Below are 56500 nucleotides of genomic sequence, written 5' to 3'. Positions count from 1 at the left end.
ACCTGGCGTCTTCTCCAGCGGCGACGGCCCGGTCCGGCGACTCGAATTCCCTGTGTCGATCGAGGACAACCCGCTCTTCTGGGAGCGGCCGTTCGAGGCGGCGGGCTCATCCACACCGACGTGGTCTACCAGGAGGTGACCTCGGCAGATGCAACATGAGGCAGCAACGTCACCGCGACCGCGCGCCCATGGTCTCCGCCGAACGGGTACGCATGCGCCCCCGCCGGATCTCACTTGCAAGCCCCGGAGTCGACGACGCGTCAGCTTTCTACGACGTCACGACTGGCGGCCCTTCTGAGGGCACCAAGCGGGTCGAGATCAGAGACACGCCCATGACAGCGGGACCATGCGCTGCCGCCGTCAGCATTCACGTTTTCCCAGGATCACGTAACCCCGGCCGAGCTCCCCACCGAGTAACGGGCACCAACCGCCGATAGACATCCTCACCAGGTTCCGAGCTGGCACTCCTCCACCACCGAACCCGTCGGAGACAGCCAGCGGCGTCACCGCACATGGTGTACGGGGCCGCCCCGATCCCGGGGCGGCCCCGCCTTCCGTCTGATGCCCGCACCCAAACAGCCACCGGCCGGGCCATTCCAGCACCTGCTCCGTGAAGGCCCGCTCGACGCGTTCCGGCGGCCGGCGCCCCGGCTCTGCGTCGGCCTCGACGCGCATCTCCCCTCGCTTGCTTCGCCCGACGTCAACGCGACGTCGGCGAGCAAACGCATCGATTCACCCTATTGACACGTGGCCGAAACGCGCACAGCATGATGGCGTTCGCGATTCACCACTGAATAAACATTCACAGCGCTCTTCGATCTCAAGCCTCCGCCGCTCCTGCCCTCTCGCGCATCTGCCCAGCAGCTGATGCCGACCTCGGCGATTGCCTGGATGATGCCGTGCTCGCGCGCGGCCCGGACGTCGTGGACGGCGCCGGCCAAGGCTGGTGAAGCCCACATCAGACGCCCCCCTCGGATCGGCTATGACCTGCACGTTCATGCCGTGCTTCTTGTGTTTGCCCGAGCAGAACGGGCGGTCGGCGGCGATTCCGTCGATGGGCAGGAGCGTCCCGTCGAGGATCACGTACGCCTTCGTCGACGCCGCTCGTACGGCTTCGGCGAGGGTGGGGGCGAGGGCGGCGAGGAGGTTGACGGCCTCGGTGATGTATCGGTAAGCGGTGGTGGTGCCGATCCCGAATCCGGCCGCGAGCTGGGCGTAGGGCTGGCCGTTGCGCAGGTGGGCGAGGGTGAGCAGGGCCTGTCGGCCTGCGTTTAGGCGCCGTCATCGGGTGCCGAGAGCGCGGCGGTGTTCTTTCAGACGGGCGGCGAGGAAGCGCAGGGCCGTGCTGGACACGTCGACGCCGGAGGGGTAGACAAGCATGCGAAGCCTCTGGTGGAGACGGTTGTCTTGGTCGAAAACCCATCTACCAGGGGCTTTACCTACCTGTCAGCTTAACTGCCAAGGCCGTCCGCCAGGCTGGAAGGACCAGCGTGTAGGCCGCAGTGAGGAGTCAAGTTGTTACGTTGTGAGGCGGTCGGTAAACGGTACGGCGGAGGACGCTGGATCCTCAGTGACGTGGACATGGAAGTCGCGACCGGTGACGTCCTCGCGGTGGTCGGCAGCAATGGTTCGGGGAAGTCGACCTTGCTGAGGATCCTCGTCGGACTGTCGCAACCCACCACCGGGAGCGTGTCGGGCCGACCACCGCGCATCGGTTACGTACCGGACCGCTTCACCGGCCACGACCGCATCTCGGCGATCTCCTATCTCACTCACATGGGGCGTATCCGTGGCCTGTCGGGCTCCGTCGCCCGTGCCCGAGGCCATCACCTGCTGGAGCGGCTGTCCCTGGTGGGCGGGGGGACCGCACCGCTGCGCACGCTGTCGAAGGGCAACGCGCAGAAGGTGGCGCTCGCCCAGGCCCTCCTTGTCCAGCCCGACCTGCTGGTCCTCGACGAACCCTGGTCAGGCCTGGATGCCTCGGCCCACGGTGTCCTCGCCGAGTTCATCGACGAAGTGGCCGCACAGGGCGGAGCAGTGGTCTTCACCGACCACCGCGAGGCGATCACCCAGACGCACGCCCGCGGCGCCTACACCATCAGCGACGGCCGGGTCACCTCGCACGGCGGCCGGCACGCCGGGAGCCGCACCTCGATGGTCGAGCTGGTCCTGACCGTGCCGCCCACCGGCGTCATGCCGATCGAAGTGAACTGGTCCGCGCTGCCGGGTGTGACGGACACCGCCCAGCGCGGCGGGGAGGTCGTCCTGCGGGTGGCGCGGGAGCACTCGGACGCCGTGCTGCTGACGGCACTGCAGCACCGGTGGTCGGTGGCCGGCCTGGCCGGGGCCGCGTACGAAGCCAGTTGCCGGGCCGATGCGCGGCGGACCGCCCTGTGATCGCGCTGGTCCGCTATATGTCCACGGTGCTGCTGCTCTCCCAGCGCTACCTCGCGCCGCTGTTGCTGTTCCTCGGCCTGGTGGCCGTGCTGACCAGCAGTGACACCGGCCCGCTCACCGCGACCTACGCCGCGGTGGCCGGGGCCATGCTGCCGTGCTCGGTCTGGCTGACCATGACACTGATCGGTCTCGAGGACCAGGCGCACCGCTCGATCGTCGTCGTCAGCGCCGGCAGCCCTCTACGCGTCCTGCTCGCGACGGTCGGGACGGCCGCCACAGGGTGCCTGCTGCTGACGTCTGCCGGCCTGGTGCTGCCGCTGTTGTTCGCAACCCACACACCCGGCCTCGCGGATCTGGCGCTGGGGACCGCGGCCCAACTCACCTGCGCCTTCACCGGCATCGCCATCGGAGTGGTCTGCTCGCGGCTGGTGTTCCGACGGCAGGGCTACGCGCTCGTCCTCGCCCTGGTGCTCCTCCTGGCCGTGCTGCTGGGCAAGGGCGTTTCCCCGGTCAACATCATGCTTACCCACCTGCAGAACGCGTCGGACTCGGCGGACGCCCTGGCACTCATGGTTGCCCTGCTCGCCGTCACCGCGGGCTTCTTGGCGGCCGCAGTTGTTATGACACAGGCGATCACCCGCAGAAAGGCATGAACTCTGCGGCGGTATGCCCGCACCGGCGCAGGCTGCGCAGCGCCGTCCGGTAGAACGCATGCCCCGCCGTCTTGGCCGCTTCGGTGAGTGTGGGGGAGCGAAAACGCCCAGGAGCTCGACGCCTCGGTGACGTAGAGCGAGTGCCGACCCTGCCGCAAATTGCGCGCGGGAGTACCCACTGCGCAAGTGGGCGAGGGTGAGCAGGGCCTGCCGGCCTGCGCTCAGGCACCTCCAACGGCTGCCGATCGACCGTCAGTGCGCGCGCAAGCGGGTCCCATTGAACTGCGCATAAGGCAGGTTGGAAAAGGCTCAGTGTCTCGTGTGTCCAGGATCAAGGGTCAAGGCCCGTCCTCAACGCCGTGGTGCTCTGGACCACCCGGTACATCGACGCCGCCGTTGCCCAGCTCCGCGCCGAGGGCAACGAGATCCGGGGCGAGGACATCTCCCGGCTCTCCCCGCTCAAGCACCGCAACCTCAACGTGCTCGGCCGCTACAGCTTCACCGCCTCCCAGCCGGTTGACGGGCTGCGGCCCCTGCGCGACCCGGACGCCGTCAACCTCGACGATGACGACGGAGAGGACTGAGCCAGCCGGGACCGGCCAGTCCTGTTTACAGCCGCAGTGGGTGGCGTGGTGACGGCTGCTCGTACACGAGACGTGAGCGGCAGGGCATTTCCGGCTTCAGCATGGGGGCCGGGGACGCCATCAGCGAGGCAGTGTGACAAGCCCCATCTCATAGGCGGTGATGACGAGCTGGACCCGGTCCCGGGCGCCCAGTTTGGTGAGTAGCCGTGACACGTGCGACTTGGCGGTGGCCACCGTGATGAAGAGGTCCTCGGCAATCTCGGTGTTCGACCGGCCGCGTCCGACGAGGGTCAGCACTTCCCGTTCCCGCTCGGTGATGCCCTGGACCGGTCGTGGGGAGCGCTCCGGAGCTGCCGCGGGACGCCGCCCGATGAAGTCGGCGATCAGACGGCGCGTCACACTGGGCGCGATCAGTGCGTCGCCGGCGGCGACGACGCGGATGGCCGCGAGGATGTCGTCCAACGCCATGTCCTTGACCACGAAACCGCTCGCGCCGGCCCGGAGCGCGCCGTAGACATGGTCGTCCTCGTCGAAGGTGGTCAGGACGAGAACGCGAGTGGTTGCCGGGCCGGCCGTGATCAGGCGGGTTGCCTCGATCCCGTCCATGCCGGGCATCCGGATGTCCATGACCACGACGTCGGGGCTGGCATCCCTGACCAGTTGGACGGCCTCGGCTCCGGTGGCGGCTTCACCGACGACCTCCAGATCGGGGTGATCGGCCATGATCACGCGGAGACCGGACCGAACCAACGGCTGGTCGTCGGCGAGCACCACCCGGACGGTCATCGGGCCTCCACCGGAACTCCGACGGGTGCGGGCAGCGGCAGCCGGGCCGCCACCCGGAAGCCGCCCTCAGGGCGCGGCCCGGCGCTGAGTCGGCCGCCCAGCAGGCCGACTCGCTCCCGCATGCCGATGATGCCGAAGCCGTCGGCCGAGCCGTTCTCGGTGGCGCCGCGCCCGTCGTCGACGACCTCCACGGACAGTTCCTCGTCTCCGTAGTCGATGGCCACCCGGCAATGCCCGGTGCCAGCGTGCCGGACCACGTTCGTCAGCGCCTCCTGCACGATGCGGTAGGCGGAAAGGTCGATGTCGGCCGGCACAGCACACTGCCTCCCACTGCGGCGTACCTCGACGCGCACCCCCGCGCCCGCGGTCGCTGCCGCCAGCCGTTCGACGTCCGCCAGCCCCGGCGTGGGTGCGAGCGGTGACTGCTCCGAGGTTGCCGCGCCCCGGTCGGCCTGACGGAGCGACACCAGCGTACGTCGAAGGCCCGACAGGGTCTCTCTGCTGGTGGTCTCGATGGCGCGCAGGGCCTCGCGCGCCTCCGCCGGCTGGGTCTGGATGACCCGGCTGCCCACACCGGCCTGGATCGCGATGATGCCGATGCTGTGCGCGACCATGTCGTGCAACTCCCTTGCGATCCGCAGCCGTTCGGCGGTCACTGCCTCGGCCACCTCCTGCGCACGCAGCGCCACCGCGTGCTCTCGACGCTCGCGACTCAGCAGACCGGCCATGCACGCTGCGGCCATCGCCAGGAAGGCGATCACCTCGTTGACGGCCAGGTTGTCCCCGTGTGCGAAGACCCCGATCACCAGCAGCTGCACGGCGGCAGACACGGCTACGGAGACAATCGAAGCGCGCCGTGCGCAGGTGGCGACGATGAAGCCCAGCACGAGGTCCACCGCCAGATACGACAGGAACTGGCCCTGAAATGACGCCGCCAGTCTCTGATCGACAGAACTCGGAGGGCCCACGACCACAGCAGTGGACCCGAAGAGTGCCATGGCCAGAGCCAATAGCGGCATCCGTCGCACCACGCCGGCGAGCAGACTCACAGCCAGCAGCGCCCCGACACCGTGGACCGTGCCCGACGCCCGCGGCGCGGCCCCCACCAGCAGACCCACCACGAGGAGGTAGGAGGCACCCCCCGCCCAGGCCATAGCCTTGGTCCTCGTCATCGGCGGTGTGCCCTCCCGGGAACAAGGCCACGGTGCGCAACGCGCGTAGGCAACGAAATGGTCGTCATGGGGTCCACGCCGCGAGACTAACCGGGCCACCATCAGCACGGCATCAGCCCGGGGACGTACGCCCACAGGTCAATCCGGCCACACGATTGCCGCCCACGGCCCCATGCCCGGACGGGTTCCCCTCGGCAGTGTGGTGTCGTGATCGAAGTCAGCGAACTCACCAAGCGCTACGGCAGCAAGACGGCCGTCGACCATCTGTCCTTCACCGTGCGGCCGGGCCAGGTCACCGGATTCCTCGGCCCCAATGGCGCCGGCAAGTCCACCACCCTGCGGATGATCCTCGGTCTGGACGCACCCACCACCGGCACCGCCACCGTCAGCGGCGTCCCCTTCCACCGCCACCCGCGCGGACTGCGGCACGTCGGCGCCCTCCTCGACGCCGGACAGGTTCACGGCGGACGCACCGCCGCGGCCCACCTGTCCGCTCTGGCCCGCAGCAACGGCATCCCGCGGCGCCGGGCGGCCGAGGTGCTGCAGGAGGTGGGGCTGGCTGAGGTGGCGAACCGCCGCATCGGCGGATTCTCCCTCGGCATGAAGCAGCGGCTGGGCATCGCCACCGCCTTGCTCGGCGACCCGCCCGTGCTCATGTTCGACGAGCCGATCAACGGCATGGACCCGGAGGGCGTCCTCTGGGTACGCCGGCTCTTCCGGCGCCTGGCCGCCGAGGGACGCACGGTCTTCCTCTCCAGCCACCTGATGTCGGAGATGGAGAACACCGCCGACCAGTTGGTCGTCATCGGACGGGGCCGCCTCATCGCCGCCGAGCCGGTGAAGGACTTCGCGGCCCGCGGCACCCGTCGCATCGTCGTGGTCGGAACACCACAGGCCGCCGAGCTGGCAACCGTGCTGACAGCGGCGGGCGCCTCGGTCGAGCCGGAGGGCAAGGCGGGCGCAGAGAAACTCGCCGTGACCGGGATTCCGGCCGACCGGATCGGGGCGCTCGCCTTCGAGAACGGTATCCAGCTGGACGAACTGACCACCCGTACCGCCTCACTGGAGGCGGCCTTCATGGAACTCACCGCCGACAGCACCGAATACCAGGCAGGACATCCCCGATGACCACGCTCACCTCCACCCCCCGGACCACCCCCGTCACCGCGCCGCCCGTCCGCTTCCGCGACTTGCTCGTCTCCGAATGGATCAAGACACGGTCCCTGCGCTCCACACCGTGGACGATGGCACTCACCCTCCTGTTCGTCATCGGGTCCACCGCCGTGGCCACGCTGGCGGACAAAGCCGCGCCCTCCGGCCTCGCTGATTTCCGGCCCTACGACGCCTATCCGCCGGCTGGTTACTGGACCCTGATCCTCGTCGCCAGCAGCATGGGCGCCCTGACAGTCGTGAGCGAGTACAGCAGCGGGCTGATCCGCACCACGACCGTGGCCGTCCCGGCCCGCGGCTCGGTCGTGCTGGCTAAGGCGGCCGTCACCGCCGCGCTGTGGACCGCGGTCGGCACGGTCGCCTCCACCGGTTCCTTCCTGGTCTCCCAGGCCATCCTGGACGGGCACCATGCCGGCGTTCCGATCACCCAGCCCGGGGTGTTCCGGGCGCTGGCGGCGTCCGCGTTGCTGGCTCCGGTCTGTGCCCTGGTCGGTCTGGGTATCGGCGTTCTGCTCCGGCATGCCGCCGGGACCATGGTCACCAGCGTCTTCACCCTGGTGATGCTGCCTCCCATGTTTTCGGAGAGCAGCCGCTGGTCGGCGGACATCAAACACGCGCTGGTGTCGCCCGCCTGGAATCGCCTGGTCCAAAACTGGGGGCCGGATCCCGGGTCCCTGGGCTACACCGCCACGGTCCCGGGCTCCTGGATCGTGTACACGCTCTGGCCGCTGATCACGATCGCACTCGCCGTGCTCGTCGTGAGGCGCCGCGACGTGTGAGTGTGCCTCCAGAGGCGAGGTCCCGGTAGCTCGTCGCAGCGGGCGACTCATTCACCGCCGGTCTGCTCCGCCGTCTCGGCACCCGCGGCCTGCTCGGCGGCCGTCTGCCGGATCTCCGCCTGGACGACGTCGCCGAAGCTTTCTCTTCGCCACCCGGGTCGCGGCCCTGACCTGCTCGGTCCCCGGCCCCAACCTGCCCTGGCGCCACCAGCTGGCCCCGCTCACCACCGCCGACCACGCCTGACGGCCCCGACAGAGCCCCGCGGCCCCCGACGGATCCCGACGACGAAGGTCACACCACCATGCCCAAGCCCCTGTTCGCCGAGGTCACCGCCCGCGAGGGAGCGGAGGACGAGGTCGCCCGTCTGATCCTCGACTACGCCGAGAAGGTGAGCGAGGAGGAGGGCAACCTCGTCTTCGACGTCCTGACCAAGGAGGCGAATCCGCATGCCTTCTGGATCTACGAGGTCTACCGGGACGAGGAAGCCTTCCAGGCGCACCCCAAGGCTCCTTACGGCGGCCCGTTCAACACCGTGCTCGCTCGCCCCCCTCTGATCGAGGAGGACGCCTCGGTGCTGACCTTCCTCGTCCCGGTCGGCTGACCTGCGCCGACTCAGCCGTCGATACGGTGCGCGCTCCAGAACGACGTGAGATCCGTGCTGGTCGCTGCCTGGGCCGCCGCCTTGAACTCGGCGGTGGTAGAGACGCCGTACCAGTGTGAACTCGCGTAGCTCTTCAGCAGGTTGGTCATCGCCGTGTCACCGATCAGCCGCCGCAGATCGTGCAGGGCGCACTTGCCGTAGCCGTAGACGACGGTGGAGTACCGGGACGAGTGGGCGTCCCAGTAGGCCATGGAGTTGGTGATCTTCTCCGCCGAGGAGGCCCAGGAGACGCTGTTCCAGCAGTTGGCGCCGGTCTTGCCGAGGGCGAGGTCGGTGGCGTAGTCGGTGAACGCCTCGTCCAGCCAGGGGCTGTTGTACTCGTCGTCGCCGACGATGCCGTACCACCACTGGTGGCCGATCTCGTGGGTGAGGGCGGTGGTGCTGACGAGGTCCAGGACGAAGCCCGGGTACTCCATGCCGCCGAACCAGTAGTTGTTGTCGATGACCGCGTCCAACTCGCTGTAGGGGTAGGCCCCGAAGCGGCCGGCGTGTGCGTCGACGGCCGTTTTGGCGGTGCTCAGCATCGACTGCGCGTCGGAGGAGCTGATGCCGGAGACGGAGTAGATGTTGATGGCCGTCCCGGCTGCCGAGGTGCCGGAGATCTTGCTGAACGGGCCCGCCGCCCAGGCGAAGTCACGGACCTTCGTCGCGGTCGCCGTGGTGACGGTGCGCCCGCTGGAGCCGGGGGTGTCGGTCGAGGTGCCGGTGGCCGGGACCAGGAGCGAACTCGGGTGGTCCAGCGTCACCTTGAAGTCGGCGGCCAGGGAGTAGAACGACTCGCCGTTGTTGGTGTACGGGTCCAGGTGCCAGCCCGAGCCGTCCTTCACCGCGAGCACGGGCAGGGCGTTGCCGATGTTGTTGAACGCCCCGTCATGGCCGAACCGGTCGGCGCCGCTGGGCACGGTGATGCCCAGGTCGAAGCCGATCGTGGCGGACTGACCCTGCGTCAGGGGTGTCGGCAGGGTGATCTGGAGCGCCGTGCAGGCGACGGAGAGTGAACCGGCCGTACCGCCGGTGACGTTGGTGACCGTGATCGGCATCGCGGCGCAGGTGCCGTGGTAGTTGTCCCACAGGCGCAGGTACACCTCGCTCAGCGCGGTCGAGGAGGCGTTGGTGAAGGTGGCGCTCTCATGGCCGGTCCAGACGGTGCCGGAGGTGTTGCTGCTCAGGTTCACCGTGTACGAGGGCGCGGCCGGCGTCCGTGTCGAGTCCGTCGGCGGGGCGGTGTCGCCGGAGGTGTCGAGTGCGATGTCGTCGAGGACGAAGCTGGTCTGGAGGCTGGAGTCCTCGGTGCCGGTGAAGGCGAGGGTGACGGTCTGGCCCGCGAACGACGACGCGTCGAGGGTCTCCTTCACATATCCCGTGGCCTTGTCGAGGTTCGACCAGGTCGCCAACGTGGTGCTGCCGATCTTCGCCGTCAGCTTGTCGTAGGCGGTGGACGAGGTGGTCTCGGCGGTGTCGATGTGCAGCCAGAACGACAGGGTGGCGGTGCTGCAGCCGGACGGGATCGTCACGCTCTGCGAGAGCGTGTCGGTGTGCGTTGTGCCGGTGCCGTCGAGCCAGGCGAAGCTGGTGCCGCCGTGCGCGGACTGGCCGGAACGGCTGGTGATCACGCTCGTGGACGACTGTGTCCAGGGCGAAGTGCCGCTCTCGAAGCCGCCGTTGACGACCGCCTGTGTCGGCGTGCAGGCCGCAGCCGCGTCGGTGGCGGCGGACGCCGGGTGGACGGGGAGCAGGGACACGGCGGCCAGCGCGGCGACGGCGAGGGCGCGCGCGGCGACGGATCTGTGGGGGGTGGTTCTCACACGTAACTCCTTCGGGGCGACCGGGATCCCGGTCTGCTCGGCGGCCACCCACCGGCTGGGGTGCGTCGGTGGGTGGCCGTGGGCTGCGTGGATCGATTGACGGGAGCATGCCACACGAGGGGGTGTGATGGGGATCGGCAAACCGGTTCGGAGGCCAATTCACCCGGCGTTGATCTGGTGGGCCGGGATCAGTCGCCGGCGTCGTACCCCTTGAGATGGCCGCTGCCGTGGCCCGTCGGATGGCCGCTCTCGCCCTGGGCGACCTCGGTGCCGTTGTGCAGGTCGGTGGCCGCGTCCAGGGGTGCCGTCGCCGACAGGGCCACACAGGCGAGGAAAGGTCCGGTCAAGGCGCCGGGAAGCAGGCGGCCGGTGGGGGCGGGCTTGGCTTGTTCAGGAGCGCCTTGACCGGGCAGGGGACCCGACCCGCGGTGACCGTGAGGGAGAGCCGGGGCCGGGGCGCGGGGCCGGCCGCGTGGGCGGCGAGCGCGGCGCGGCCGCCCGGCCGGGTGACACGGCGCTGCACCCCTGGTGCGGCGCCGTTTTCGTACACGGAGCCGAACATGGTTCCCCTCCAGGGGAAGCCGCAGGTCGGCGGAGTGCGGCGATGCGGGGCGATAGCACCAGGTAAACCTGTTTGTTGCGGCGGAGCAGAACGAACGATGCCGCTGCGCGACGGTCGGCAAGCCCGCTGCAGCGCACGGCCAGGGCATCGCCGTGTCGTGCTGCTGCCCGATCGAGGCCGGCCTGCTGCACGTGCAGCACCCTTGCGCCATCCGGGTCGTGCGATTACTGCCCCACAGCGCCTGGCCCTGAGCAGCGTCCGGCCTTGCACCCTTCTCCACCAGGAGCAGCAGGCCGCCGCGCAATGGACGCTGCACGGGTGGAGGCCCGGAAAGGTGCAAGGGACTGCAAATGCGCGGGTTGCAGCAACCGACGGACTTCACGGTTGCGTCCGAGGAAGTCGTGTACGGGTTCGACCTGATCCGGGGTTTGCTCCGGCATCGGGATGGTGCCCGCATAGATGAACGGCCACCGGCTGATCTCCGAAGTGTCGAAGCCTCGAAGGAGATCAGCACGATGACCGCACCTGACAGTATGCCCCTGCACGCCCTCGCCGAAGGCAACTTCGCTGCGGCGAGTCCCGACCTGCTGCGCGCGATGGTCAAGACGTTCACTGACGCGCTCATGTCCGCTGAGGCCGATGCTCTCTGCAACGCCGCGAGTACGGGCAGGTCAGCGACGAACGCGTCAACCACCGCAACGGCTACCGCCCGCGCGAGTGGGACACCCGCGCGGGGACGGTTGAACTCGCCGTCCCCAAGCTGAGGCAGGCCAGCTACTTCCCGCACTGGCTGCTCGAACGGTGTCGGCGGGCTGAGCAGGCCCTCATTTCGGTAGTGGCCACCGCCTACCTGCTGGGCGTCTCCACCCGCAGGGTCGAGAAACTCGCCGAGTCCCTCGGGGTCACCCAGCTCTCGAAGTCCCAGGTCAGTGCAATGGCCCAGCACCTGGACGAGCAGGTCGTACGCAGCGCCTCCCCGGTATGGAACCTCAAGTCCCGTCGTCGAAGGGGCAGTGTGATCACCAATTCGCTGACGAGGCCGCAGGGCTTGGGAAGCTTGTCCCGCCTGTGCCCCGGCGCGGCACCCGCCTTCAGTCACGTCCGGGCTCCCGGTCGGCGGGGCCGCTCCAGCGGCTGGGCGAGTCGGACCGAGCCGCGCAGAATCAGACGTTCCTCCCGTCGGTCGTGACGCGGACCGACGTCCCCGAGGAGGATGTGGTCACCCATTGATGACACACCGCGCATCAGGCGGCTTCGGCCGGGACCCGTCTCGCTCGGATGGCGTCGACCAGTGCTCGGTGGTCCTTCTCGTTCTGGTCCGCGTAGAGCTCGGCGAAGGCCACCAGCGCGCGGTCGAAGGCGTCGCCGCTGCCCAGGTACGCGGCGATCGCGATCCGGTCGCCGGAGCGGGCGTGGGCGCGGGCCAGTGTGGCACCGCACAGCCGGCCGAACAGGGCCATGGGCATCGCGAAAGCGGCCGCCGCACCCCGCACGCAAGTCGAGGGAAGAAACGAGCCGGAGCCGTGTCCTGCGTCCGTCGACCGTTCGACGAGCCCTCCGCGAGACACTCCCGGTCTGCTCCCGCACGTCCGCGGCCGGCCGGCTCCTGCGTGCGGGTGCCGGCACCATTTCGCCGAGGTCCGCCCTGGTGAAGCCGGTGCCCAGGGGCCCCGGAGCACTGCCCAGGACGTACCCCGAGGTCGTGCCAGGACGCCGCCACCGCCCCCGGGCCGGCGTCGAACTCCTCCGCCCTCGTCACGTCGAAGGTGATGTCGAAGGCGTTGAGGGCGGTTTTCCAGCGCATGGTCCAGCGGGCTTGTCCCTTGCCGGTGGGGTCGAGGGACATGATCGCCATGTAGACGCACTTCAACGCGGCCTGCTCGTTGGGGAAGTTTCCCCGGGCTTTGACCGCGCGCCGGATGCGAGCGTTGACCGACTCGATCGCGTTGGTGGTGCAGACGATGCGTCGGATCTCGGTGTCGAACCGCAGGAAGGGGGGAACTCCTCCCAGGCGTTCTCCCACAGTTTCACGATCGCCGGATACTTCCTGCCCCAGGCATCGGCGAACTCGGCGAACCGGTCCAGGGCGGCCTCCTCGGTCGCAGCGGTGTAGACGGGCTTGAGCAGACGTGCGATCTTGTCCCAGTCCTGGCGGGCGGTATAGCGGAAGGAGTTCCGCAGCAGATGGACGACGCAGGTCTGCACGATCGTCCTCGGCCGGACCGCCTCCACCGCCTCGGGCAGGCCCTTGAGCCCGTCGCAGACCAGCATCAGGACGTCGCCGACACCGCGGTTCTTGACACGGTTCTTCAATGGCAGGCCCCAGGGGAGCCCTCTGGGGTAGGCTCTGCGCCCTCACGCCTCACCACGGCGACCAACTTGTTTAGACACCGGGGCTCGGCGGGTGGCCCTCGTGCGGAACCGGCCGCAACCATGTGTGCGGCCGGGCCTGAACGCCCCTCGCGGCGGCTCAGCTCGATTCGTGCGGCGGCTCAGCTCGATTCGCGGACGACGAGGTGGCACGGGACGGAGCGCACGCCTGGCTCCGGGTTGCCGCCGATGGCGTCCAGCAGCCGCAGCGCGGCCTGTCGGCCGATCTCGGCGAGGTCCGTGTCGATGGTGGTGAGGGGAGGGCGGCACGCCAGGGCCATGACATCCCAGTTGTCGTAGCCCACGACCGCCACCTTGCCGGGGACATCCACGCCGTTCTCGCGCAGGCTGTCGGCGACGCCCCTGGCGATCTGGTCGTTACCGCAGAAGAAGGCGTCCGTGTCCGGTGCGGTATGCAGGATCGCCTCGGCGGCGCGGCGTCCCCATGCTTCGCTCCACTCGCCGAAGTGGACCCGGCCGGTGGAGAGCTCCAGCGAGGCGCGTTCGAGCTGCTCGACGGTGTGCTGGGCGCGGTCGCGGGCGGCCGCGTGATGTGCCGGGCCGGTGACATGTGCGATCCGGGTGCGGCCCGTCGTCAGCAGATGCTCGACTGCCAGCTGCGCTCCGCTGCGGTCGTCGGACACGACCGACATGTCGTCCGGGTCGGTGGACGGCGAGAGCGCGTAGACCGTCGGTATCTGCTCGATGCCCGTCAAAGGGGGGCGTGGGTCGGTGCGTCGGCCGGTCACGATGATGCCGTCCACCCGGCGGTCCATGAGGTTGCCCAGGTGGTGCTGCTCGCGGATGGCGTCGCCACGGGTGTCGCACAGCAGCACGGAGATCTTCCCGGCACCGAGCGCGTCCTCGGCGCCAAGCAGCACAGGGGTGCTGAAGCGGCCGATGCCGTCGGTCGTCATCAGCCCGACAGTCCAACTGCGGCCCGTATGCAGGCTCTGCGCATTCTGGTTGGGCCGGAAATCCAGCTCCTTGACGGCGGCCAGGACGCGCTGCCGCGTCTCGGGCCGCATCCTGCCGCTGCCGTTCAGCGCTTTCGAGGCCGTCCCGACACTGACGCCGGCCAGTTTGGCGACATCGGCGAGCTTCGCCCGCCCGGCTTGGGGAGACCCTGGAACGGCGGCCACGCGCAATCCTTTTCCTAGATGTCGTCAGTGATGCTCATCCTGGCATCGTTCCCGGGTGCTGACCAGTCCCGGCAGCAAGTCAGAAAATGTTCCCCCGGACCTCTTGACGGCTGCTCCGGGGCTACCTACGTTTCCCGGCAGAAAAACGTTTGCTCAAACGGGTTCGACAAGCGGAGCACCGCAAGTCCGTTTCCCAGGGCGCGCGACATCCGACGTGCGCCGGACTCTACCCGTTCCCCCATCTACCTCTTCGGAGAGCCATGTCCCGCCCGCGTTCCGCCGTGCCCTCCTCCACGCCCTCGGCCTCGTCCGAAGCGGGGCACGCCCCCATGGGTCCGGTTCGCCCCGGTCCAGGTGCCAAGGCCGCACTGGCCCCCGCCTTCGTCGAGGTGAGCGCCGGCTTCTGGGGCACCCGGCGGGAGGTGAACTCGCGCACCTCCGTCCCGCAGGGCCCCGGCCTGCTGGAGTCGGCGGGGAACCTGCACAACCTGCGAGTGGCGGCGGGCACCGCCGAGGGCGAGTTCCAGGGCGCGTACCCGTTCGTGGACTCGGACGTCTACAAGTGGCTGGAGGCCGCGGCCTGGCAGCTCGCCCAGGAGACGTCCGAGGACGACGGCCCGCTCGCGGCCGACGTGGAGCGGATCGTGTCCCTCGTCGCGGACGCGCAGCAGCCCGACGGTTACCTGAACACGTGGTTCCAGCTGCTCAAAGGTGGTGAGCGGTACAAGGACCTGCGCTGGGGGCACGAGCTGTACTGCGCCGGGCACCTGATCCAGGCCGCGGTGGCCCACCACCGGGCCACCGGACGCCCCGAGCTCCTCGACGTGGCCGTGAGGTTCGCCGACCACATCGACAGCGTCTTCGGCCCCGCGGACAGCGGAAAGCCCCTCGGCGGCATCGACGGCCACCCCGAGGTGGAGACCGCCCTGGTGGAGCTGTACCGGGAGACCGGGGAACGCCGCTACCTGGACCTCGCCGGCTACTTCGTCGACCGCTTCGGCCACGGTGCGCTCGGCGGCGAGGCGTACTGCCAGGACCGCCTCCCGCTGCGCGAGGCGACCGACGTCGAAGGGCACGCCGTACGCCAGTTGTACCTGCTGGCCGCCGCGACCGACCTGGCGACCGAGACCGGGGACGCGGAACTGCGCGCCGCCGCCGAACGGCTGTGGACGGCGATGACCACCACCAAGACCCACATCACCGGCGGACTGGGCGCCCACCACGACGAGGAGGACTTCGGCGACCCGTACGAACTGCCCAACGAGCGCGCCTACTGCGAGACCTGCGCCGCCATCGCGTCCATCCAGTGGAGCTGGCGCATGGCCCTGCTCACCGGCGAGGCCCGCTACTCCGACCTCATCGAGCGCACCCTGTACAACGGCTTCCTGGCCGGGGTGTCGCTGGACGGCGAGCGCTGGCTGTACGTCAACCCGCTCCAGGTCCGCGACGGCCACACCGACCCCGGCGGGGACCAGTCGGCCCGCCGAACCCGCTGGTTCAAGTGCGCCTGCTGCCCGCCCAACGTGATGCGCCTGCTGGCCTCCCTGGAGCACTACCTCGCCAGCGGCGACGCGGGCGGCCTGCAAATCCACCAGTACGTCACCGGCCGTTACACCGCCGACGGCAGCACTGTCCGCTGCGAGACCGACTACCCCTGGCAGGGCGTGATCGCAGTGACGGTGGAGGAAGCCCCGGCGGACCGGCCCTGGACCCTGTCGCTGCGTATCCCGCAGTGGTGCGGCGATTTCCGCGTCCGGTGCGGGGACACGGCGTACGACCACACCGACGCGCCGGTCAGCGACGGCTGGCTGCGGCTGGAGCGCGCCTGGGCGCCGGGCGACGTGGTCGTCCTGGAAATCGGCCTGGACCCCCGTCTCACGGCCGCCGATCCGCGGGTGGACGCCGTACGCGGCTGCGTGGCGATCGAACGCGGGCCGCTCGTGTACTGCCTGGAGCAGGTCGACCACCCCGGCGGCGGCCTGGACGACATCGTCCTCGACACCACCCGCCCACTCGCGGTGAAGCACCGACCGGACCTGCTCGGCGGAGTCACCACCGTCCTGGCCACGGGGCACCGTCGGCAGATTCCCGACGTCGGCTGGTGGCCGTACCGGAGCGCGGAGGCCACCGACGCGCCGCCCGCCGACGCGCCCCTCGAACTGACCGCAATCCCCTACTACGCGTGGGCCAACCGCCAGGACGGCAGCATGCGCGTCTGGCTGCCCACCTCCTGACCCCCACGCTCCCCTGCCCCGCCCTCCCCCGGCTCCCTGTGAAACACCCCAAGACAACGAGGTCACCATGAGAAACACCCGCCGTACCCTGATCGCCGCCATCGCCGCCATCGGCGCGCTCACCTCCGTAGCAGCCTGCGGCGGTGGTTCCGACTCCTCCGGGTCCGGCTCGGCCAAGGCCGGCGGCACGTACACCTTCTGGGACCCGTACCCCCAGTTCGACGCCTCCTCCGCCTGGGGCAAGCTCGTCAGCAAGTGCGGCACCGACGCCGGGGTCAAGGTCAAGCGCACCGGCATGGACACCACCGACCTGGGCAACAAGGCGCTGCTCGCCGCCCAGCAGGGCAACGCCCCCGACGTGATGCTCGTCGACAACCCGGTCGTCTCGACGCTGGTGGAGGCCGGCATCCTCAACAAGACCAGCGACCTCGGCCTGGACACGAAGCCGATCCAGAAGAACATCCTCGGCGCGGGAGAGATCGACGGCACCTCCTACGGTGTACCGATCGGCGCCAACACGCTGGCCCTCTACTACAACAAGAAGGTCCTGTCCGCCGCACACGTCGACCCCGCCTCCATCAAGGACTGGGCCTCACTGACGGCAGCCCTGACGAAGGTCAAGGCGGCCGGAAAGAAGGGCATCACCTTCTCCGCGATCAACACGGAAGAGGGCAGCTTCCAGTTCCTGCCCTGGTTCTGGGGCGCCGGTGGCGACCTCACCAAGCTGAACTCGGACAAGGGCGTGGCCGCGCTGTCCCTGTGGAAGCAGTGGGTCGCATCCGGGTACGCGCCCAAGGACGTCCTGCAAAACACGCAGACCACCAGCTGGCAGGAGTTCGCCACCGGCGACTACGCCTTCGCCGAGAACGGCACCTGGCAGCTCGGCAACGCGGCTAAGGCCGGCTTCGGCTACGGCGTCATCAGCATCCCCGGCCAGAACGGCGGCTCGGCACCCGTGCCGACCGGCGGCGAGTTCGTCACGGTCCCCGTGCAGAAGGACACCTCGCGCTACGACGTCAGCAAGAAGATCGTCACCTGCCTGACCAACTCCGCCAACCTGCTGACCACGGACAACACCCTGACGTACGTCGCCCCCACCGCGGCGGTGCAGGCCGAGCAGGTCAAGTCGAACCCCGAGCTCGAGCCGTGGGTCAAGGCGGTGGCCGCGGCACGCGGGCGCACCAGCGGCGGTCTGGGCACCAAGTACCCGACCATCTCGCAGCCGATGTGGACCGCCGTCCAGGCCGCCCTGTCCGGCAGCAAGAGCCCCAAGGACGCTCTCGACGCCGCGCAGACGGCCGCCGGCAAGGGCAACTGACACCCGGCGCCGCCCCAGGGCCTTTCTCCGAGAACCGCACGGCACCCGCAACCGCCCGGACACCAGCACGGCCCCGGGCCGGCCACCCGCACCCAGGAGTTCGCATGACCACCGCCCGCCTCGACCGCCGCTCACCGCGGTCGACGGTCTCGCTCGTGGCGACCGGCACCGCTGACCGGACGGACGCCTCGCCGTTCAGGCGCCGACAGCGCCGCAGGAGCCGGCTCACCGCGCTGGCCTTCCTCGCCCCGCTGGCCCTCTACCTCGCCGCCTTCTACGTCTACCCCCTCTACCGCAACCTCGACCTGAGCCTGCGCGACTACACGGTCCGGTCGTTCGTGGCGGGCGACGCGCCCTTCTCCGGGCTGGACAACTTCAGGACCGTCCTCGACGATCCCACGTTCGGCCCGGCGATGCGCCACACCATGATCTTCACCTTCGTGTCGATCGTGTTCCAGTACGTGGCCGGGCTCGCCCTCGCGGTCTTCTTCAACCGGCACTTCCGGCTGGCCGGCACGCTCCGGGCTCTCTTCCTGATCCCCTGGCTGCTGCCGCTGATCGTGTCGGCGTCGACCTGGTCGTGGATGCTCAACAGCGAGTCCGGCGTCGTCAACTACGCACTCCACCTGGTGGGCGTGTCCCCGGTCAACTGGCTCGACTCCCCGGACTGGGCGCTGACCTCGGTCATCATCGCCAACGTCTGGATCGGTATCCCGTTCAACCTGGTCATCCTCTACAGCGGTCTGCAGAACATCCCCGGTGAGCTGTACGAGGCCGCGTCCCTGGACGGGGCGAGTGCCTGGCAACAGTTCCGACGCATCACCTTCCCGCTGCTGCGGCCGGTGTCAGCGATCACCCTGCTGCTCGGTCTCGTCTACACCCTCAAGGTGTTCGACCTGATCTGGATCATGACCAAGGGCGGCCCCAGCGACGCCTCCTCCACCCTCGCGACCTGGTCCTACCAGCTCGGATTCGGCACCCTGCTGCCGAAGTTCGGCCCCGGCGCCGCCGTCGGCAACATCCTCATCCTCATCGCCCTCGTCTTCGGGCTGCTGTACATCCGCGTCCAGAGGAGGCAGGAATCGTGAAGTCCCCTACCGGATCCCGCCGTTACACCGTCATCGGTCTCGTCCTCACCGCCCTGATGCTGTTCCCGGTGTACTGGATGCTCAACGTGTCCCTCACCCCGCAGCAGGACATGCGCAAGAGCCCGCCCGACCTGCTGCCCGTGCACCCCACGTTCGAGGGCTACCGCGCCGTGCTGAACGACCAGATGCCCTACCTCGGCACCAGCCTGCTCATCGGTCTGGGCACGGTCGTCCTCACCCTCCTTCTCGCCGCTCCGGCCGGCTTCGCCCTGGCCAAGCTCAAGCCGTACGGCGGGGGAATCCTCGGCCTCGTCCTGCTGGTCGCTCAGATGATCCCCGGCATCGTCATGGCGATGGGCTTCTACGGCATCTTCCTGGACCTTGGTCTGCAGAACTCCTGGTGGGGCCTGATCATCGCCGACTCCACCATCGCCGTGCCCTTCGGCGTCATGATCTTCACAGCCTTCATGTCCGGGATCCCCGGCGAACTCATCGCCGCGGCCCGCATCGACGGCGCCGGCACCTTCCGCACCTTCCGGTCCGTCGTCCTGCCGGTGAGCCGCAATGCGATCGTCACGGTCTCGCTCTTCAGCTTCCTGTGGGCCTGGTCGGACTTCGTCTTCGCCAACACGCTCGACGGCGGCGGTGACTGGCGGCCGATCACCCTCGGCATCTACCACTACATCGGCAACAACAACCAGGAGTGGAACGCGATCATGGCCACCGCCGTCGTCGCGTCCCTGCCCGCGGCCGTCCTGCTCGTCCTCGCGCAGCGCTACGTGGCCGCAGGCGTCACCGCGGGCGCCGTCAAGGACTGATCCCACGATGACCCCCATCCGTTCCCCCCGGACCCGCCGGGACCGCGCTCCGCCCCCGTCCCGCCCGCACACCGTCCAGAGCTGCCACCCGTCACGAGGACCCACGTCCCACGTAACCGGCCGGCCCCCGAGCCGTCGCCTCCCCCCGGCGCGCCGCGCCACCTGCACGTCCCCCTCCCGCCCAGGAGAGCCGCTGATGTCATACCTGAGCTCCCGCCACCGCCACAGAGGAACCCTCGGCCGCGCGAGCGCCGCCGCCCTCGCCACGGCCCTGGCCACCTCCGCCCTCGTCCTGTCCGGCACTTCCGCCCAGGCCACCCCCTCCTCCTCCACCACCCTGGTCGTCAACGCCGCGCAGAACCTGCGGCCCGTCACCCACGTCGGCACCGGCAGCCTCTACGGCCTCGCCGACGACACCACGCCCGCCGACAGCCTGGTCACCCCGCTCAAGCCGAACACCTTCGTACAGATGGCCCCCGGCGGCAGCCAACTGCCCAACGGCGAGCCGAAGCCCGCCGGCGACGCCCTCGTCGTAGCCCCGAAGGCGGCCCGCGCGGGCGCCAAGGTCGTCATCCGCATGCCGGACTGGTACCCGGACTTCCCCTACAAGTGGGTGAGCATGAGCGACTGGCTGTCCGCCGTGGACAAGCAGATCGCCTCCGTGAAGGCCTCCAGCGCCACCAACATCGCCGCCTGGGCGATCTGGAACGAACCCGACCTCAACTGGGACACCACCCACGCCGGCCCCTTCGACACCGCCTGGAGCACGACCTACAAGGAGATCCGCTCCAAGGACTCCACCACCCCCATCCAGGGCCCCAGCTTCAGCTTCTACACCCACGCCAAGATGCAGACGTTCCTCCAGGACGCCATCGCCAACAACGCCGTCCCCGACGTGATCGCCTGGCACGAGCTGGGGGGCAGCTCGGGGATCGCCTCGCGCATCGCCGACTACCGCGCACTGGAGTCCAGCCTCGGGCTGAGCCCCCGGCCGATCGATATCGAGGAGTACGGCAAGCCCGCGGAGATGGGCAACTCCGGTGCCCTCATCGGCTACGCCGCCAAGTTCGAGCGGGCCGGCGTCCGCGACGCCGAACTCGCCTTCTGGAACCACTACGGCACCCTCGGCGACACCCTCACCGACACCGGCGGCTCGCCCAACGGCTCGTACTGGACGTACAAGTGGTACGGCGACATGTCCGGCAACATGCTGGTCACCACGCCGTCCGCCCAGACGGGCATAGACGGCCTCGCGTCCTTGAACAGCGCGGCCAACCAGATCAGCGTCATCGCCGCCGGCTGCACCGGCTCCTGCGCCGTGAAGGTCAACGGCCTGTCCTCACTGTCGGCCTTCGGCAGCACGGTCCACGTGAAGCTGGAATACAGCCCCGACACCGGCCGTACGACCGCCTCTCCCGGCCCGATCACCATCTCCGACGCCGACTACACGGTCTCGAACGGCTCCATCACCGTCCCGGTGACGATGAACGCCAACGACGGCTACCACCTGGTCATCACCCCCAGCGGCACGAACACCTCGCTGGCCGGCCGCTACCAGATCACCAACAAGAACAGCGGCCTCGCCCTCGACACCCTGAACGCGGGCACCGCCCAGGGCACCTCGGTCGTCCAGGCCACGTCCACCACCGGCACCGACGAGAACTGGACCCTGGTGGCAGCCGGCTCGGGCCTCTACAAGATCGTCAACCAGAAGAGCGGCCTGGCGCTCGGCATCAACCAGATGAGCACCAGCGACGGCGGCACGGCTCTGATCTGGGGTGACAACGGCACCGCCGACCACCTCTGGCAGCTCATCCCGGCCCCCGGCGGCTACTACAAGATCGCCAACTACAACAGCGGTCTCGTACTCGGCGTGGACCAGATGAGCACGACGTCCGGCGCGCAGGTCCTGCAGTGGGCCGACACCGGCACTGCCGACCACCTGTGGAAACTCACCTCCCGCTGAGGCAACACCAACGGTCCCGCGTCCGCCTCTCCGGCGGGCGCGGGACCGCTGTACCTCCGGCCGGGTACCTTCCGGTTCGGGCAGGCCTGTGCCGATCCAGCGGCGGGAGGCCACGAACACGTCGATGGCGTCGCGGGGCACTCCGCGGTGACCAGGGCTGGCTTTGTCCACGAGACGTCAGTACCGATCAATGGCGGGGCGATCGATGGCCTCGGCTTGACCATCTACACGCGTCGCGCACAACTGCCGCAAACTCACCTGGGCTTGAGGCCGTGCAGCATCAGGTGCACCAGTTGGGGGACGCCGTCGCGAGTGGTCTGCGCGCCGAGCCGGTCGTTGGCGGCGAAAGTGGCGGTGCCCTGGAGGTGGCGCCCACGACGAGAGTGAAGTGGGTGGGGTCCCCCTCGATGATCTCCCCGCGCTTCTGGGCGTGCGCGATGATCCGCTCCAAGACCCCCATCGTACGGTCGATGGCGGCGGCCATCTCCTCGGAGGCCTCGGGGTCGTACTTGCGGGCGAACATGAGCTCCAGGAGCCCGGCGTTCTCGGTGGCGAAGCCGAGATAGCCCCAGGCGAGGGCGACGCGCCGCGGTTCCAGCGGGAGGGCGGGGTCGTCGACGGCGGTCAGGCGGTGGGCGCTGGCCAGGCCGCGGTGGTGGGCTGTGCTACCGGCTGGCCGACCGCAGCGCTCAGGTGGTGGCGGCCCGCGGCCTCGAGACGCACGTCGTCACCGCATCCTGACCACCCGGGCCGCGCACACGGTGCGCGGCCGGAAGTGTGTGCTGGGCGCTTCGGCCGGAACACCGAGCACCGTGGGCGCTGCGTAACCTGTTGTGCGGGGCCCGGCGGCGCGGCGCAGCCGGTTGGCGATCGCCAGTCCCAGCCCCTCCTCCACCGGCAACGACGCGACGATGAGATCGCACCCACGCTGGTCCAGCTCGCGCAGGAACCCGTACAGCCCGCGCGAATAGGCAGCCATCGAAGCGGGGACCGCGACCACGGCGTGCGCGTTCACCGGCGCGTCGGGGAAGGTAGGGGGAAGAAGGACGCCGACCTGGTGCCCCAACTCCTGTGCGCGCTCTGCTTCGGCGGCGACCTTCTCCAGCTCGACGAGGACGACCCGCGCCCGGGGAGCGTAATGCGACGGATGCTGGCCCGGCACTCGGACATGGCTCGTCGACGGGACCGCGATCGGGCGTCCCAGGACCGCTTCGAGGTCCTCGCGGGTCACCCCGCCAGGCCGCAGGATGCTCGGGATCTCTCCGGTGGCGTCGACGATGGTCGACTCGACGCCGATCTCGCAGGGGCCGCCGTCGAACAGCGAGCGGCGTACGTCGTTGCCGGACATCGACCTCGACGTGGAGTCCGAGCGGCGTCTGGAGGTGTACAACGCGATCATCAAACGGTTCGGGAAGGAGCGGACCGCGGTCACCGGCATGCCCGAGACTTCGCCGCCGATCTTCCACAGTGCGGCCGCGCACGGCACCCGCACCCACTCGTAGCCGTGCGTCAGACGGTCCCGCAGGCGTGGCACGGCGGAGGAGGCGGGTGGGCCGATCTCGGCGAGCACATCGGCCGCCTCCCTGATGCGGAAGGTGATCGGGTCGTCGAGAAGGTCGAGCAAGAGCGGCATGACCTCGGCCGGGTTACTGCCGACGGCCCACAGCGCGGCGACGGCCGCGGGCCGTACGTGCGCATCCGTGTGGGTGGTCAGCTCCCGGATCGTCTCCCGGGCGCCGGCGGCCGCCGGGCCGAACGCCCCCAGTGCCTTCAGCGCCGATGCTGTGACCCCGTGCTGTTCATGGCGAACCGCAGTGCCAAGCGCCGCGACCACTGCGTCGATCGCGGCAGGGTCGCCGAGCGCGGCCAGGGCGGACAGGGTCGCGTTAGCGCTCATCCTCGTCCATTCCTGGGCGAGGTCGAGGCGGCGTAGATGGTCGCCGAGCCGGGGCACCAACTCGTCGGCTGCCTGCGGCAGATGCCGGGCGACCTGGATCGCGCGCCATGCGTCAACGTCGGAGTCCAGCGCGGCCAGCAGGCTCGGCAGGGCGCGCGTGTCACCGAGGCGGGCCAGGGCTCCCACGGCCGCCTGGTGGCTCTTGCGCAGCCGATCCTCGGGTGCGGCCCACACGTTGGGGCCGTGCGCTGCGCGTTGGGCGTCGACGTGCGCGGCGAGCGCCTCCCGGGCCGGGGCGGCGATCGGGTGACAGGCCTCCAGGACGCCGGCGGCCTCGGCAGCCACCATCAGGTCGTCTGTGGTGAGATGCTCGGCGACCAGCATCAGCAGGCGGGTGTGGTCGCCGCGCCAGGTTCGTATCAGCTCCCCGCTCATCCGCAGCGCGTCCAGGCGTGTGCCGGGGTCGGGGCTGGCCAGCTGCTCGGCCAGCACCGCGGTGCGCTCAGCCACCCGGCCTGCCAGCACCTCGTGGAAGGTGCGCAGCAGATCCGTGGTGTGCGCGTACACCCGCGTGTGGTGGTCGAGATCCTCGAAGGCGGCGACGATCTGGGGCGGAACCCCCTGGGCGGAGACCGACGGGTGGCTCGTGGCCGGTGCGATCGGCTGTACGGGCAGGGCGCGGACGCTCTCGTGCAGCAGATCGACGGCGGCCGGGACGACGTCTTCGCCAATCTCCTCCGGGGTGCAGCGGGCCCGCTGGATCAGGGCCGCGAGCCGGGTGACCGGCCCCCAGGCCGGGTCGGCGACCAGCCAGCCGAGCCAGTCCTCCACTTGCGGCGAGGCCGCAGGCAGCCGCAGCGCCAGGACGGCGGTCGCATCCAGGATCCGCAGCCGGGCGGCAATTCCGCGCTCGGCAGCCAGCCGCTCACGCAGCAGATCGGCGGCCCAGTCTACATCGTCGAGGAACAGCCCCAGACCGGGAATCGCGGCCAGGCGCACATCCGGTCCCGGTCGCGCACGAGTTCGGCGAACTCCACGTCCCGCGCACGCAGAAAGGCGGCGGCCTGCGCGCAGCCGTCCGGCGGGTAGTACTCGATCTCAGTGCCGTCATCGTCGAAGCCCCGCTCGAGAGACTCCCGCCCCACACTGACCACCAGCGCCACCACGGCCGCCCGGTCAGGCGTGGAAGGGGCGGCGGCCAGCTCGAACAGTAAGGGCAGGCTGGCCGCCGTGGACGGATACACGTCGCCCTGATGATGGACGGCGCTGTAGAAACGGTCGAGAGCCTTGCGGCGCTCCTCGGCCTGCGGGGAGCTCAGCGCCCTCAACAGGCCCGGTATCTCCTCGGCCGTGCCGTACGCGTGCTCCAGCAACGACCAGCCAATGTCATCAAGTTCCTCGAACATGATCCGAACCATGCCAGGCAGCACTGACAAGCGGCTGGCAGCACAAGGTGAACCTGCGGGTCAGCCGCGCCGGACACACCGTAAGCAGGCGGACGACGTGCAGATCTAGGGCTGGCATCCGGCCGGGCGGCTACTCATAAATCGTGCCGCCCCCCACCTGAGCCGGTCGAGGAAGCCCCCTTGCTCAACCGCTCCTCCTCGCTCCTACTCAGACAGTCCCATAGTGTCCAGGATCGCGGGATGGCTGTTCTGTCGCGCCTGACTCGCGGGCCCTACGGCCGGTGGTGCTCCCGCCAGGCGCGGCACAGCGCGTGGAACTCCTCCTGGCGTTCGGCGAGGAGGTCTTGGGGCCGCTGCAGGTGGCAGTCGAGGATGTGTACGCCGTCCTGGAAGGGTTCGAAGCCGATCCGCTCCCATACGCGGCTCAGTTTGGCGGCGGCTTCGTGATGCTGGTCTTCGGTGAGCTCGCGGCCGTCGGCCGATCCGGGCTCGCACGCCACCGCGACACAGTCCTGCGAGAGGCGGCGGATCGCGGCACCTGCCAAGACCGGGCCCAGGCCCAGTCCGCGCCAAGGGGGTTCCAGGACGACCCGGTCCATGACGAGCAGGTCACCGACGGGGTGCGCGAGCGCGGCCTCGAAGTCTGGCTCCCACTGGCCGGCAGCGACGTCCAGCACCACCTCGCCGATACGGGAGACGTCCCCGGTGTAGGATCCATCACCTCGAACGGATGGTCCGGGCCGAACATCCGTACCCGCACGAACGACATGCTGCCCACCGTGACGTCCTGGACCGCGTCCAGCGCCTCCTGGTCCAGGTCGCTGTAGGCGGCCAGGTCCTCCGCCAGGACGTCCGCGTCGATCCGGGCGGCCACCGTCCGCACCTCCAGCGTGTTCTCGAACTCGTATGCCTGGACGGGGTGTTCGTGGTGGTAAGTGAGGCTGATCAGCGATGGATCGGCGGGCAGCTGGGCAGTCTGGGGCGCCAAGAGGGTCACCGTGCCAGCGTAGTTCTGCCCGGCCGGCGCGTGCCGGGGAACAGTGCGTTCTCACCCGTCGGCGAGGCCTACCGTGCAGGACTCGACGTTGAAGCACGGCCTCGGATCCGTGTGCACATGCGTCTCACCTCTTGACGCAGGTTACGAATCGGACAGACGGTAAGTCTGCGCCTTGCTCCACGGGAAGGGGAGTGCATGTCCTTCACCTGGCGATATCTCGTACGCCCCGACGGGTCCTTCAGCCGGATCGGCAACCTTGACGGCAGCCTCGACGACGTCAGTGACGAAGAACTGGCCCGCACGCACCGTCCCGCGGCCCGCGCCTTCATTCGCTGAAACCGCGACGCCGACCGTGCCCCGAGGGCTCTCCCCCAACTGTTCGAGGACTGGGAGGCCGAGACCATGCGCGCCCACGGCTGGGCTCGCGCCAAGGAACCCGAGGCTCCGTTCAGTCCACCTGCCCCGCCCGGCCTCACACCGCGCGGCCGAGGCTGAGCGTGACGTCAGAGGAGTCGAGCCCCCGCGGCCGTCAGCATGGCGGCCTCGGCGAGAGTCGTGCCATCGTTGCCGTACGCCAGCGGGCCCGTGATTCCCGCGATGGCGGCCGCGCTACGGGCGCCGGTCGGCTGGTGCAGTCGGGCAGGCGATCGCCGGGAATGCCGCCGTGTGCCCGCCCGCGGTGAACGTGATCGCTGCGGGGCAGTGGGCCCAGAAGGGGGAGCCGCCGATGAGGTGGTCGCCGTGCTCGCTGTTGAGGAGGCGCAGCCACACCTCTGTGCTGGTCATGCTGGCGCGGTACGCGGTACGGAAGACGCCTCACGTGGCGGTGGGCGAACTCAAAACCGCGCTGTCCTCTGACTCTGTGACGGAGCAAAGGATCAGGCGAGGGCCGCTCTCGCGTCCGGCCGTCCCCATCCCGAGTGATCAAGTTCGAGGGACCATTCGATCAATCAGGCGGCCTCGGTCGGCCGCGCCCCTCGTGCACGATGGTGACGTGAAGAGGGATGCAGCGCGCGAAGCCGTCGTTGAAGCAGGCTGGCAGGCAGTACGGGACGACGGGCGGGTACGGGTGGAGTTGTTGGAAGCGGCCTACGCCGAGCCCTGCCTGCGGCAACTGTTCCCCTGGACCGGGATGGGAGAACTTCACTTCAGCCGTTGCACCGAACGACGGTGGACCTGGGACATCCCGTACATGACGCTGATCCATCAACGGCCCGCTGAGGTCAACAACCGTACGACTCCCGGCCATTGGGAAGGCGACCTCATCATCGGACGCGGCCAGGGCTCGGCGATCGGCACGCTCGTGGAACGGACGACCCGCTACGTCCAGCTCATCCACCTACCCCACGGCTGGAAGGCTCCCCAAGTCCGCAACGCACTCATCACCCAGACCGCCGGCATACCGCCCGAGCTGCGGAAGACACTCACCTGGGATCAAGGCCGCGAGCTGACTCTGCACGAGCAGATCGAGGCGCTCACCGGCTTCCGGATCTACTTCTGCGACCCGCACTCGCCCTGGCAACGAGGGACGAACGAGAACACCAACGGACTGCTGCGGCAGTACTTCCCCAAGGGCAGTGACCTGTCGGTTCACACCGCCCGCGACCTCCGCGAAGTAGCTCGGCAACTGAACAGCCGGCCCCGTCTCGTGCTCGGCGACAAGACTCCCATTGAGGCCATGAGACGATGGCTCATAGGACCGTTGACCAGCTGATTCGCAATCACTGATGAAAACCGCCCCGTCTATCCGGTGGTTTTCATCGACGCCATCCACGTCAAGATCCGCGATGGCGCCGTCGCCAACCGGCCCATCTATGTGGCCCTGGCCGTCACCACCGAAGGCCGGCGCGAGGTCCTGGGCCTGTGGGCCGGCGATGGCGGTGAGGGCGCCAAGCACTGGCTGCACATCCTCACCGAGGTCAAGAACCGCGGTGTCAGCGATGTGCTGATGCTCGTCTGCGACGGGCTCAAGGGCCTGCCCGAGGCGGTGGAGACGGTCTGGCCGAGGACGATCGTACAGACCTGCGTGGTCCACCTGCTGCGGAACTCTTTCCGCTATGCCGCCCGCCAGGACTGGGACAAGATCGCCCGCCTCCTCAAGCCCGTCTACACCGCTCCGACCGAAGAGGCCGCCCTGGACCGGTTCGCCGACGCCTGGGGCCGGAAGTATCCGGCGATCGTGAAACTGTGGGAGAACGCCTGGGAGGAGTTCACGCCGTTCCTGCGGTTCGACACCGAGATCCGGCGCATCGTCTGCACGACGAATGCGATTGAGTCGGTCAACGCGCGGATCCGGCGAGCGGTCAAGGCCCGCGGACACTTCCCGAACGAGCAGGCCGCCTTGAAGTGCGTCTACATGGCCATCATGTCGCTTGACCCCACCGGCAAGGGCCAGGCCCGCTGGACCATGCGCTGGAAGACCGCACTGAACGCCTTCGACATCACCTTCGACGGCCGTCTCTCCGCAGCCCGCCAGTAACCTCAACCACCCTGGTTACACCGCTCGTTTGACAGACCCTCGCCCGGCGGTGGTCGCTGGCGGCGCAGGCGAGAGTGGTGACGGCCTCCAGGCAGTCGCGGCGGATCGCCTCGCCGTGGCTGACGCGTACCGACCGTTCGGCGGCGCGCTCCTGGAAACGGCCGCTGACGATCGAGTCGCGGACGTTACTCGTGACGAGAGGGCGAAACGGACACGCCTACGGCCCTCAGCTCGCTGTCGCGTACACGATGAGGTTGTCGACAGGGTGCCCCTGCGCGTCGAAGTCGCCGTCGCACGTGATGAGCCGTAGAGCACGTTCCTGGGTCGGCCCGTAGACCTTCTCCGTCGGGAAGGCGTTCTTGGCGACGCTCTCCGTGGCCGTGACGGTGAAGTGGAGGGCTTTTCCCGTCTTGTCGGTGACGGTGATGTCCGCACCCTCCTTGATCTTCTTCAGGTCGTGGAAGACGGCCTCGCCGAAGCGGGTGTCGTTGTGGCCGATGATGACGGCCGCGCCGATCTCACCGGGCACCGCACCGCCCGTGTACCAGCCCGCGGTCATCCCCTCCTCGGCCGGAGGGACCTGAACCGTCCGGTCCGTGTTGAGGCCCAACTCCATCAGCGAACTGGTGATCCCCACGGAGGGAACGGCCACCTCGGCAGGGGCCGCCGGAGCGTCGGCCGCAGGCCGCTCGGACTTCGGAGCGCCCGACGCGGCGGCGGGGGCGGTGGGGGCGACCCGGACCGTCGGGTCGGGGCCGGACGAACAGCCGGTGAGCAGGCTGACAAGGGTCAACAGGGTGAGGGTCGCGAGGCGGGTCCGAGACAGGGCCGGACGGTGTGCAGGGGGCAACTCGGGCTCCAGAACAGGGTGCGAGGGTTCGCCGGAACGCACAGGGCGCCGCCTGGTGAAGGGCGGCGCCACCGTTTCGTACAAGCGGTCGTGCTGCCGGGTCAGCCTTCGCGGCGGGCGGTGGTGCGGCGGCGCAGTACGTAGGTGCCGGCGCCCGCGAGCAGCAGCGCGCCGGTGGCCGAACCGATGAGCGTGCCGGTGTTGTCGTCCTGGGCGGGGGCCTCGCCCGCGGCGACACCGCCACGCGGGTAGTCCTTGCCTCCGGCCTTCTGGGCTTCGGCGGCCTTCCGGGCCTCGTCCTCCTTGAGCGTCCTGGCGTCCTCGGCCTTCTTCTTCGCCAGGGCCTCCTTGTCGGCCGGGGTCGATTCGGTCGCGCCCGGCGTCGGAGTCGGGTCGGTGGCGAAGGCCGCGGTGGCCGGGACGAGCAGCGCGCCGGCCGCGACGCCGGTCAGGACAGCGATACGCAGTGGGCGCAGGGTGAGACGGCGGGACATGTCAGGGCTCCAGTTCCAGCCCGGCTTGGTCGTTCCTGGTTGCCGATCCGCACCAGGTTCCGGGCATGGCTTCACCCTGACGGCCACTTGTGAGGAAACTGTCAGAGCGCTGTCGTCATCCCATCAGGGTCGACCGGGGCTCTCCGGCTTCCGTGACTCGGCTGTCGGCAGCCGCAGGGTGAAGGTGGCCCCCTCCCCCTCCGTGCTCGCCACGTCCACCGTGCCGCCGTGGGCCTCGGCGAGCTTGAGGACGATCGCCAGGCCGAGGCCGCTGCCGCCGGTGCTGCGATTGCGGGACTTCTCCGCCCGCCAGAAACGGTCGAACACGTACGGGAGGTCGCCCGCCGGAATGCCACTGCCGGTGTCGGACACCTCCACGGCGAGCTCGTCCCCCGGGTCGGTGACGTACCGGCGCAGGGTCACCGTGCCGCCGGCCGGGGTGTGGCGCACCGCGTTGGAGAGCAGGTTGCTGACGGTCTGCCGCAGCCGTACGGGGTCGGCGTCGAGGAGCGGTGGGTGAGGAGTGCCTGGCGGCGGGGTCAGGACCGTGAGGGTGACGCCCGCCGTCTCGGCCAACCCCTGGTGCGCGGCGGCGACCTGGCCGAGCAGCTCGTCGATCCTTACCGGTTTCCGGTGCAGCCGCAGAGCGCCCGCGTCGGCCGCGCCCAGGTCCTGGAGGTCGTTGATGAGGTGCTGGAGCTGCACCGCCTCCTCCAGGAGCGAGGAGACGAACGCAGGGTCCGGCACGGCCAGTCCGTCGTGGGCCGCCTCCAGCCAGCCCCGGATGTTGCTCAGCGGCGTTCGCAGCTCATGGGCGACATCGCTGACCATCACCTTGCGCTGCTCCTCCAGGCGGGCCCGGTGCGCGGCCATGTCGTTGAAGGCCGCCGTCAGCCGTCCGATCTCATTGTCGGAGACGACGGGCACGGGCACCGGCGTCGCGTCCAGGCCCTCCCGCATGCGCTGGGCGGCGCCGGTGAGCGCGTGCAACGGTCGTACGAGCCTGGCTCCGGCGAGCACCGAGGCGCCGACGGTGAGGGCGAGGACCAGGGCGGTGACACCGGCGATGCGTGCGGTGTTGGCGCGGGAGAGGTCGAAGCCAGGCACGCCGGCGGCACCGGGGCCGTCGATGAACAGGAGTGCGGGCTCGGCGACATAGCCCGTGAGCTGTTCCCGGCGGGCGCTTTCGACACAGTTGGCCACGGCCCGGTCGTACGCGCTGTCGCGGATCTCGCCGGGGGCGTAGTCGAATGCGCCGCCGGAAGCCGCTTTGCGTTCGGCCGTCGCGGCGTCCTCCGCCTTCTTGGCGGCCAGGGCCTTCGCCTCCCGATCGCTGAGGCCGTCCTCGGCGCCGGAGACCGCGTCGTCCCGCCCGTATGCGTAACTCCGGTCCCAGGACAGGTCCAGGTTCAGTTTCACGGCGGCGCGACCCTGTCGTTTCAGACAGGCGTCAGCCAGTTGGTTGAGGGCGCTCAGGGCCTTCTGCTCGGTCGCGGTGGGACCGACCGGGTAGGACGCAAAGCACTTGGCCTCCATGTCACGGTCGGTGACGCTGTCGGTCCCCCCCTCGGTCTCGTCGCTCACTAACTGGACGCGGGGCCGTCCGCCCGGGCTCTCGACGACGTCGGCGGCGATACCCATCTGGCTGAGGCACTCCACCCTCCCGGCGGCGGCCTTCCGCAGTGCGTCGTGTTCCTTCGCGGGCAGCCGGAAGGGCCCCACGGCCCGTGGATCGACGCGGTCGGAGCCGGCCTTGGCCGCGTCGGGCACCAGCACGGTGTCGACGGAGCGTGGATCCACGACCGCCGAGGCCTGCTGAGCGAGCAGGTCGTCGGACGAACCGCCGCCCGCTGAGCGCGAGTCGGCCGAGTCCACGATCGGGCGTCGGCCCGGCGTGGTGAGCACGATCCGGCGCCCGGACTCCTGGGCCAGATGTCGCACGGTGGTGTCGACGCCGTCCCAGTCGGGGTGGGTGGCTGCGTAGCCGAGGAGGGTGTTGTAGATCTTCGCGTCGGACTTGAGGTTCTGCCCCTGCTCCTGGCGGATCGCGACGGAGGTCGTCTGCACGGCCAGCCAGGCGGTCGCGGCGACCGAGCAAGAGGCCACCAGCGCCGTCACGGTCAACAGCCGCCCCGCCAGGCTCTTGCGCAGCGGCAGCCGGGCGGCCCCCGCCGCACCTCCCCTGTCAGGACGACGCATGGCGCACGTTCTTCGCGGGGTCCGTGAGTTTGTAGCCGACGCCGAAGACGGTGATGAGGCGGGCGGGCCGTCGTGGGGCGCGCTCGATCTTCTTGCGCAGGTTCATGACGTGCACGTCGACGGTCCGGCCGCTGATGTACTTGTCGAAGCCGTGCAGCTCGTCCAGGAGCCGTGCCCTGGTGAAGACCCGGCCGGGCTCGGCCGCCATCGCCGCGAGGATACGGAACTCACCGGGCGTGCACTCGACGGGCGTCCCGGCGACCGACACCTCGTGCCGCGAGGGATCGACCCTGAGCGCGCCGACCGTCAACACCTCGTCGTCCGGGGCCACTTCGGGCTCCGAGGCGGGGGCGGGTACGGTCGCCGGGGCCGGGGCGGGGCCGCGCCGGTTGCGGCGAAGCAACGTCCTTACCCGGGCGGTGAGTTCACGCGGACTGAACGGCTTGGTCATGTAGTCGTCGGCGCCGAGGTCGAGGCCGAGCAGCAGATCGTCCTCGGTGCTGCGGGCCGTCAGCATGAGCACCGGCACCTCCCGGCGTTCGGCGCGCAGGATCCGTACGACGTCGAGACCGTCGGCCCCGGGCATCATCACGTCGAGGACGACCAGGTCGGGTTCCTGGTGCCGGACCGTCTCGAGAGCCGTCCGGCCGTCCTCGACGACCGTGACGGCGTGACCCTCGTGCTCCAGGTAGCGGCGCACCAGTTCGGCCTGCTTCGCGTCGTCTTCGGCGACCACAATGTTTGCGCACACGCCGCAGATCGTAGCGACCGCCGGCGCCGGGAGGTCTGAAGTGTCCTTACCGTGAGGGCAGTTCGGTGGTGGACGGGCCCTGTGCAGGGCTGCCGTCGAGCGTCCCGTGAGGTCGAGGAGCAGCTCGGCGAAGAGGGCGTCGCCCCACCGAACCAGGGGCGGGTGAAGGTCGCGGGGTCGTCGACGTGGAAGCTCTCGTGCATGGAGCCGGTGCCCCCGTCGGTGCGCAGCAGCAGCTCCGCGAGGCGGGTCCGCTCGGCCTCGTCGTCGCTGGTCAGCGCCTGCATGGTCAGGGAGAGCGGCCAGATGTGGTCGGGCGGTGTGTGCGGGCTGCCGATGCCGGACGCCGAACTGCCCGCGTAGTAGAAGGATGCTCGGTAACATCGAAACGATGTGCACATCGTTTCGATGTGAGAGGCTGAGGGCATGCTCGAACTCGCGATCCTCGGTTTCCTCGCCGAAGGCCCCCTGCCCGGCCACGAGCTGCGCCGCCACATCACGGACCTGACCGGCTACAGCCGTCCGGTCAGCGACGGCACCCTCTACCCGGCGATCAACCGGCTGACGAAGACCGGTCTGATCGAACGGCACCCCGCACCCGAAGCGGGCGGCGGCCGGTACGTGCTGAACCTGACCGCGGCAGGCCGCGAGGACATGCTGCGGCGGCTGCGGGAACCGGCCCAGCATGAGATCACCGACTTCTCCCGCTGGTTCGTGATCCTGGCGTTCCTCTCACTGCTGCCCGACAGTGCCGAGCAGCACGCCGTGCTGCGCCGCCGCCTGGACTTCCTGGAGACCCCCGCCAGCTTCTTCTACGACGGCGACACACCGCTGCGCGCCGAGCAGGTCAGGGACCCTTACCGGCGCGGCATGCTGCTCACCGCCCGCGCCATCAGCCGCGCCGAGCGCGCCTGGCTCCACCAGGCCCTGGACAGCGACGACACCCGAGAGGCGCACGAGCGGCCCCGCCCCCAGGCCCACACCCGTGACCGGAAGGACTGAACATGCTTGCGTCCTGGTACGACCAGCAGGGCCCGGCCGCCGAGGTGCTCCAACTCGGTGAGCTGCCCGACCCCACACCCAGCCCCGGTGAGGTGCGGGTCCGCGTCAGCGTCTCCGGCGCCAACCCCGGCGACACCAAGAAGCGGCGCGGCTGGACCGGCTCGGCCATGCCCTATCCGCGGGTGATCCCGCACAGCGACGCCGCCGGCATCATCGACGCCGTCGGCGACGGCGTCGACGCGCGCCGCGTCGGGCAGCGCGTGTGGGTGTACGGCGCCCAGTCCTACCGCCCCTTCGGTACCGCCGCCCAGTACACCGTCGTCCCCGGCGACATCGCGGTCCCGCTGCCCGACCACCTGAGCGACGACCTCGGCGCGAGCCTGGGCATCCCCGGCATCACCGCACACCGCACCGTCTTCGCCGACGGCCCCGTCGACGGCGAACTCGTGCTGGTCAACGGCGTCCTCGGCGGAGTCGGCTCGCTGGCCGCCCAGCTCGCCCGCTGGGGCGGGGCCACGGTCATCGGCACCGTCCGACGCGGCACCGACCTGGACCGGATCGACCCCGCCGTCGTCTCCCACGCCGTCGCCCTCGACTCAGACGACCCGGCCGCCTCGATCCGCGCCCACGCACCCGACGGCGTGGACCGGATCATCGAGGTCGCCCTGTCCGACAACGCCGACCTGGACGACGCCGTCGCCGCCAACGGCGCCGTCATCGCCGCGTACGCCACCCGCGCCGACCGCACCGAAATCCCGTTCTGGACGCTGCTGTTCAACAACGTCACCCTGCGCCTGCTCGGCAGCGACGACTTCCCCGCCGAGGCCAAACGCCAGGCCGCCCGCGACCTCACCGCCGCGGCCGCCGTCGGCGCCCTCACCGTCGAGGTCGGCGCCCGCTTCCCACTCATGGACATCGCCAAGGCCCACGACCGCATCGACGCCGGCGGCCGCGGCCGCGTCCTCATCGACATCCCCCAGTAGAGAACCTCTGGCGGGATCTCCACATCTCCAAAATTGAGCATGAGCGTGCTTCGGGCAGTGCGTAAGTCGGCGCGGGCCACGATTCATTGAACCCGGCACGCATCCGGATCACGAGTGTGCGCAAGGTGCCGGCTACCGGGACGGACGTGCACGGTAGTGCAACCTCGCCTCGTCCTTACGGCGTTCCGGCCGGGAGGTAGGGGCCTGCGCCCTTCATGGTGCGCTGGATGGGGGTGGTCGCGGTGTGGCGCAGGCCGGGCAGGGCCGCCACCGACTCGGTGAGGTAGCGGTAGAAGAGGTGCGCGGTCGGTACGACGACGCTGGCGTAGAGGTTCGTCGTACCGGTGACGGCGCCGGCGAAGGCCACCTCGGGGTGTGCGGCGAGCGCGGCTCCCGCGGTGGCGAGGTGGGCAGGGTCGATCTCCAGCCACAGCGAGGCCCGGAAGTTCTCCCGCAGGACGTCCGGGGGGTATTCGACATCGAAGTACAAAACGCCGGACACGGTGAGTTCGGCGATGCGGCGGCGCACGGTCGACGGGGACAGCCCCGTCGCGGCGGCCAACTCGCCGGCTGCCGCCCTGCCATCCCGGGCCAGCAGGTCGAGCAGGTGCCGGTCGCTGTCGTCCAGCCTTACCGGAGGTGCGTCGTCCGGGGCCGGTTCGGGTGTCCCCTCTGGGGTGAGTGCCTCGATCTGCGCGGCCGTCAGCGGTCCGCGCTTGTTGATCGGGCTCAGGTCCCGGCCGAAGAAGATGTGCAGCAGGCAGTGCGCCGACACGTCCACCACCTGGGGCGTGCGCGGCAGTTTCTGCAGGAGCGGTGAGTCGTCCAGCCCCAGGCCGCGGGCCCGCACCAAGCAGTTGATCTCGGTGCCGCCGGAGCTGAGATGGACCCAGGTGGTGTCCGTGCGCCGCGCCAGCGCCTCCCCGATGGAAGAGGCCGCGTCGGGCGTGCAGCGTACGCGTACAAGCCAGCCGGAGTCCCCCAGCCGCTGGGGATCGGTCAGCCCCAGGACCCGGATTCTCCCGGAGGACCGCAGCCGTGACCAGCGGCGAGCGGCGGTCTGGTCGGAGACGCCGAGGGCGTCGGCGATCTCCCGGAACGAGGCGCGTCCGTTGATCTGAAGGGCCTGCGCGAGCGCCATGTCCTCGTCCGACAGTGCGCGGTCGGTGTGGCGGGGGATGTCGAGATAGGTCATCACAACACTTCACTATGTCGGATCCGCGCAGAGGACTGGCTCTGACTAACGGAATCACCTGAAGGTCGCCAACGCTCGGTGCCGGACAGCACGCCTGGTCCGAACGCCTGTCCGGCACTGCGATTTCCGAATCTCGAACTTTGAACGGAGACCCGATATGCGCAAGTGGTGGCCCCTGACGGCCGTCTGCCTGGGCGCCTTCATCCTCCTGGTGGACGTGACCATCGTGAACGTGGCACTGCCCAGCATCGCCGATGACCTCCACCCCTCCTTCACCTCGCTGCAATGGGTGATCGACGGCTACGCCCTGGCCCTCGCAGCCCTGCTGCTGGCTTCCGGTTCCCTGGCGGACCGGTTCGGCCATCGGCGGTTCTACGTCTACGGTCTGGGCTTGTTCGCCCTGGCCTCCCTCGTGTGCGGTCTGGCCCCCGATGCCGGGGTGCTGATCGGCGCCCGTGTGGTGCAGGGCGTGGGCGGTGCGGCCATGTTCGCCACCTCACCCGCCCTCCTGATCACCAGCTACCAGGGCAAGGACCGGGGCACGGCCTTCGGCGTGTGGGGTGCGGTCAACGGGGCCGCCGCTGCGGCGGGTCCCCTGCTCGGCGGCCTGCTCACTGAACACATCAGCTGGCCGGCGATCTTCTTCGTCAATCTGCCGATCGCCGTCGTCGCCATCACGATGACGCTGCGCGCGGTGCGCCCGGACCGGCCCGGCACCGGCAAGGCGTCCGGCACCGGCGCACCGGGGCGCATCGATGTCCCCGGCGCGGCGGCCTTCACCACCGCCGTGGGCGCGCTCACCTACGGGCTCATCCGCGGCACGGACGCGGGCTGGACTTCGGCCGGGATCGTCTCGGCCTTCGCCGTTGCCGCTGTGGCGCTCGCCGCGTTCGCGGTGATCGAGCACCGCACGGCGCGGCACGGCGGCGCCCCGATGCTGGATCCCGCGCTGCTGCGCCGCCCGTCCTTCGCGGGCCTGATGGGCGGTGCGCTGTTGCTGCAGGCCGGTGCGTTCGGCTGGCTCGTCCTGGTCTCCCTGTGGCTGCAGTCCGTCCTGGGCCTCAGCCCGGTCGCGGCCGGTCTCGCGCTGACGCCCTTGGCGGGGGCGTCGTTCCTGGTGTCCGCCGTAGCCGGCCGCCCCATCCAGCGGATCGCCCCGCGCCTGCCGATCGGCGTGGGTCTGCTGCTCGTCGCGGCGGGCATGCTGCTGCTGCGCGGGGGGATGACGGCCGAAGCGGGACGGGCGGCGCTCTTTTGGGGGCTCGTGGTCAGCGGCATCGGTGTCGGCCTGGCCACGCCGGTACTGGTGTCGGCCGCCACCTCCACCGTGCCGCCGCGTCAGGCGGGGATGGCCGGCGGGGCGGTCAACACATTCCGCCAACTCGGCATGACGCTGGCCATCGCCGTCTTCGGCGCGGTCTTCACCAGCCGGACAGCCGCGGTACTGGCCAGCCCCGGCACGATTCCGGATGCCGACGGAGCCGCCTCCGCACTGGCCGGCGGCCAGGCTGAGCGCCTGATCCAGGCAGCACCGCCCGCACACCGCGACGCGGCACGCCACCTGGTGCACCAGGCCTTCGCGGCAGGCATGGACCGGGTATTCCTGCTGTCTGCGACGGCAGCGACGCTCGGCGGGCTGATCGTGGTACGACCGCAGCCACGGACAGCCACGGCACACGGCGACGGCGCCCCGGCCGTACCCGCACCGGACCGTTCCCACACCCCGGCCGCCGCCGATCCTGGTAGCCACACGGCATAACGTGTTCGACCGAGGACCCTGCCGGGCCGCCCGCAGACACGGGCGAGGAGCTGGGCCTTCACCCCACGGAACTCGCCGCCGAGCAGGTTACCGGCGACCGCGATGAGGCTGACGAGCACCTGGGTCATCGGTGCTCAGCGGGCTCAGGAGTGGCTGCTACAGCGGGAGCTGTATGCCGAGTTCCTGCATGGCGGCCGAGGGCGGGCCGCCTTCGGAGCGTTCGGTCTTGTAGCCCTTCACCCGGGGTTCGAGGGTGCGGGGGTCGACGGCTTCGGCGGGTGCGCTGTTGGCGTACAGGCCGTCGGGTTCGCTGTCGCGGTCGTGGGGCTGGAGCCAGAAGACGCGGCGACGGAGGGTGCCCGAGGCGCGGGAGGCTTTGGCGTCGGGGCCGAGGATGGCGTAGCCGATCATGCGGCCGGGACGCCGGCACGGGGGCCGGCCCTTGCGGGTGGGCAGGCGGTCGATGCTCTGGCGGACGTAGTCGAGCTCGTCGATCTCTTCCAGCCAGACGATGTCGGTCTCGTGGCTGATCTCGTCCGCGTCGATCAGGGAACTCATGCGCCGGCTTCCCTTTCCTCGTCGGTCGAGAAGACTAACGACACCGTCGACGCCCGTGCGGCGTGCGGCGCCTGCCCCGGCGAGAATGCCGTACGGCTCATGTCAGCGGCGGCCCGGGAGTGCCGGGCGGGACGCCCCCGGGCGGCAGCGTGGCGACGAGGTCCATCAGGCCCGGGAGGAGGGGCGCGTGCCTGAGCGAGTCCTGCAAATAGGTCGTGAGCCCGGCGATGGACGATGCCGAGCTCGTGGTGGGAGCAGGCCTGTTCGGACCGGCGCTCGATGAAACAGATCGCGGTCAGCCTGCCGGACCGGCGCTACGAGCTCGCCGGGCGACTGCTGGCCCAGTCCGTGGAGGAGTCCGCGGCAACCGGTGCGCCGATGCAGGAGGTGCTGCACCACAAGGCCGAAGAGTTCGGCGCGCAGTTGGGCGAGCCGGGTGACGTAAGCCTTTTCGATCTGCTGGAGCGGTACGGGTTCGAGCCGCGACGCGAGGCAGAAGCCATTGTGCTGGGCAACTGCCCCTTTCACCGCTGGCGCGTGAGCACACGCAGACGGTGTGCGGCATGAACCTGCACCTGATGCGCGGCGTCCTGCACGGGCTGGACGAGGGCAGGTATGCGGCCTGTCTGTCGCCCAGCCCGGGCCGGTGCTGTGTTCGGTTGGAGTCTGCCGCCTGATCATCGCGGGTGCCAGAACCGGACCTCCCCGGCGTCAGCGGCGCGCGCTGCCCCTGGCTGCGGGGATGCGACCAGCTCCGCCGTGCTGGTGCAGTTCGATGGCCAGCGGTGTGGCGGTGAACATCGAGGAGTAGGTGCCCACTGCGAGGCCGATGAGGAGGGCGACAGCGAAGTCGGTCAGGGTGTCGCCGCCGAGGACGGCCAGGGCGGTGAGGATGAAGGCGGCACCCACGCCGGTGTTGACGGTGCGGGGCAGAGTCTGCAGGAGTGCCTGGTTGGCGATGCGGACGAAGGGCATCTTGCGGTCGTGGCGGCCGAGTTCCCTGATCCGGTCGAAGACGACGACGGAGTCGTTGACGGAGTAGCCGATGACGGTCAGCAGCGCGGCCAGGAAGACGCCGTCGACGGGCTTGCCGAGCCAGGCGAAGATGCCGATGAGGATCACGACGTCGTGGGCGAGGGCGGCGACCGCGGAGGTTCCCAGCAGCCACCGGAAGCGGGCCGCGAGGTAGATCAGCTGGGCGCCGAGGGCGACGACGAGGGCGATGAGGGCGCCGTGGCGCAGTTCCTTGCCGAGGCTGGGCCCGATGGCTTCGTCGCGGATCTTGTCTGCTTCCTGTGCCAGGCCGGTGACGGTGTCGGTGATGGCCGCCGCCTGGGTGTTGCTCAGGTGGTGGGTACGGACGGTGAGCTGGTTCTCGCCGGAGCTCTGCACGACGGCCCGGGGGAACCCGGCGTCGGCGAGCGCGCTGCGGGCCCGGTCGACGTCGACAGGGGTGGTCGTGGTGTATTCGATGAGACGGCCACCGGTGAACTCGACGCCGAAGTCGAGGCCGCGCACCACGATGCCCGAAGCAGCCAGGACGAGGGCGGCGGCGGAGGCGGCCAGCCATCGGCGCGGGTAGCGCAGGAGGTTGGGCTGGCTGCGGCTGAGGCGGTCGCGGACAGTGCCGGGGTGGGCGATGCCGGTGAGGTGGGGGCGGCGGCGCAGACAGGGGCGGGCGATGGCGTAGTCGGCGAGGGCCCGGGTGACGACCAGGGCGCTGACCATGGAGGCGAGGACGCCGATGCCGAGCGTGACGCCGAACCCGCGCACGGGCCCGGAGGCGAGGAAGAACAGCAGCCCTGCGGCGATGAGGGTGGTGATATTGGAGTCGGCGATCGCGCTGAAGGCCCTGCGGAATCCGGAGGTCAGGGACGACCGTGGGGTGGGGCGGTGGCGGGAGGCGTACTCCTCGCGGGCACGTTCGAAGACGAGTACGTTGGCGTCGACAGCCATGCCGATGGCCAGCACGAAACCAGCGAGGCCCGGCAGGGTGAGGGTGGCGCCGAGGGCTGCGAGAGCCGCGTAGGAGATGAGGCCGTAGCAGGCCAGGGCCGCGGTCGCCAGCAGGCCCATGATCCGGTAGACGGCGATGATGAACAACGACGTCAAAGCCGTGCCGATGACGGCGGCCCAGGCGCTGGCCGTGATGGCCTCGGCGCCCAGGGTGGGACCGACGGTGCGCTGCTCGACGGTCTCGACCGGCACCGGCAGGGCGCCCCCGTTGATGAGCAATGCCAGCTCCTTGGCCTCGCTGTCGTCGAAGGTGCCGGTGATCTGGGTGGAGCCGCCGCTGATGCCGGAGCGGCATGCGACGGACGGATCGACTTGCGGCGAAGAGACGATCTTGTCGTCCAGGACGATGGCGACCCGGCGGGCCGGGTCGCCGGCCGCGTGGCAGGCGGCCTCGCCGGTCAGGCGGGCCCACCCCTCCTCACCTGATCCCCTGAAGTCAACGGTGACGTGCCATCCGCCGCCGCCCTGCTGATCGAAGCGGGCGGCTGCCTTCTCGACGTCCTTGCCGGTCAGTGACGCTGCCTGAAGACGCAGGTGTTGGCCGGACTCGTCGGCCAGCACTTGCTCGCGGGGCCGTTTGGGCAGCGGTTCGGGCAGGTCGTCGGCGCTGGCAGCCGAGCCGAGCACCTGGTGGAAGGTGAGCTGGGCGGTGCGGCCAAGCACCTCGGCCGCCTTCCGGGGATCCTGCAGGCCGGGCAGTTCGACGACAATCCGGTCGCTGCCGGAACGCGCGATGCTGGGTTCGGCGACGCCGAGAGCGTCGATACGGCCGCGCAGCACCTCCACGGTGCGGTCCGTCACCTCTTCGCCGGCGTCGTCAGCGGCGGTGGGGCGGGTTTCCAGCACGATCTGGGTGCCGCCTCGCAGATCGAGTCCGAGGTGGACGGGCACGGTGAGCGCAACGTACAGGGACAGGGCGACGGCAGCGAGGGCGATCAGCCCTCTGATGTGTGGGGATCGGTTCACAGCGGGCCTCCGGACGGCACACCGCGGCCAGGACAGTGGCCGCGGCCAAGAAGGGAGAAGAGGTGAAGGTTCAGATGCCGGAGAGCGCGGGTGGTGCCCTCACCCCATGGCGGTATGCCGGTTGCTCCGATTCAGGCGGGCCTATCGCCGAGGGCGGGGGCTGTGCGAGCCGGAACGGGGCGGCCCCCGTGCCAAGCGACGCACCCGGGGTGGAGACCGGCGGAGCATGCCGCTCGCCGGCGCCGTCCCGATGGCTTCGAACGGAAACCGTCGAGACCGCAGGGTCCGCCCTGTCTGCGTACGACTCGCTGTGCGCCGACGCGGCCTCGGCGGCGGCCACGGTGCCATTCGGTACACGGGGATGCTCACTGCCCAGGGCAGACGAGCCGAGCAGGGTGGCCAGAAGGGCGAGCAGTACGGCCCACACCGCGGCCGAGCCAGATCCACGCGTGCGCGCAACGGTGAGTGCGAAGCGGGCCATCCCCTCTCCCTTCCTATTATTGGCGGCCCGCCGACGGCAGTCCGGAGCCTCGAGGCCCGGGCCGGGGAGTACGCAGCCGGAACCCTGAGGAGTCAGCAGGCTCAGGCTTCGATGAGGCCGGCGCGGATCGCGTAGCGGGTGAGTTCCAGCCGGTCCCGCAGGCCGAGTTTGTGCAGCAGGTTCTCCCGATGCCGGTGGACGGTCTTGATGCTGATGAAGAGCATCTCGGCGATCTCCTTGGACGAGTGCCCCTCGGCCACGAGTTTGAGGACCTCCTCCTCGCGCGCGGTCAGCACCTGCTCGGGCGGCTCCTCCCCGTTGCGGACCCGGTCGAGATAGTTGCGGATGAGCGCCGTGACCGCGCCCGGATACAGGAACGGCTCATCCCGCATGGCGGCCCGGCACGCTGCCACCAGGTCGCGGTCGGCCACGGACTTCAGCACATAGCCGCTGGCACCGGCCTTCAGCGCCTGGAAGAAGTACTGCTCGTTGTCGTGCATCGTCAGCATCAGCACCCGCACGCCGGGCTTGAGCGCGAGCAGTTCCCGGGTGGCCTGCAGGCCGGTCATCCGGGGCATGGCGATGTCCATCACCACCAGGTCCACCTCATGGGTGCGGGCCAGCTCAATGGCCTCCGCGCCGTCCCCGGCCTCGGCAATGACCTCCAGGTCCGGCTCCCGGTCGAGGATGAGCCGCACCCCGCGACGCACCAGCGCGTGGTCGTCGGCGAGGAGGATGCGGATCACGGATGTGTGGAGCGTGGTCATGGCTGCTTCCTGAGGGGCGCGGTGAGTCGGACCGTCGTACCGGCCTGCGGCTGGGAGGTGACATCCAGAGTGGCCCCGATCAGCAGGGCCCGCTCGCGCATTCCGCGCATTCCCGCTCCTTCGCGGGCGGCCCCGATGCCGCGGCCGTCATCGACGACGGCCAGCACCATCGCCTCGCCGGTGTGATGCAGGCTCACCTCGACCTGGCCGGCCTCGGCATGACGGGCCGCGTTGGTCAGGGCTTCCTGGGCGACGCGGTACAGCACCAGTTCCGTCTGCTGGTCCAGCGCGGGCAGGCCGGTCTCGAAGCGGCGCACCACGCGCAGCCCTACGTGGGTGGCGAACTCGCTGGTCAGCGAGGTCAGGGCGCTGACCAGACCGAGGTCCTCCAGTACGCCCGGCCGCAGCCGGCGCACCAGACGCCGTACCTCATCCAGGCTCCCCCGGGTGATCTCCTGCACCTGCCGCAGCTCACCGCGCAGGGGCTCGTCCGCCTCGTCGGCGGCCCGCTCCAGCGCCAGCAGGATCGCGGTCATGCTCTGGCCCACCTCGTCGTGCAGTTCCTGGGCGATGCGGCGCCGCTCGGCTTCCTGCGCGAACAGAGCGCGGGCGCTGCTGGACGCCCGTTCGTGTTCAAGGCGCTCGAGCATGGCGTTGAAGGTACGGATCAGTTCGGCGGTCTCACCCCGGCCGCGTTCCGGCAGCCGTTGCCCGGGGCGCAGCAGATCGACGGTGGCCATCAGCCGCGTAAGGCGGTCGAGCGGTGCCAGACCGATCCGCAGCAGAGCGGCGTTGGCAACCAGCATCACCACCAGTTCGCCCACGAGGATGACCGCCTCGGTCAATACCACCGGCACGGAGACGGTCACCGGAGCCCACAGCAGCAGCGCGGTGGCGCTTCCCAGCACGACCGCGTTGAGCGCGAAGATCCGCCAGAACAGGGACACCGGAATGACGCCTTTCTCCGTGTGACACGGCTTTGTCTCTACTGTCGGTCACCGCACACTCCGAGCATGAGCTGCGTCCACTGGTCCTGACCGGCCTGTTGTCCAGGCTGCCCGCTGCCGGCTTCGCCGTCGATGGGCTCCAATGCCCATTTCCCGCTCCTGACCTCCCCACCCCGAGATGGGCCTTGCGCCATGCCACAGATGGGTATCGCGCCCGATGGGCTTTGTGCGGCATCGCGGCCACGGTAGAGGCATGGACCAGCCCCCGGTCCTGGCCCCGGCTACCCAGCCCATGCGCACCCCACCTCGCGTGGGACAGAAGGAATCGTCATGTCACTCGATACATCCCAGACCGAAACCCGCCGTGAACGGCTGACGGCGCACGAGGCCCTCCAGCGCCTCGAACACGAACGGGCCTCCCGCCTCACCCAACTGCGGGCCATCGACGAGGCCCGGGCTGACGCGGAGGAACAGGTGATGTCCACGCAGAAAGACACCATCCAGCGAGTCCTCGCCGAGGTCGAGGCCGCGTTCGCCCGCGTCCAGGACGGCAGCTACGGCATCTGCCGCAGCTGCACCAGGCCGATCCCGGTCGAACGCCTGGAGATCCTGCCGTACACCGCGCTCTGCGTCCCCTGCCAGCGCAATTCCGCCTCTCAGCCACTCTTCCAACCTCCCTCTCCCACCCTGCCCAGGGGGTGACTTGGTGAACGACCAGATCATCGACGACCGCACCAATGACCTGTCGATCGAGGACTTCGCCGCACTGCGCGAGAACCTGCACGAACAGCGCCTGTTCCGCCAGGAACAGCTGCACCAGCTCTCCACCGCCGCCACGACCCGCGCCGATGCATTCCGCGACCGGCAGGCCGCCTCCCAGATCGAGGTCCGCGTCAAACTCGCCGCCTCCGCCCGCATGGTTCTGGCCGACGTCGAAGCCGCCATCGAGCGGATGGACCAGGGCCGCTACGGCTCCTGCCACCTGTGCCGCAGCCCCATCTCCCGCGAGCGACTGATGATCGTGCCGCAGGCCCGCTACTGCGCCCGCTGCCAGCAGGTCAGGGAGGCCGACCGGTGACCATCGCCCCCAGCCCCGGTAGTCCCTTGGCCGCCCGGCACCGCTCGTGGCCCTGGTGCCGACAATGCACGGGTATCGCCCTCGATCTCGGCAGCGCCCGCACCCGAGTCTGGACGTCCGGGCGGCGCATGATCCTCGACGTGCCCACAGTGACCTTCCCGGGCACCGGTGCCGTGTATCCCATTCAGCGCGGGGCGATCGTCGACACCCCCGGGACGGCCCGGATGCTGGACCGGTTGCTCGGCCACCGCCTGCCGCGCTTCGGCCGCCCTCTGCTCATCCTGACCACCCCCGTCCTGGGCGGAGTCACTTACCGGGCCGAAGCCCGCACCGCAGTGGATGTCCTGCGCCCGCGGACCGTGCTGACCGTCCCCACCGCTCGCGCTGTGGCTATGGCCGCGGACGCCGACCTGACCCATCCCCTGCTGGTCGTCGACATCGGCGCCCACCTCACCGAGGTCACGCTCCTCGCCGACGGCGCGGTGACCGACGCCCGCCACACCGCCCTGGGCACCAGCGACCTGGACAGCCTCACCCCGCCCGCGCAGATCACCGACGCGGTTGTCGCCATGGTGACCGCCATGCTGGACCAGGACCACACCTCCCAGACGCTCGACGCCCTCCAACGGGGCACGCTCCTCGCCGGTGGGGGCGCGCTACGACCTGACATCACCTACGGCCTCACCGGCCAGCTGCACGCCCCCGTCCAGCCCGTCCCCTCTCCCCACACCGCCGCAGTCCGCGGCGCAGCGAGGCTCCTGCAAGCCGCCCACGCCCACCCCTCCACCCCCACGCAGCCTCGCTGACCCACGACCTCGGCAAGCGCCCAGCGATGCTGCCACGCTCATACGGAAGGAGAGACGCCGTGGCCCGCGCCACACCCCCGGCACACCCTCCCGAAGAACTTGCGCGCATCCTGCTGTGGCGATGGCGACGCAACCCCCTGCGCCGTCGCACCGATCTTGCTCAGGCGTGGATTGCCTTCGGTCTGTTCCTGGCCGTGCTGGCCGCCACCCCCGCCGCCATGTTCCTCATCGGCGACACCGCCTACCGCCACCACAAGGAGATCGCCCGGCACCAGGCCGCCACCCGGCACCTCATCCCCGCCGTACTGGTTCACGATGCCCCCCGCCATCCAGAGCCGGGATCGTACGAGGCGAAGAAGACCCTTTACCCGGCCACCATCCGCTTCACCGACCCCCACGGCCACACCCGCACCGCGAAGACAGACGTCGCACCCGCCCTGACTGCCGGCAGCACCGTCCACGTATGGGTGAACGCCGAAGGAAAGATCACCGACCCGCCCTTGACCACGGAACAGGTCCGCAACCGCACCATGGTCTATGCCGTGCTCGCCGCCCTGGCGGTCCCGCTCCTCGGCGCCGCCGCCTACGGCTACGCCCACCGTCGGCTGGAGCGGCACAACCTCGCCCAGTGGGACGCAGCCTGGGCCGATGTCGCCCCCCGGTGGACCACGTCTCGCTGACCCGCTGTCCGCCACCACGGTCTCCCGTCTGCTCGGTACGGGCTTGCTGGACGAACCGTTCGTCACAGCACCCCCGGTCCTCGCCCGGCCGTGCCGATCCCGCCCGCTCCGGACTGATCGTCGGACTCGAACTGCTGCTAAAACGACCGGCAACCATGGATCTGATTCCGACGTCCACTGGCACCGTGCTCCAATGCAGCCGGGAACGCGAGGCTGTGAACACATCAAGTTGACGGGGAGTTGTGCTCGTGCGAGCACTGCACGGGGCGGTTCGGCGCCCGCCCCGACCACCCGTCAACGGGTCACTCCCATGCGGCAATTCTTGTTTTCCTGCCCTGCTCCGCAGAAGTCCGGGTCCTCTCCTCCCAGCAGTGAAGGCGCTGGCGAGGTACAGACTCCAGCCCTCGGCAAACCCGCGCATACACTGCGCCTCGGTGACCACGTGTGGTTGAGGCACGCCAAGGCCGGTGAAATGTGCGAGCGCGTTGGCGAACTGCACCTGGTCCAAGGCGGCCGGTTTGTCGAAACCGTCCTCACCTGTCGCGGCGAGAGCCGCCGCTTCCTCTGACCCACGAAGAGAAGGTGAAGGACATGGGGAAGATCATCGGCAAGACAATTCTCATCGTAGGCGCCTCGTCCGGCATCGGAGCCGAGGTGGCACGCCAGCTCGCTCCGGGCGGCAACCGACTCGTGGTGGTGGCACGGCGAGCCGCGGAACTGGCCTCCGTGGCCGATGCCGTCCGTGCTGCCGGCGGCACCTGCCTGGACATCGCCGCCGATGCTCTCGACCCGCAGGCCGCTGCCGAGGTGGTGGCCTCCGCAGTCTCGACGTTCGGATCCGTCGACATCGCGTTGCTGAACGCCGGCCAAGGGCCGGACATGCCCATGGACGACGTCAGCACGGACGACGTTTCACGGATCATGGCGTTGAACTACGACGTTGTGGTCAACTATCTGATCCCCTTGATCAAACAGATGAAGAGGCAGCCCGACGGCGGCCTCATCGCGCACACCAACTCGCTGGCAGGGCTGATGGGCATCCCCCGGCAAGGCCCTTACTCGGCGGCCAAGGCAGCGACGCGCACCCTGATCGATGCCGCCCGCGTCGAACTGGCTCCGAAGGGCATACGGTTCACGACGATCCACCCCGGATTCGTGGCGACCGACCGCGTCGGCACCGACGGACTGCCCAAGCCATTCCAGATCAGCCCGGAAGTCGCGGCCCGGCGTGTGATACGTGCCCTGCAGAAGGAACCCGCCAACTCCTTCTTCCCCTGGTCCACCGCCACACTGGTCCGCGCGCTGCGCATCCTGCCCGCACCACTGTCATCCCTGGTACTGCGGGCCATGGCCTCCCGGTGAGATGAGCAGCCGCGGCTCAGGCAGCGAGCAGTCTCCTCAGGACCATCCCCACTCACTCGGGGACGGGCCGCCACGACTGCCCCGGTCGGCGGTCGGCGGTCGGCGGTCGGCGGTCGGCGGACCAATCTTGATCTTGCTCCGGCAAAGGACCGTTTGTGAGAGTCCGGCCCGAGGGTGGAGTCAGCTGGTGAGGCGGTGGACGGCCTCAAGGAGAGTGTCGACGTCGCGCTCGGTGGTGGAGAAGGAGGTGACGAAGCGGCAGACGCCCGGCTCCCAGCGGTCGTGGTAGAAGGGCGAAGACCTCCTCGTAGGACTCGATGCGCTCCGCAATCAGCAGGGTGTTGTCGCACGCCTCGGGCAGGTCGGCGAACAACTCCCGCATCTGGGCGGCGGTCTTGAGGTAGTAGCCGGTGCCGTTGAACCTGAACCGGTTCTGGTCGTCCTTGTTCTTGGCCACACCGATGCACAGCAGGTTGTCGTGGGCGTCCGCGTGCTCTTCGAGGACGTAGTGGGCATCGTTCGTCGCCAGCAGCGGGATACCCAGGTCCTTCGCCAGACGCAGCAGGTCGCTGCGGACGTTGCGCTCCAGGGCCAGGCCGTGGTCCATCAGCTCCAGGAAGTAGTTCTCCCTGCCGAGGATGTCCTGGTAGTAGGCCGCGACGTGTCGTGCCTCGTCGTACTGGCCCAGACGCAGCCGGGTCTGGATCGCACCGGAGGGGCACCCGGTCGTCCCGATGACGCCCTCCGCATGCTCCGCAATCAGCTCCATGTCCATTCGGGGCTTGCCGGCCGGGAACTGACCCGTGTAGCTGGCCTCGCTCGACAGGGAGAACAGGTTTCGCAGTCCCTGGGCGTTGTGGGCCCACATCGTCATGTGGGTGAAGCGGCCTGCGCCCGACACATCTCTGGAGCCGTCGGCGTCGTCCGACATGGCGCGCTGCCCGCCGGGCCCCCAAAACTCCTGTGCGCGGTTGCGGCGCCCGGACGGGGCGAGGTACGCCTCGATCCCGATGATCGGCTTGACGCCGTCGATGCCCTTGGCCACCTGCTGGAACTCGTACGCACCGAACATGTTGCCGTGGTCGCTCATCGCGATGGCGGGCATGCACTGCCGGGCGGCCTCTGCGAACATCGGCAGCATCCGCTGGGCACCGTCGAGCATCGAGTACTCGGTGTGATTGTGCAGGTGGACAAAGGAATCGGTCACCGGGAAGGCCCCTCCGAGGACCGCGGGGAAGAACTCACCGGTCACGAGAACCGGATCTTGAAGCGACCCCAAAGCAGAGCGCGCCCGGGGCGAACCCCGATCCCGGCAGGTGTGAGGCCGGTCGCCGCCATGCCCCCACACCACTCGCGTGGGCCGCTGGGTGTGGGGCGTGGCGTGCGGGTGGGCTGTCAGCCGAGGCTGAGGATGGCCTCGACCAGCAGGTCGGGCTGCTGCTCCTGCAGGAAGTGACCGGCGTCGGGAACCGTCACGTGCTTCTGCCCCTTCGCGCCCGGGACGCGGGCCTGGAAGATTCCCTCGAAGGGGCGCGAGATGTGATCGTGTTCGGCGAAGGCGGTCAGGAACGGCTTGTCGAAGGCTTCCAGCCCGGCCCAGGCACTGCGAAGCGTCGCCGCGAGCGGTTCCGGGGTCTGGAGCGTGACGAGGTGCGGGAACTGCCGTGCCCCGGCGAAGTACCGCTCGGAGGGGAAGGGCGCGTCGTAGGCGGCGGCCTCCTCCTCGGTCAGGACGTCACCGGTGGCACTCAGAGCGGCGGCGACCGCCCGCGAAGCGGTCAGGTCGGGCGCCTCGGACGTCTCCCGCCATTCCAGGAACGCGCTGAAGCCCTGCGCGAACTGCTCCTCGGTCAGTGAGGCCATGAAATCCGGGTCGGTCAGACCGGTGTTGGAGGCGACCACGGCCACGAACCGGTGGGGCGTGAGCCCGACGTGCACGTTGAAGATGTAACCGCCCCAGTCCTGGCCGAACAGGGTGATGTCCGTGAGGCCGAGCTGGTCCAGCCACTCACCGGTCCAGGCGATGTGGGCCTCGTAGGTGTAAGCGGCCCGGTCGACCGGCTTGTCCGAGCGGCCGAACCCGATCAGATCCGGGACCAGGACACGCCGGCCGGCTGCCACCAGTCCGGGGATCATCTTGCGGTACAGGTAGCCCCAGGATGGCTCACCGTGAGCGAGCACCACGACCGGACCGTCGGCCGGCCCCTCGTCGACGTAGTGCATCCGCAGACCCTCGCCTCCCGTGACGTAGTGCGGCTCGTACGGCCAGTCGGCGAGACCTTCGAAACGCTCGTCAGGGGTACGTTCGACATCCATGCCGGTCATGAGATCCTCCGAAGTTTGGTTCTGAAGCAGCTCTCATCGGCCGGCTCTCTTGTGCTGAGCCGCGTGCTGCTGCCCCATGAACGTACGACCAGATACATGACATGTGCCGTCATGTATATCTGGGACTTTTTCGGCACTCCCTCAGGAGAGGCAGCGCCGGCTATCGGGGCGACGTGTGCGGAGCCGAGCGTATGCGGCGGCTTTGAGGAGCAGGCCCGACGCGCAGGGTGGCCGCTCCGGTCCTCGCGGGAGCGGCGTTGGTGCAGCGGCCGCGGCTCGGTCGGGGTGGGTGGAGGTGCCGTGGAGCACACTCCGGATACATGACGGGCTTCGTCATGTATCCGGGTCATTCTTGAGATATGAAATCCGACCGATTGCTGTCGCTGCTGCTGTTGCTGCAGACCCACGGGCAGGTGCCCGCGACCGACTTGGCCGAGCGCCTGGAGGTATCGGTCCGGACCATCTTCCGCGATGTCGAGGCGCTGTCCGCGGCCGGTGTGCCTGTGTACGCCGAGCGAGGCTGCAACGGGGGCATCGCCTTGCTTCCCGGTTACCGCACCGATGTCACCGGCCTGACGGCCGACGAAGCCCGCGCGCTGTTCGTCCTGGTCACCGACCGGGCCCACGCCGACCTGGGGCTGGGCCAGGCGATCGGTTCGGCGCTGCGCAAGGTCATGGCTGCTGTTCCTGCGCCGTTTCGCGGTGACGCCGATCTCGCCAGCCGCCGCATCCTGATCGACCCGGTGCGCTGGCGTGGCAGCCCTCAGGAGCTCACCGTCGACCTCGGCGTGCTCCAGGCCGCGGTCTTCAATGACCGGCGGCTTCGGCTGCGCTACCGTCACGGCCGCGATGCCGAGGTCCGCTCCTACACCCTTGATCCGTATGGGCTGGTGAGCAAGGCGGGCATCTGGTATCTGATCGCCGATCACCGCGGAAAGCCCATGATGTTCCGGGTGGACCGGATGCTCTCGGCGACGGTCACCAAGGATCCCGTCCAGCGGCGCAGCGGGGTGGAGCTGGCCGAGCTGTGGGAGAACCTGCGTCATGGGGTCGACAACGTGCCCACACCGGTGAGCGTGACGGTGAAGGTCCAGCGCCCCATGCTGGCGAAATTCCTGGCTCTGCACAGTGCGGATCTCGCCGTCCCGCCGCCGCAGGAGCCGGCCGATGCCGAAAGCACCGATCCGGTGCAGCTGGAGGTGAGGTTCCGTTCGCTGGGCTCGGCTGAGCAGCTGCTCCTCTTCGGTCCCGCCGTCGAGGTCCTGGAGCCGGCTGAGCTGCGCGGAGTGCTGGTCCGCAGGGCGCAGGAGACCATCGCCCTGTACGAGGGCGCCCGAGCAGGCTGACAGCGGTCGCCGGGGCACTTTTGTCGGCGCGTTCGCCTCCGCCGTCGCATCAGGTGTCCTGACCTTCGCCGGGGCGCGGAAGGCCGTACACCTGCGGGGCGAACTCACGCGAGAGGTCTGCGCGGACGGCGCGTGGGGCATGGGCGCCGTTCCCGTGACTAGGCGCGCGACGATCAACCACCAAGGGGAAGAGCTCGATGAGGTCAGAACGCATCAGGCATATCGCCGCGCTGGGCAGCTCGTACGCGGCGGGGCCCGGCATTGAGCCGATCGCGGACCAAAGAGCGCACCGCTCGTCCCGGAACTATCCGCACCTGCTCGCCGAACAGCTCGGCGCCGTGCTCACGGATCTCACCGTGAGCGGAGCCACCACCGAGACGATCACCTCCACGCCCCAGCGGCTCATGTTCCACACGTTTGCACCCCAGTTGGACGACCTGCCGACGGATGCCGACCTGGTGACCATCACCGTCGGCGGCAACGACCTCCACTACATCGGCAGCATGGTCCGGCTGGGCCTGGCCGGCCGCTTCTCCTCCCGCCCCCTCACCCGCCCGCTGGGCGCGGTACTGAAGCGGCGCGGCGTGCCGCGACCGACGGAGGACGACATCGACCGGGCGGCGGCCGGTCTCGCCCGAGTCGTGCAGGAGGTCCGAGGCAGTGCCAACGGCGCGCGGGTGGTCCTGGTCGACTACCTCACGGTGATCGGACCCGACACCAGCTACGGCCGCGCAACGCCCTTTGACGAGGCGACGCTGGACGACTTCCGCCGCCTCGGCGGCCACGTCGCCGACGTCTTCACCCGCGCGGCAACCCGCTCCGGTGCGGAACTCGTCGCCATGGGACAGCGCAGCCGTGACCACGCCCTCGGATCCCCCCAGCCCTGGGTCACCGGTCTCCCCGAGCGTCTGAGCGGCTCAAGCCTCATGGGCGCCTTCCATCCCAACAGCGCCGGCATGCAGGCTGTGGCAGACGCCATCGCCGATCACCTGTAACGACCGCACAGGATGGTGCAGCCCTCTCTGGGACATGAGCTTCACCCGGTTGGCGGGAATGCCGAAGGGCCGGCTCCGCGCGCGTAGCCGGCCCTTCGCCGTGCGGCAGGGTGTGGCTACGAAGCTGAGCCGTTTCGCTGCATCGCCGCGTGCGCCGAGACCAGCAGGCTCCAGTCGTTGGCATGGTGCGGGTACTTTGCCTTCATCGTGCCGAAGAGCTCACCGGTGTCCGTGGCGACCTCGGATGCGGCGGCGAAGTCGTGGATGAACGACCGGGTCTGACTGATCATGGCCGCGACGTCGTGGTCGTCGCCGTCCGGGCGACGGTGCCCGGCCACGACCATGCGCGGCGCGAGGTCCTCGATGACCTGGAGCGTGTCGAGCCAGTCCTTCCACTCGTCGGGCGTCGAGAGCGCGAGCATCGGGAAGACCTCGTTGTAGATGGCGTCCCCCGCGACGACGACGTCGATCGCCGGGACGTGGACGATGCTCGTGGGGTGGATGTCGGCCTGCTTGACCGGGATGACGTCGACCGGAGAGCCGTCGACGTACAGGGTCGTGCCTTCCAGCGCTTCGGGCATCAGCCCGTGCGGCACGGCCTTGTCGCCGAACATCAGCTTCCACTGCGCCGCCTGGGCGTCCCAGGTGGTGCGCATCGATTCCAGGATGTGCGGCAGCGTGACCGCCTTCGCGCCGGGGAAACGCTCCAGGAGCGGGCCGATGCCGAGGTAGTGGTCGGCGTGGTCGTGCGTGACGTAGATGGTGGTCAGGCGCTTGCCGGTCCGCTCGATGAGATCACCCAGCTCCTGCACCTCCGCCTTGAGGTGCAGGGCGTCGATCAGGACGATCTCGGTGGGGCCGCTGATCAGCGTCGCGGTCGTCGGCGAGAACGTGCCGGGCGGAACCTCGGCGCTCTCCTGGGCGGGGATCGCCGGCCAGTGACCGACGAACACGGTCGCCCTCAGGGGTACGTCGTTCGAAGCAGGCGAGCGCGGGGTGGAGTCCACGGTGAAACCTCCGGTTGCGGGGTAAATGGCTGCGGCCGAACCTGCTCGGCGCCGAATCCCCACGGTAGGAACGTTGCCGTGCCCACCTGTAGAACAACGGTGCCTGGTCCGCGGTACGCACGCGCCGCGACACGCTCCACCCAGGCGCCGGTGAGAGTTGTGCGCGGCGACCTCGATGCCAACGTCCTGGACGTACGCCGACGGCGCCCCGCGGGCCCAGCCGTACGCGGATGCCCTAGCTAGCGGTAAGGATGGGTGGGGGATGACTCCCCCACCCATCCACCCCCACCCCTCCCCAGGTCAGCCGAGCTTGTCCGTGAAGCCCGTCGACAGGAACGTCTGGTGGGTGACCTTGCCCTTGCTGGGCCCGGCAGTCCACGTGAAGGTGTACTCCAGGATCGCGCTGGTCTTGGGGTCGACGATCACCTGGCCGAGGCTCTTGGCCTCCGCGAACTCAACTGCCGTACCACCGCGCCCCGTACTGTCCTTGACCTGGCCGAGCAGCTTGACGCCCTTCAGGCCGCCCATCGCCTTGAAGACCCCGGCCCGCAGCTTCGGGCTCGCCGGGGAGTCGGTGAGCAGGGTGACCGCCTGGTCGAAGGGCGAGATGCTCTTGGGCCGCGGCGGGGACTGCAGCAGGTCGAGCAACTTGCCCGAATCCATGGTCAGCTGCTCCAGCCCCTTCCAGTCGAGGTCCTTCGGCCCGACCTGCCAGCCGGGCCGTAGACCCTTCTTGTAGACCTTCCCGTTGTTGACGACGTAGTAGTTCATGGACTGCGAGATGTACGTGGTCCCGACCGTTGTCCGCGTCTTCCAGTACTTCCCCGAGGAAGCCGACTGGCTGGCGGCCACCGTGGAGATGTCGTCCAGGAAGACGGTCGCGGTGTTCGCGCGGGCCTCGCTGTGCGTGCCCGTGCCCGCCGAGGTCGTGCCGTTGTTCGCGTACGTCACCACGCCGGTCGCCACCGCGGCCGTGGTCAGCAGCCCGATCAGGGCCCGTCGACGCCCGAACTGCCGCCCGAGCAGCCGCCGTTGTGGTATCGCGACGACAACGCCGGTAACCCCCTTGGCGGTTACGGCCGCCCCCTCCGTGGCCACGGCCGCCTCGACCTCGGCCAGCATCCTGGCCAACGCCCGTTCCGACAGCGGCTCGACGTGACCCGCCGCCGCCAGGTCATCGGCGCCGGGGAAGTCCAGCAGTGCGCCTCGCTCGTTCATACCGTTCGCCTCCGTGTCGTCGTACGTGGTCATGCGAGGTCTCCCGTCGCGGTCAGGTTCCGTCCCGCAGGGCGGGGCAGCGTGAGGCGGTCGCGCAGTCGGCCGCGGGCCCGGTGCAGCCGCGAACGGGCGGTCCCCGCCGGGATCCCCACGACAGCGGCGGCCTCGCTCGGACTGAGCTGCTCCCAGCTGATGAGAAGCAGCAACTCTCTTTCCTCTACCGGGAGTTCGGCGAGCGCCCGGCGTAGCGCGGGGGCCATCGCGGCGGCGTCCAGCCGCTGGTCCACCACCTGCCAGGGGTCGGTGACATCCGGCCCCGGCGCGGGCTCCTGCTGCCGTCCCGCCCGCCGCAGCTGCTGGTTGAGCACGTTGTGGGCCACCCCGAACAGCCAGCCCCGTGCCGAACCGCGCGCCGGGTCGAACGTGCGGCGGGCGGCGAACGCCTGCAGCCAGGTCTCGGCGAGCAGATCCTCGGACGCGGCGGGCATCCGCCGAGCGAAGTAGCCGTGCAGGGCGGAGGAGTGGGTCTTCACGAGGTGGGTGAAGGCCGCCGAGTCACCGTGCGCCGACCGCGTCAACTGGGCTTCGCTGTCGCCGTGTTCGTCACCGGCACCGCTCGGCCCACTGTCGCCGTGATGGTCACTGGCGGCGCCGTGATGGTCGCCGGCGCGCTGGCGGCGCCCGCCGCGGCGCCGGTTTCCCGGTTCATCCGGTTTCACCGAGTCTCCGTTTCCGACCGCCGGACGACGGTCTCACCCTGTACTTGTCATCGGACCCCGGATGCGTTCGGGAGTGCCGGACACAGGAACCGTGCCACCGTCGAGCCGGCGCCCGCCGACCCCGTGACGATCGCCGTGGCGAGCCGGGCGCCCGCCGCGCCGCCGATGGTCACGAGCATCCGCGAGGAGGTCGACCCGCTCGGTCGAACAGTTCCATCCCGTCCCATGAAAGCGCCGACCTTCGACTCATCACGTGGCTTACGCCCCGGGGGTCAGTTCTGTCACCGCGTAGGCGTCGCGATAGTCACCCGGAGACATCGAGAACTCGCGCCGGAACTGTCGGCTGAAGTGGCTGGCGTCGCAGAACCCCCACCGAACGGCGATCCGCGCGATGGGCAACGACGTGTTGACCAGATCGGATCGAGCGGCGGCGAGACGATGCCTGCGCGCCACCGACCGCACCGTCTCACCGCTCTCGGCGAAGGCTCGTTGTACCGTACGGACGGCGACGTTGTGGGTCGCGGCCAGCTCGCTGACGCCGATCGCCCCCTGGGGCAGGCGCTCGATGATGGAGGCCTCGATGCGTGTGCGCAGGAACGAGAGCCCACTGGTCTCGCCGACGGGCGGCGGCTGGGCCGACCGCAGCAGGCCGGTCACCAGCACCAGCAGGGCGTTGCGCGCCGTTTCGATCTCGAGCGGTGACATGCTGCCCAGGTACTGATCGATGCCGGCGGCGTAGTCGTGGAGCAGGGTGGACAGGGCGTTGTCGCGAGCCTCGAAGACGACGGACTGCGGAGACCCATGTCCGGTGTCGAAAGGGGCGAGTGCCGTCATCGGAATGCGGATGGCCCGCTTCACGAGCGTCCCCGGCACTACGACCCTGCCCGGCCGGCCGGTGTGGATGAGGGCGAGGCTGCCCGGCTGCAGGACGAGCGCATCGTGGGACGTCTCGATGATCTGGCGCCCCTCGGACACGGTGACCAGGATGACTGAGTCGGCCTCGGCGTCGGCCATCTCACGGGTGCGGACGCCCTCGAAGTCGGGGGTGCTCCAGTCGTCGATGACGAGGTCGCCGAGCGCCCGGGTGCGCACGGCCGCCCTGAGGCCGTGTCGACCCGTTGGTCGAAGGGCGACGGCGGCGAAAGCGTTCTCGGCCATCTGCCATGCCTGCGCGGCCTCGTCGGCGCTCGAAGTGACGTCGAGGTCGAGGTCGAAGGAGGGATCGGCGACGACTGTCATTGACTGCTCCTGACCGGTGGAAGGGGATGAGCGGCCGCGCTGCGACGGAAACTGCGGGTCACAGGCGCGCGGGGGCCCCGGCAGGGGCGCCCCGGCGTACTGGTGGGACCCGACATCTCCCGATCAGGCATGCCTTCGAAGAACCGACTCGGCACGAGCCGCGCGGTCGCACAACCCGCCGCCGACTGCGGTGTTGTCAGGCGGCCTTGAGGGTGCCGCCGTCGATGACGTGGTCGGCGCCATGGATGTTGGAGGCGCGGTCGGACAGCAGGAAGGCGACCAGGTCCGCCACCTCCTCGGGTTGGGTCAGGCGCCCCGAGGCGATGCCGACCTGCCCGGGCAGCCCTGCGAGCAGGTCGCTGTGGCCGACCCCGTGCGCGGCGGCGACCTTGCCGCCGTAACCGTCCGGGTCGGTCCACAGCCGGCTGGCCACGGTGCCCGGGGAGACGGTGTTCACGCGGACACCGCGCGG

At 69.7% G+C, this 56500-nt stretch carries 48 protein-coding genes and 16 pseudogenes (1 of these 64 cut by a window edge); 31 read left to right on the top strand and 33 right to left on the bottom strand.

The window, feature by feature from the left end; genetic code table 11:
• Positions 1-139 carry the end of a CoA transferase gene (locus tag ABZT06_RS41550; RefSeq protein ID WP_355753053.1) on the top strand. 1328 nt of this gene lie to the left of the window's left edge, so 139 of the gene's 1467 nt are visible here — the last part of the coding sequence; its start codon lies off the left edge, out of view; the stop codon is at positions 137-139.
• A 712-nt stretch (positions 140-851) separates the two neighbouring features.
• Here the strand turns inward: ABZT06_RS41550 and ABZT06_RS41545 are convergent.
• Positions 852-1380, bottom strand: a pseudogene (locus ABZT06_RS41545) (transposase family protein); the annotation flags it as partial.
• 195 nt (positions 1381-1575) lie between these two features.
• On the opposite strand from ABZT06_RS41545, the gene ABZT06_RS41540 reads away from it, so the two are divergent.
• The 3 genes and pseudogenes from ABZT06_RS41540 to ABZT06_RS41530 form a co-directional block, all read left to right on the top strand.
• Positions 1576-2397: an ATP-binding cassette domain-containing protein gene (locus ABZT06_RS41540; protein WP_355753051.1), complete on the top strand. Its 822-nt coding sequence runs from the start codon at positions 1576-1578 to the stop codon at positions 2395-2397.
• Complete coding sequence (locus ABZT06_RS41535; RefSeq protein ID WP_355753049.1) at positions 2394-3050, top strand: hypothetical protein; 657 nt, start codon at positions 2394-2396, stop codon at positions 3048-3050. The genes ABZT06_RS41540 and ABZT06_RS41535 overlap by 4 nt, the downstream gene beginning before the upstream one ends.
• Positions 3051-3397: 347 nt before the next feature.
• Positions 3398-3634 (top strand): annotated as a pseudogene (locus ABZT06_RS41530) (Tn3 family transposase); the annotation flags it as partial.
• A 120-nt stretch (positions 3635-3754) separates the two neighbouring features.
• On the opposite strand, the gene ABZT06_RS41525 reads toward ABZT06_RS41530, so the two are convergent.
• Together ABZT06_RS41525 and ABZT06_RS41520 are read right to left on the bottom strand one after the other, a co-directional pair.
• Positions 3755-4420: a response regulator transcription factor gene (locus ABZT06_RS41525; protein ID WP_355753047.1), complete on the bottom strand. Its 666-nt coding sequence runs from the start codon at positions 4418-4420 to the stop codon at positions 3755-3757.
• Positions 4417-5538: a sensor histidine kinase gene (locus ABZT06_RS41520; protein ID WP_355753045.1), complete on the bottom strand. Its 1122-nt coding sequence runs from the start codon at positions 5536-5538 to the stop codon at positions 4417-4419. Before ABZT06_RS41520 ends, ABZT06_RS41525 begins: the two co-directional genes overlap by 4 nt.
• Positions 5539-5799: 261 nt before the next feature.
• Here ABZT06_RS41520 and ABZT06_RS41515 point away from each other — a divergent pair, with 261 nt between their 5' ends.
• From ABZT06_RS41515 to ABZT06_RS41500, 4 genes and pseudogenes are all read left to right on the top strand, one after another.
• The gene (locus ABZT06_RS41515) at positions 5800-6720 is read left to right on the top strand and encodes an ABC transporter ATP-binding protein (protein ID WP_355753043.1); all 921 of its coding nucleotides are present in this window, start codon (positions 5800-5802) and stop codon (positions 6718-6720) included.
• Complete coding sequence (locus ABZT06_RS41510; protein ID WP_355753041.1) at positions 6717-7541, top strand: ABC transporter permease; 825 nt, start codon at positions 6717-6719, stop codon at positions 7539-7541. The genes ABZT06_RS41515 and ABZT06_RS41510 overlap by 4 nt, the downstream gene beginning before the upstream one ends.
• 32 nt (positions 7542-7573) lie before the next feature.
• Positions 7574-7785, top strand: a pseudogene (locus ABZT06_RS41505) (carbohydrate kinase); the annotation flags it as partial.
• A 58-nt stretch (positions 7786-7843) separates the two neighbouring features.
• Positions 7844-8143 carry an antibiotic biosynthesis monooxygenase family protein gene (locus tag ABZT06_RS41500; protein ID WP_355753039.1) on the top strand — a complete coding sequence of 100 codons (300 nt, stop codon included), beginning with the start codon at positions 7844-7846 and terminating at the stop codon, positions 8141-8143.
• 11 nt (positions 8144-8154) lie between these two features.
• Here ABZT06_RS41500 and ABZT06_RS41495 read toward each other — a convergent pair whose 3' ends face one another.
• From ABZT06_RS41495 to ABZT06_RS41485, 3 genes are all read right to left on the bottom strand, one after another.
• A complete protein-coding gene (locus ABZT06_RS41495) occupies positions 8155-10008 on the bottom strand; it encodes a M1 family aminopeptidase (RefSeq protein WP_355753037.1) in 1854 nt (617 codons plus the stop codon).
• 188 nt (positions 10009-10196) lie between these two features.
• The gene (locus tag ABZT06_RS41490; RefSeq protein WP_355753035.1) at positions 10197-10355 is read right to left on the bottom strand and encodes a hypothetical protein; all 159 of its coding nucleotides are present in this window, start codon (positions 10353-10355) and stop codon (positions 10197-10199) included.
• Positions 10352-10570 (bottom strand): hypothetical protein, encoded by a 219-nt coding sequence (locus ABZT06_RS41485; protein WP_355753033.1) that lies wholly within the window; start codon positions 10568-10570, stop codon positions 10352-10354. The genes ABZT06_RS41490 and ABZT06_RS41485 overlap by 4 nt, the downstream gene beginning before the upstream one ends.
• 533 nt (positions 10571-11103) lie before the next feature.
• Here ABZT06_RS41485 and ABZT06_RS41480 point away from each other — a divergent pair.
• A pseudogene (locus tag ABZT06_RS41480) lies at positions 11104-11531 on the top strand (transposase); the annotation flags it as partial.
• A gap of 283 nt (positions 11532-11814) precedes the next feature.
• Here the strand turns inward: ABZT06_RS41480 and ABZT06_RS41475 are convergent.
• From ABZT06_RS41475 to ABZT06_RS41465, 3 genes and pseudogenes are all read right to left on the bottom strand, one after another.
• Positions 11815-12021, bottom strand: a pseudogene (locus ABZT06_RS41475) (DUF2252 family protein); the annotation flags it as partial.
• A gap of 311 nt (positions 12022-12332) precedes the next feature.
• Positions 12333-12871, bottom strand: a pseudogene (locus ABZT06_RS41470) (transposase); the annotation flags it as partial.
• Between the two features lie 191 nt (positions 12872-13062).
• Complete coding sequence (locus tag ABZT06_RS41465; RefSeq protein WP_355753031.1) at positions 13063-14082, bottom strand: LacI family DNA-binding transcriptional regulator; 1020 nt, start codon at positions 14080-14082, stop codon at positions 13063-13065.
• Positions 14083-14342: 260 nt separating this feature from the next.
• Here ABZT06_RS41465 and ABZT06_RS41460 point away from each other — a divergent pair, with 260 nt between their 5' ends.
• The 5 genes from ABZT06_RS41460 to ABZT06_RS41440 all read left to right on the top strand — a co-directional run bounded on the left by ABZT06_RS41460 (position 14343) and on the right by ABZT06_RS41440 (position 21506).
• Positions 14343-16316 carry a beta-L-arabinofuranosidase domain-containing protein gene (locus ABZT06_RS41460; protein ID WP_355753029.1) on the top strand — a complete coding sequence of 658 codons (1974 nt, stop codon included), beginning with the start codon at positions 14343-14345 and terminating at the stop codon, positions 16314-16316.
• Between the two features lie 67 nt (positions 16317-16383).
• Positions 16384-17634, top strand: coding sequence for an extracellular solute-binding protein (locus ABZT06_RS41455; protein ID WP_355753027.1), 1251 nt, complete (start codon positions 16384-16386; stop codon positions 17632-17634).
• A gap of 104 nt (positions 17635-17738) precedes the next feature.
• Positions 17739-18722, top strand: a complete 984-nt coding sequence (locus ABZT06_RS41450) for a sugar ABC transporter permease (RefSeq protein ID WP_355753025.1) — start codon at positions 17739-17741, stop codon at positions 18720-18722.
• Positions 18719-19540, top strand: coding sequence for a carbohydrate ABC transporter permease (locus ABZT06_RS41445; protein ID WP_355753024.1), 822 nt, complete (start codon positions 18719-18721; stop codon positions 19538-19540). Before ABZT06_RS41450 ends, ABZT06_RS41445 begins: the two co-directional genes overlap by 4 nt.
• 196 nt (positions 19541-19736) lie before the next feature.
• A complete protein-coding gene (locus ABZT06_RS41440) occupies positions 19737-21506 on the top strand; it encodes an RICIN domain-containing protein (RefSeq protein WP_355753021.1) in 1770 nt (589 codons plus the stop codon).
• 280 nt (positions 21507-21786) lie between these two features.
• Here ABZT06_RS41440 and ABZT06_RS41435 read toward each other — a convergent pair whose 3' ends face one another.
• On the bottom strand, positions 21787-22029 hold the full coding sequence (locus ABZT06_RS41435) for a hypothetical protein (RefSeq protein WP_355753019.1): 243 nt from the start codon (positions 22027-22029) through the stop codon (positions 21787-21789).
• 204 nt (positions 22030-22233) lie between these two features.
• Positions 22234-22725: pseudogene (locus ABZT06_RS41430) on the bottom strand (Sua5 family C-terminal domain-containing protein); the annotation flags it as partial.
• Between the two features lie 28 nt (positions 22726-22753).
• Here ABZT06_RS41430 and ABZT06_RS41425 point away from each other — a divergent pair.
• Positions 22754-23008 (top strand): hypothetical protein, encoded by a 255-nt coding sequence (locus ABZT06_RS41425; protein ID WP_355753092.1) that lies wholly within the window; start codon positions 22754-22756, stop codon positions 23006-23008.
• 83 nt (positions 23009-23091) lie between these two features.
• On the opposite strand, the pseudogene ABZT06_RS41420 reads toward ABZT06_RS41425, so the two are convergent.
• From ABZT06_RS41420 to ABZT06_RS41410, 3 genes and pseudogenes are all read right to left on the bottom strand, one after another.
• Positions 23092-23751 (bottom strand): annotated as a pseudogene (locus ABZT06_RS41420) (HEAT repeat domain-containing protein); the annotation flags it as partial.
• A 602-nt stretch (positions 23752-24353) separates the two neighbouring features.
• A complete protein-coding gene (locus tag ABZT06_RS41415) occupies positions 24354-24809 on the bottom strand; it encodes a hypothetical protein (RefSeq protein ID WP_355753018.1) in 456 nt (151 codons plus the stop codon).
• A 272-nt stretch (positions 24810-25081) separates the two neighbouring features.
• Positions 25082-25486, bottom strand: coding sequence for a hypothetical protein (locus ABZT06_RS41410; RefSeq protein WP_355753016.1), 405 nt, complete (start codon positions 25484-25486; stop codon positions 25082-25084).
• Positions 25487-26001: 515 nt separating this feature from the next.
• Here ABZT06_RS41410 and ABZT06_RS41405 point away from each other — a divergent pair.
• On the top strand, positions 26002-26142 hold the full coding sequence (locus tag ABZT06_RS41405; RefSeq protein ID WP_355753014.1) for a hypothetical protein: 141 nt from the start codon (positions 26002-26004) through the stop codon (positions 26140-26142).
• Positions 26143-26415: 273 nt separating this feature from the next.
• Here the strand turns inward: ABZT06_RS41405 and ABZT06_RS41400 are convergent, their stop codons facing one another.
• Complete coding sequence (locus ABZT06_RS41400) at positions 26416-26592, bottom strand: hypothetical protein (RefSeq protein WP_355753094.1); 177 nt, start codon at positions 26590-26592, stop codon at positions 26416-26418.
• On the opposite strand from ABZT06_RS41400, the pseudogene ABZT06_RS41395 reads away from it, so the two are divergent.
• The 3 pseudogenes from ABZT06_RS41395 to ABZT06_RS41385 all read left to right on the top strand — a co-directional run.
• A pseudogene (locus ABZT06_RS41395) lies at positions 26534-26974 on the top strand (DUF6193 family natural product biosynthesis protein); the annotation flags it as partial. The gene ABZT06_RS41400 and the pseudogene ABZT06_RS41395 overlap by 59 nt on opposite strands.
• Positions 26975-26998: 24 nt before the next feature.
• Positions 26999-27520 (top strand): annotated as a pseudogene (locus tag ABZT06_RS41390) (IS30 family transposase); the annotation flags it as partial.
• A gap of 27 nt (positions 27521-27547) precedes the next feature.
• Positions 27548-28285, top strand: a pseudogene (locus ABZT06_RS41385) (IS256 family transposase); the annotation flags it as partial.
• A gap of 226 nt (positions 28286-28511) precedes the next feature.
• On the opposite strand, the gene ABZT06_RS41380 reads toward ABZT06_RS41385, so the two are convergent.
• The 5 genes and pseudogenes from ABZT06_RS41380 to ABZT06_RS41360 form a co-directional block, all read right to left on the bottom strand.
• Positions 28512-29078 (bottom strand): class F sortase, encoded by a 567-nt coding sequence (locus tag ABZT06_RS41380; protein WP_355753012.1) that lies wholly within the window; start codon positions 29076-29078, stop codon positions 28512-28514.
• 158 nt (positions 29079-29236) lie between these two features.
• Complete coding sequence (locus tag ABZT06_RS41375; RefSeq protein ID WP_355753010.1) at positions 29237-29629, bottom strand: sortase-dependent protein; 393 nt, start codon at positions 29627-29629, stop codon at positions 29237-29239.
• A gap of 123 nt (positions 29630-29752) precedes the next feature.
• Entirely contained in the window at positions 29753-31828 is a 2076-nt protein-coding gene (locus tag ABZT06_RS41370) for a HAMP domain-containing sensor histidine kinase (RefSeq protein ID WP_355753008.1), read from the bottom strand.
• Positions 31815-32579, bottom strand: coding sequence for a response regulator transcription factor (locus ABZT06_RS41365; protein WP_355753006.1), 765 nt, complete (start codon positions 32577-32579; stop codon positions 31815-31817). Before ABZT06_RS41365 ends, ABZT06_RS41370 begins: the two co-directional genes overlap by 14 nt.
• Positions 32580-32785: 206 nt before the next feature.
• A pseudogene (locus ABZT06_RS41360) lies at positions 32786-32980 on the bottom strand (glycoside hydrolase family 125 protein); the annotation flags it as partial.
• 25 nt (positions 32981-33005) lie between these two features.
• Between ABZT06_RS41360 and ABZT06_RS41355 the strand changes: the two are divergent.
• Positions 33006-33581, top strand: a complete 576-nt coding sequence (locus ABZT06_RS41355; RefSeq protein ID WP_355753004.1) for a PadR family transcriptional regulator — start codon at positions 33006-33008, stop codon at positions 33579-33581.
• A gap of 2 nt (positions 33582-33583) precedes the next feature.
• A complete protein-coding gene (locus ABZT06_RS41350) occupies positions 33584-34564 on the top strand; it encodes an NADPH:quinone reductase (protein ID WP_355753002.1) in 981 nt (326 codons plus the stop codon).
• A gap of 175 nt (positions 34565-34739) precedes the next feature.
• Here the strand turns inward: ABZT06_RS41350 and ABZT06_RS41345 are convergent, their stop codons facing one another.
• On the bottom strand, positions 34740-35759 hold the full coding sequence (locus ABZT06_RS41345) for an Lrp/AsnC family transcriptional regulator (RefSeq protein ID WP_355753000.1): 1020 nt from the start codon (positions 35757-35759) through the stop codon (positions 34740-34742).
• Between the two features lie 157 nt (positions 35760-35916).
• On the opposite strand from ABZT06_RS41345, the gene ABZT06_RS41340 reads away from it, so the two are divergent.
• The gene (locus tag ABZT06_RS41340) at positions 35917-37518 is read left to right on the top strand and encodes an MFS transporter (protein ID WP_355752998.1); all 1602 of its coding nucleotides are present in this window, start codon (positions 35917-35919) and stop codon (positions 37516-37518) included.
• Positions 37519-37674: 156 nt separating this feature from the next.
• Here ABZT06_RS41340 and ABZT06_RS41335 read toward each other — a convergent pair whose 3' ends face one another.
• A complete protein-coding gene (locus ABZT06_RS41335) occupies positions 37675-38076 on the bottom strand; it encodes a DUF6009 family protein (protein WP_355752996.1) in 402 nt (133 codons plus the stop codon).
• 256 nt (positions 38077-38332) lie between these two features.
• Between ABZT06_RS41335 and ABZT06_RS41330 the strand changes: the two are divergent.
• Positions 38333-38753: pseudogene (locus ABZT06_RS41330) on the top strand (transcriptional regulator); the annotation flags it as partial.
• Between the two features lie 34 nt (positions 38754-38787).
• Here the strand turns inward: ABZT06_RS41330 and secD are convergent.
• The 3 genes from secD to ABZT06_RS41315 form a co-directional block, all read right to left on the bottom strand.
• Positions 38788-41058, bottom strand: coding sequence for a protein translocase subunit SecD (gene secD, locus ABZT06_RS41325; protein ID WP_355752994.1), 2271 nt, complete (start codon positions 41056-41058; stop codon positions 38788-38790).
• A gap of 582 nt (positions 41059-41640) precedes the next feature.
• Positions 41641-42306: a response regulator transcription factor gene (locus tag ABZT06_RS41320; protein ID WP_355752992.1), complete on the bottom strand. Its 666-nt coding sequence runs from the start codon at positions 42304-42306 to the stop codon at positions 41641-41643.
• Complete coding sequence (locus ABZT06_RS41315; protein WP_355752990.1) at positions 42303-43253, bottom strand: sensor histidine kinase; 951 nt, start codon at positions 43251-43253, stop codon at positions 42303-42305. The genes ABZT06_RS41320 and ABZT06_RS41315 overlap by 4 nt, the downstream gene beginning before the upstream one ends.
• Positions 43254-43583: 330 nt before the next feature.
• On the opposite strand from ABZT06_RS41315, the gene ABZT06_RS41310 reads away from it, so the two are divergent.
• From ABZT06_RS41310 to ABZT06_RS41285, 6 genes and pseudogenes are all read left to right on the top strand, one after another.
• On the top strand, positions 43584-43955 hold the full coding sequence (locus ABZT06_RS41310; RefSeq protein ID WP_355752988.1) for a TraR/DksA C4-type zinc finger protein: 372 nt from the start codon (positions 43584-43586) through the stop codon (positions 43953-43955).
• 1 nt (position 43956) lies between these two features.
• Positions 43957-44331, top strand: coding sequence for a TraR/DksA C4-type zinc finger protein (locus ABZT06_RS41305; RefSeq protein ID WP_355752986.1), 375 nt, complete (start codon positions 43957-43959; stop codon positions 44329-44331).
• Positions 44328-45137: a hypothetical protein gene (locus ABZT06_RS41300; RefSeq protein ID WP_355752984.1), complete on the top strand. Its 810-nt coding sequence runs from the start codon at positions 44328-44330 to the stop codon at positions 45135-45137. The genes ABZT06_RS41305 and ABZT06_RS41300 overlap by 4 nt, the downstream gene beginning before the upstream one ends.
• A gap of 59 nt (positions 45138-45196) precedes the next feature.
• On the top strand, positions 45197-45817 hold the full coding sequence (locus tag ABZT06_RS41295; protein WP_355752982.1) for a hypothetical protein: 621 nt from the start codon (positions 45197-45199) through the stop codon (positions 45815-45817).
• 373 nt (positions 45818-46190) lie between these two features.
• Positions 46191-46385: pseudogene (locus ABZT06_RS41290) on the top strand (amino acid deaminase/aldolase); the annotation flags it as partial.
• Positions 46386-46408: 23 nt separating this feature from the next.
• Positions 46409-47179, top strand: a complete 771-nt coding sequence (locus ABZT06_RS41285; RefSeq protein ID WP_355752980.1) for an SDR family oxidoreductase — start codon at positions 46409-46411, stop codon at positions 47177-47179.
• Positions 47180-47359: 180 nt separating this feature from the next.
• Here ABZT06_RS41285 and ABZT06_RS41280 read toward each other — a convergent pair.
• From ABZT06_RS41280 to ABZT06_RS41270, 3 genes and pseudogenes are all read right to left on the bottom strand, one after another.
• Positions 47360-47470: pseudogene (locus ABZT06_RS41280) on the bottom strand (low specificity L-threonine aldolase); the annotation flags it as partial.
• A gap of 4 nt (positions 47471-47474) precedes the next feature.
• Positions 47475-48386 (bottom strand): annotated as a pseudogene (locus tag ABZT06_RS41275) (PHP domain-containing protein); the annotation flags it as partial.
• Between the two features lie 188 nt (positions 48387-48574).
• Positions 48575-49495 (bottom strand): haloalkane dehalogenase, encoded by a 921-nt coding sequence (locus ABZT06_RS41270; protein ID WP_355752978.1) that lies wholly within the window; start codon positions 49493-49495, stop codon positions 48575-48577.
• Positions 49496-49863: 368 nt separating this feature from the next.
• Between ABZT06_RS41270 and ABZT06_RS41265 the strand changes: the two genes are divergently transcribed.
• Together ABZT06_RS41265 and ABZT06_RS41260 are read left to right on the top strand one after the other, a co-directional pair.
• Complete coding sequence (locus ABZT06_RS41265; protein WP_355752976.1) at positions 49864-50850, top strand: WYL domain-containing protein; 987 nt, start codon at positions 49864-49866, stop codon at positions 50848-50850.
• A 197-nt stretch (positions 50851-51047) separates the two neighbouring features.
• Complete coding sequence (locus ABZT06_RS41260; RefSeq protein WP_355752974.1) at positions 51048-51845, top strand: SGNH/GDSL hydrolase family protein; 798 nt, start codon at positions 51048-51050, stop codon at positions 51843-51845.
• 116 nt (positions 51846-51961) lie between these two features.
• Here ABZT06_RS41260 and ABZT06_RS41255 read toward each other — a convergent pair whose 3' ends face one another.
• The 5 genes from ABZT06_RS41255 to ABZT06_RS41235 all read right to left on the bottom strand — a co-directional run.
• Complete coding sequence (locus ABZT06_RS41255) at positions 51962-52852, bottom strand: MBL fold metallo-hydrolase (protein WP_355752972.1); 891 nt, start codon at positions 52850-52852, stop codon at positions 51962-51964.
• Positions 52853-53152: 300 nt separating this feature from the next.
• On the bottom strand, positions 53153-54103 hold the full coding sequence (locus tag ABZT06_RS41250; protein ID WP_355752970.1) for a hypothetical protein: 951 nt from the start codon (positions 54101-54103) through the stop codon (positions 53153-53155).
• Entirely contained in the window at positions 54100-54789 is a 690-nt protein-coding gene (locus tag ABZT06_RS41245; RefSeq protein ID WP_355752968.1) for an RNA polymerase sigma factor, read from the bottom strand. Before ABZT06_RS41245 ends, ABZT06_RS41250 begins: the two co-directional genes overlap by 4 nt.
• A 258-nt stretch (positions 54790-55047) precedes the next feature.
• The gene (locus ABZT06_RS41240) at positions 55048-56028 is read right to left on the bottom strand and encodes a helix-turn-helix domain-containing protein (protein ID WP_355752967.1); all 981 of its coding nucleotides are present in this window, start codon (positions 56026-56028) and stop codon (positions 55048-55050) included.
• A gap of 196 nt (positions 56029-56224) precedes the next feature.
• Positions 56225-56500 (bottom strand): SDR family oxidoreductase (locus ABZT06_RS41235; protein WP_355752965.1); only part of this gene is annotated, 276 nt, incomplete at its 5' end.

It is taken from the genome of Streptomyces sp. NPDC005483, from assembly GCF_040606035.1.
GTDB lineage: Bacteria > Actinomycetota > Actinomycetes > Streptomycetales > Streptomycetaceae > Streptomyces.
The sequence above is the reverse complement of the archived record's forward strand: the minus strand, read 5'-3'. Positions and strand labels throughout refer to the sequence as shown.

Bases quoted from the DNA above. Each gene is read 5' to 3' on its own strand.
- ABZT06_RS41285 (WP_355752980.1), top strand. From the start codon at position 46,409: ATGGGGAAGATCATCGGCAAGACAATTCTCATCGTAGGCGCCTCGTCC.
- ABZT06_RS41375 (WP_355753010.1), bottom strand. From the start codon at position 29,629: ATGTCCCGCCGTCTCACCCTGCGCCCACTGCGTATCGCTGTCCTGACC.
- ABZT06_RS41425 (WP_355753092.1), top strand. From the start codon at position 22,754: ATGCTCGGGATCTCTCCGGTGGCGTCGACGATGGTCGACTCGACGCCG.
- ABZT06_RS41485 (WP_355753033.1), bottom strand. From the start codon at position 10,570: ATGTTCGGCTCCGTGTACGAAAACGGCGCCGCACCAGGGGTGCAGCGC.
- ABZT06_RS41310 (WP_355752988.1), top strand. From the start codon at position 43,584: ATGTCACTCGATACATCCCAGACCGAAACCCGCCGTGAACGGCTGACG.
- ABZT06_RS41510 (WP_355753041.1), top strand. From the start codon at position 6,717: ATGACCACGCTCACCTCCACCCCCCGGACCACCCCCGTCACCGCGCCG.
- ABZT06_RS41250 (WP_355752970.1), bottom strand. From the start codon at position 54,103: ATGACCACGTACGACGACACGGAGGCGAACGGTATGAACGAGCGAGGC.
- ABZT06_RS41450 (WP_355753025.1), top strand. From the start codon at position 17,739: ATGACCACCGCCCGCCTCGACCGCCGCTCACCGCGGTCGACGGTCTCG.
- ABZT06_RS41260 (WP_355752974.1), top strand. From the start codon at position 51,048: ATGAGGTCAGAACGCATCAGGCATATCGCCGCGCTGGGCAGCTCGTAC.
- ABZT06_RS41460 (WP_355753029.1), top strand. From the start codon at position 14,343: ATGTCCCGCCCGCGTTCCGCCGTGCCCTCCTCCACGCCCTCGGCCTCG.
- ABZT06_RS41340 (WP_355752998.1), top strand. From the start codon at position 35,917: ATGCGCAAGTGGTGGCCCCTGACGGCCGTCTGCCTGGGCGCCTTCATC.
- ABZT06_RS41500 (WP_355753039.1), top strand. From the start codon at position 7,844: ATGCCCAAGCCCCTGTTCGCCGAGGTCACCGCCCGCGAGGGAGCGGAG.
- ABZT06_RS41440 (WP_355753021.1), top strand. From the start codon at position 19,737: ATGTCATACCTGAGCTCCCGCCACCGCCACAGAGGAACCCTCGGCCGC.
- ABZT06_RS41345 (WP_355753000.1), bottom strand. From the start codon at position 35,759: ATGACCTATCTCGACATCCCCCGCCACACCGACCGCGCACTGTCGGAC.
- ABZT06_RS41370 (WP_355753008.1), bottom strand. From the start codon at position 31,828: ATGCGTCGTCCTGACAGGGGAGGTGCGGCGGGGGCCGCCCGGCTGCCG.
- ABZT06_RS41270 (WP_355752978.1), bottom strand. From the start codon at position 49,495: ATGGATGTCGAACGTACCCCTGACGAGCGTTTCGAAGGTCTCGCCGAC.
- ABZT06_RS41240 (WP_355752967.1), bottom strand. From the start codon at position 56,028: ATGACAGTCGTCGCCGATCCCTCCTTCGACCTCGACCTCGACGTCACT.
- ABZT06_RS41400 (WP_355753094.1), bottom strand. From the start codon at position 26,592: ATGACCAGCACAGAGGTGTGGCTGCGCCTCCTCAACAGCGAGCACGGC.
- ABZT06_RS41405 (WP_355753014.1), top strand. From the start codon at position 26,002: ATGTCCTTCACCTGGCGATATCTCGTACGCCCCGACGGGTCCTTCAGC.
- ABZT06_RS41435 (WP_355753019.1), bottom strand. From the start codon at position 22,029: ATGTTCGCCCGCAAGTACGACCCCGAGGCCTCCGAGGAGATGGCCGCC.
- ABZT06_RS41455 (WP_355753027.1), top strand. From the start codon at position 16,384: ATGAGAAACACCCGCCGTACCCTGATCGCCGCCATCGCCGCCATCGGC.
- ABZT06_RS41320 (WP_355752992.1), bottom strand. From the start codon at position 42,306: ATGACCACGCTCCACACATCCGTGATCCGCATCCTCCTCGCCGACGAC.
- ABZT06_RS41415 (WP_355753018.1), bottom strand. From the start codon at position 24,809: ATGTTCGAGGAACTTGATGACATTGGCTGGTCGTTGCTGGAGCACGCG.
- ABZT06_RS41355 (WP_355753004.1), top strand. From the start codon at position 33,006: ATGCTCGAACTCGCGATCCTCGGTTTCCTCGCCGAAGGCCCCCTGCCC.
- ABZT06_RS41335 (WP_355752996.1), bottom strand. From the start codon at position 38,076: ATGAGTTCCCTGATCGACGCGGACGAGATCAGCCACGAGACCGACATC.
- ABZT06_RS41350 (WP_355753002.1), top strand. From the start codon at position 33,584: ATGCTTGCGTCCTGGTACGACCAGCAGGGCCCGGCCGCCGAGGTGCTC.
- ABZT06_RS41525 (WP_355753047.1), bottom strand. From the start codon at position 4,420: ATGACCGTCCGGGTGGTGCTCGCCGACGACCAGCCGTTGGTTCGGTCC.
- ABZT06_RS41265 (WP_355752976.1), top strand. From the start codon at position 49,864: ATGAAATCCGACCGATTGCTGTCGCTGCTGCTGTTGCTGCAGACCCAC.